At 64.0% G+C, this 55,256-nt stretch carries 60 protein-coding genes (2 of these 60 cut by a window edge); 15 read left to right on the top strand and 45 right to left on the bottom strand.

The annotated features are described in order from the left end of the window. A protein-coding gene (locus JQ591_RS29970) for an FAD-dependent oxidoreductase (protein ID WP_211399582.1) crosses the window boundary here: on the top strand, positions 1-292 show its final stretch. Its footprint begins 1,442 nt before the window's first position; the window shows 292 of its 1,734 coding nt (coding positions 1,443-1,734); its start codon lies beyond the left edge, outside the window; it ends in the stop codon at positions 290-292. Between the two features lie 23 nt (positions 293-315). Then, the gene (locus JQ591_RS29975; protein WP_211399583.1) at positions 316-1,110 is read left to right on the top strand and encodes an IclR family transcriptional regulator; all 795 of its coding nucleotides are present in this window, start codon (positions 316-318) and stop codon (positions 1,108-1,110) included. Positions 1,111-1,265: 155 nt separating this feature from the next. On the opposite strand, the gene JQ591_RS29980 is transcribed toward JQ591_RS29975, so the two are convergent. From JQ591_RS29980 to JQ591_RS30015, 8 genes are all read right to left on the bottom strand, one after another. After that, on the bottom strand, positions 1,266-2,045 hold the full coding sequence (locus JQ591_RS29980) for an SDR family NAD(P)-dependent oxidoreductase (protein WP_211399584.1): 780 nt from the start codon (positions 2,043-2,045) through the stop codon (positions 1,266-1,268). Between the two features lie 56 nt (positions 2,046-2,101). Continuing rightward, positions 2,102-2,692 carry a thiamine pyrophosphate-dependent enzyme gene (locus tag JQ591_RS29985; RefSeq protein WP_211399585.1) on the bottom strand — a complete coding sequence of 197 codons (591 nt, stop codon included), beginning with the start codon at positions 2,690-2,692 and terminating at the stop codon, positions 2,102-2,104. After that, complete coding sequence (locus JQ591_RS29990) at positions 2,692-3,234, bottom strand: thiamine pyrophosphate-binding protein (RefSeq protein WP_211399586.1); 543 nt, start codon at positions 3,232-3,234, stop codon at positions 2,692-2,694. Before JQ591_RS29990 ends, JQ591_RS29985 begins: the two co-directional genes overlap by 1 nt. A gap of 308 nt (positions 3,235-3,542) precedes the next feature. Then, positions 3,543-4,247 (bottom strand): GntR family transcriptional regulator, encoded by a 705-nt coding sequence (locus JQ591_RS29995; RefSeq protein WP_211399587.1) that lies wholly within the window; start codon positions 4,245-4,247, stop codon positions 3,543-3,545. Positions 4,248-4,264: 17 nt separating this feature from the next. Beyond that, positions 4,265-5,008 carry an aspartate/glutamate racemase family protein gene (locus JQ591_RS30000; protein ID WP_211399588.1) on the bottom strand — a complete coding sequence of 248 codons (744 nt, stop codon included), beginning with the start codon at positions 5,006-5,008 and terminating at the stop codon, positions 4,265-4,267. 9 nt (positions 5,009-5,017) lie between these two features. Beyond that, positions 5,018-6,283 carry an NAD(P)/FAD-dependent oxidoreductase gene (locus JQ591_RS30005; RefSeq protein WP_211399589.1) on the bottom strand — a complete coding sequence of 422 codons (1,266 nt, stop codon included), beginning with the start codon at positions 6,281-6,283 and terminating at the stop codon, positions 5,018-5,020. Positions 6,284-6,286: 3 nt separating this feature from the next. Next, positions 6,287-7,948, bottom strand: a complete 1,662-nt coding sequence (locus JQ591_RS30010) for a thiamine pyrophosphate-binding protein (protein ID WP_211399590.1) — start codon at positions 7,946-7,948, stop codon at positions 6,287-6,289. Positions 7,949-8,095: 147 nt separating this feature from the next. Then, the gene (locus tag JQ591_RS30015; protein ID WP_211399657.1) at positions 8,096-9,013 is read right to left on the bottom strand and encodes an NAD(P)-dependent oxidoreductase; all 918 of its coding nucleotides are present in this window, start codon (positions 9,011-9,013) and stop codon (positions 8,096-8,098) included. A gap of 115 nt (positions 9,014-9,128) precedes the next feature. Here JQ591_RS30015 and JQ591_RS30020 point away from each other — a divergent pair, with 115 nt between their 5' ends. After that, the gene (locus JQ591_RS30020; RefSeq protein WP_211399591.1) at positions 9,129-9,965 is read left to right on the top strand and encodes a transporter substrate-binding domain-containing protein; all 837 of its coding nucleotides are present in this window, start codon (positions 9,129-9,131) and stop codon (positions 9,963-9,965) included. Between the two features lie 15 nt (positions 9,966-9,980). Here the strand turns inward: JQ591_RS30020 and JQ591_RS30025 are convergent, their stop codons facing one another. Further along, positions 9,981-10,646, bottom strand: a complete 666-nt coding sequence (locus JQ591_RS30025; RefSeq protein WP_249137895.1) for a TetR/AcrR family transcriptional regulator — start codon at positions 10,644-10,646, stop codon at positions 9,981-9,983. Positions 10,647-10,665: 19 nt separating this feature from the next. Between JQ591_RS30025 and JQ591_RS30030 the strand changes: the two genes are divergently transcribed. Then, entirely contained in the window at positions 10,666-11,550 is an 885-nt protein-coding gene (locus JQ591_RS30030; RefSeq protein ID WP_211399592.1) for an NAD(P)H-binding protein, read from the top strand. A 51-nt stretch (positions 11,551-11,601) separates the two neighbouring features. On the opposite strand, the gene JQ591_RS30035 is transcribed toward JQ591_RS30030, so the two are convergent. Then, a complete protein-coding gene (locus JQ591_RS30035; protein WP_211399593.1) occupies positions 11,602-11,823 on the bottom strand; it encodes a hypothetical protein in 222 nt (73 codons plus the stop codon). Positions 11,824-11,908: 85 nt separating this feature from the next. Here JQ591_RS30035 and JQ591_RS30040 point away from each other — a divergent pair, with 85 nt between their 5' ends. The 3 genes from JQ591_RS30040 to JQ591_RS30050 are packed head-to-tail and all read left to right on the top strand — an operon-like array spanning position 11,909 to position 15,268. Next, a complete protein-coding gene (locus JQ591_RS30040; protein WP_211399659.1) occupies positions 11,909-12,373 on the top strand; it encodes a (2Fe-2S)-binding protein in 465 nt (154 codons plus the stop codon). A 1-nt stretch (position 12,374) separates the two neighbouring features. Then, positions 12,375-14,627, top strand: coding sequence for a xanthine dehydrogenase family protein molybdopterin-binding subunit (locus JQ591_RS30045; RefSeq protein WP_211399594.1), 2,253 nt, complete (start codon positions 12,375-12,377; stop codon positions 14,625-14,627). 8 nt (positions 14,628-14,635) lie between these two features. Then, positions 14,636-15,268 carry a hypothetical protein gene (locus tag JQ591_RS30050; RefSeq protein ID WP_211399595.1) on the top strand — a complete coding sequence of 211 codons (633 nt, stop codon included), beginning with the start codon at positions 14,636-14,638 and terminating at the stop codon, positions 15,266-15,268. 38 nt (positions 15,269-15,306) lie between these two features. On the opposite strand, the gene JQ591_RS30055 is transcribed toward JQ591_RS30050, so the two are convergent. The 4 genes from JQ591_RS30055 to JQ591_RS30070 all read right to left on the bottom strand — a co-directional run bounded on the left by JQ591_RS30055 (position 15,307) and on the right by JQ591_RS30070 (position 20,126). Further along, complete coding sequence (locus tag JQ591_RS30055; protein ID WP_211399596.1) at positions 15,307-15,465, bottom strand: hypothetical protein; 159 nt, start codon at positions 15,463-15,465, stop codon at positions 15,307-15,309. Between the two features lie 129 nt (positions 15,466-15,594). Further along, positions 15,595-17,259: a carboxylesterase/lipase family protein gene (locus JQ591_RS30060; RefSeq protein WP_211399597.1), complete on the bottom strand. Its 1,665-nt coding sequence runs from the start codon at positions 17,257-17,259 to the stop codon at positions 15,595-15,597. 24 nt (positions 17,260-17,283) lie between these two features. Continuing rightward, on the bottom strand, positions 17,284-18,762 hold the full coding sequence (locus tag JQ591_RS30065; protein WP_211399598.1) for a carboxylesterase/lipase family protein: 1,479 nt from the start codon (positions 18,760-18,762) through the stop codon (positions 17,284-17,286). 23 nt (positions 18,763-18,785) lie between these two features. Continuing rightward, complete coding sequence (locus JQ591_RS30070) at positions 18,786-20,126, bottom strand: MFS transporter (protein WP_211399599.1); 1,341 nt, start codon at positions 20,124-20,126, stop codon at positions 18,786-18,788. A gap of 207 nt (positions 20,127-20,333) precedes the next feature. Between JQ591_RS30070 and JQ591_RS30075 the strand changes: the two genes are divergently transcribed. Beyond that, positions 20,334-20,984, top strand: a complete 651-nt coding sequence (locus tag JQ591_RS30075; RefSeq protein WP_211399600.1) for a TetR/AcrR family transcriptional regulator — start codon at positions 20,334-20,336, stop codon at positions 20,982-20,984. 159 nt (positions 20,985-21,143) lie between these two features. On the opposite strand, the gene JQ591_RS30080 is transcribed toward JQ591_RS30075, so the two are convergent. From JQ591_RS30080 to JQ591_RS30105, 6 genes are all read right to left on the bottom strand, one after another. Next, complete coding sequence (locus JQ591_RS30080; RefSeq protein WP_211399601.1) at positions 21,144-21,929, bottom strand: ABC transporter permease; 786 nt, start codon at positions 21,927-21,929, stop codon at positions 21,144-21,146. Next, positions 21,926-22,738, bottom strand: coding sequence for an ABC transporter permease (locus tag JQ591_RS30085; protein WP_211399660.1), 813 nt, complete (start codon positions 22,736-22,738; stop codon positions 21,926-21,928). The genes JQ591_RS30080 and JQ591_RS30085 overlap by 4 nt, the downstream gene beginning before the upstream one ends. A gap of 73 nt (positions 22,739-22,811) precedes the next feature. Continuing rightward, positions 22,812-23,870: an ABC transporter substrate-binding protein gene (locus JQ591_RS30090; RefSeq protein ID WP_211399602.1), complete on the bottom strand. Its 1,059-nt coding sequence runs from the start codon at positions 23,868-23,870 to the stop codon at positions 22,812-22,814. 28 nt (positions 23,871-23,898) lie between these two features. Beyond that, positions 23,899-25,206: an NAD(P)/FAD-dependent oxidoreductase gene (locus tag JQ591_RS30095; RefSeq protein WP_249137897.1), complete on the bottom strand. Its 1,308-nt coding sequence runs from the start codon at positions 25,204-25,206 to the stop codon at positions 23,899-23,901. Positions 25,207-25,221: 15 nt separating this feature from the next. After that, complete coding sequence (locus JQ591_RS30100) at positions 25,222-25,938, bottom strand: HAD family hydrolase (RefSeq protein WP_211399604.1); 717 nt, start codon at positions 25,936-25,938, stop codon at positions 25,222-25,224. 35 nt (positions 25,939-25,973) lie between these two features. Beyond that, positions 25,974-27,056 carry an ABC transporter ATP-binding protein gene (locus tag JQ591_RS30105; protein ID WP_211399605.1) on the bottom strand — a complete coding sequence of 361 codons (1,083 nt, stop codon included), beginning with the start codon at positions 27,054-27,056 and terminating at the stop codon, positions 25,974-25,976. A gap of 210 nt (positions 27,057-27,266) precedes the next feature. On the opposite strand from JQ591_RS30105, the gene JQ591_RS30110 reads away from it, so the two are divergent. After that, complete coding sequence (locus JQ591_RS30110) at positions 27,267-28,205, top strand: LysR family transcriptional regulator (RefSeq protein ID WP_027570516.1); 939 nt, start codon at positions 27,267-27,269, stop codon at positions 28,203-28,205. Between the two features lie 20 nt (positions 28,206-28,225). Here the strand turns inward: JQ591_RS30110 and JQ591_RS30115 are convergent, their stop codons facing one another. From JQ591_RS30115 to JQ591_RS30145, 7 genes are all read right to left on the bottom strand, one after another. After that, complete coding sequence (locus tag JQ591_RS30115) at positions 28,226-29,377, bottom strand: alpha-hydroxy acid oxidase (protein ID WP_211399606.1); 1,152 nt, start codon at positions 29,375-29,377, stop codon at positions 28,226-28,228. A 34-nt stretch (positions 29,378-29,411) separates the two neighbouring features. Beyond that, positions 29,412-30,602, bottom strand: a complete 1,191-nt coding sequence (gene uxuA, locus JQ591_RS30120; protein WP_211399607.1) for a mannonate dehydratase — start codon at positions 30,600-30,602, stop codon at positions 29,412-29,414. 15 nt (positions 30,603-30,617) lie between these two features. Beyond that, a complete protein-coding gene (locus JQ591_RS30125) occupies positions 30,618-31,667 on the bottom strand; it encodes an L-idonate 5-dehydrogenase (protein ID WP_211399608.1) in 1,050 nt (349 codons plus the stop codon). After that, positions 31,664-33,070 carry a TRAP transporter large permease gene (locus JQ591_RS30130; protein WP_211399609.1) on the bottom strand — a complete coding sequence of 469 codons (1,407 nt, stop codon included), beginning with the start codon at positions 33,068-33,070 and terminating at the stop codon, positions 31,664-31,666. The genes JQ591_RS30125 and JQ591_RS30130 overlap by 4 nt, the downstream gene beginning before the upstream one ends. Positions 33,071-33,074: 4 nt before the next feature. Beyond that, the gene (locus JQ591_RS30135; protein ID WP_211399610.1) at positions 33,075-33,653 is read right to left on the bottom strand and encodes a TRAP transporter small permease; all 579 of its coding nucleotides are present in this window, start codon (positions 33,651-33,653) and stop codon (positions 33,075-33,077) included. 115 nt (positions 33,654-33,768) lie between these two features. Further along, on the bottom strand, positions 33,769-34,728 hold the full coding sequence (locus JQ591_RS30140) for a sialic acid TRAP transporter substrate-binding protein SiaP (RefSeq protein ID WP_211399661.1): 960 nt from the start codon (positions 34,726-34,728) through the stop codon (positions 33,769-33,771). Positions 34,729-34,832: 104 nt separating this feature from the next. Further along, on the bottom strand, positions 34,833-35,642 hold the full coding sequence (locus JQ591_RS30145) for a FadR/GntR family transcriptional regulator (RefSeq protein WP_211399611.1): 810 nt from the start codon (positions 35,640-35,642) through the stop codon (positions 34,833-34,835). Positions 35,643-35,784: 142 nt separating this feature from the next. Here JQ591_RS30145 and JQ591_RS30150 point away from each other — a divergent pair, with 142 nt between their 5' ends. Beyond that, positions 35,785-37,269, top strand: coding sequence for a mannitol dehydrogenase family protein (locus tag JQ591_RS30150; RefSeq protein WP_211399612.1), 1,485 nt, complete (start codon positions 35,785-35,787; stop codon positions 37,267-37,269). Between the two features lie 100 nt (positions 37,270-37,369). Beyond that, positions 37,370-37,777 carry a nuclear transport factor 2 family protein gene (locus JQ591_RS30155; protein ID WP_211399613.1) on the top strand — a complete coding sequence of 136 codons (408 nt, stop codon included), beginning with the start codon at positions 37,370-37,372 and terminating at the stop codon, positions 37,775-37,777. 24 nt (positions 37,778-37,801) lie between these two features. Here the strand turns inward: JQ591_RS30155 and JQ591_RS30160 are convergent, their stop codons facing one another. Further along, positions 37,802-38,563, bottom strand: a complete 762-nt coding sequence (locus JQ591_RS30160) for an HAD family hydrolase (RefSeq protein WP_211399614.1) — start codon at positions 38,561-38,563, stop codon at positions 37,802-37,804. A gap of 146 nt (positions 38,564-38,709) precedes the next feature. On the opposite strand from JQ591_RS30160, the gene JQ591_RS30165 reads away from it, so the two are divergent. Together JQ591_RS30165 and JQ591_RS30170 are read left to right on the top strand one after the other, a co-directional pair. Further along, positions 38,710-39,561, top strand: a complete 852-nt coding sequence (locus JQ591_RS30165) for an SDR family oxidoreductase (protein ID WP_211399615.1) — start codon at positions 38,710-38,712, stop codon at positions 39,559-39,561. Positions 39,562-39,684: 123 nt separating this feature from the next. Beyond that, the gene (locus JQ591_RS30170) at positions 39,685-40,950 is read left to right on the top strand and encodes a serine hydrolase domain-containing protein (protein ID WP_211399616.1); all 1,266 of its coding nucleotides are present in this window, start codon (positions 39,685-39,687) and stop codon (positions 40,948-40,950) included. Between the two features lie 57 nt (positions 40,951-41,007). Here the strand turns inward: JQ591_RS30170 and JQ591_RS30175 are convergent, their stop codons facing one another. From JQ591_RS30175 to JQ591_RS35500, 3 genes are read right to left on the bottom strand one after another with little or no spacing between them, the layout of a single operon-like run. After that, positions 41,008-41,895, bottom strand: a complete 888-nt coding sequence (locus tag JQ591_RS30175; protein WP_211399617.1) for a dienelactone hydrolase family protein — start codon at positions 41,893-41,895, stop codon at positions 41,008-41,010. Continuing rightward, a complete protein-coding gene (locus JQ591_RS35495; protein WP_249137899.1) occupies positions 41,892-42,107 on the bottom strand; it encodes a hypothetical protein in 216 nt (71 codons plus the stop codon). Before JQ591_RS35495 ends, JQ591_RS30175 begins: the two co-directional genes overlap by 4 nt. A 35-nt stretch (positions 42,108-42,142) precedes the next feature. Beyond that, the gene (locus JQ591_RS35500) at positions 42,143-42,310 is read right to left on the bottom strand and encodes a hypothetical protein (protein WP_249137900.1); all 168 of its coding nucleotides are present in this window, start codon (positions 42,308-42,310) and stop codon (positions 42,143-42,145) included. A 418-nt stretch (positions 42,311-42,728) separates the two neighbouring features. On the opposite strand from JQ591_RS35500, the gene JQ591_RS30185 reads away from it, so the two are divergent. Further along, positions 42,729-43,307: a MarR family winged helix-turn-helix transcriptional regulator gene (locus JQ591_RS30185; protein ID WP_211399618.1), complete on the top strand. Its 579-nt coding sequence runs from the start codon at positions 42,729-42,731 to the stop codon at positions 43,305-43,307. Between the two features lie 14 nt (positions 43,308-43,321). On the opposite strand, the gene JQ591_RS30190 is transcribed toward JQ591_RS30185, so the two are convergent. Next, positions 43,322-44,272, bottom strand: coding sequence for a hypothetical protein (locus tag JQ591_RS30190; protein WP_211399619.1), 951 nt, complete (start codon positions 44,270-44,272; stop codon positions 43,322-43,324). A gap of 819 nt (positions 44,273-45,091) precedes the next feature. Between JQ591_RS30190 and JQ591_RS30195 the strand changes: the two genes are divergently transcribed. Beyond that, a complete protein-coding gene (locus tag JQ591_RS30195) occupies positions 45,092-45,862 on the top strand; it encodes a response regulator transcription factor (protein ID WP_007613913.1) in 771 nt (256 codons plus the stop codon). Between the two features lie 176 nt (positions 45,863-46,038). Here the strand turns inward: JQ591_RS30195 and JQ591_RS30200 are convergent, their stop codons facing one another. From JQ591_RS30200 to JQ591_RS30260, 13 genes are all read right to left on the bottom strand, one after another. Then, on the bottom strand, positions 46,039-46,497 hold the full coding sequence (locus JQ591_RS30200; protein ID WP_211399620.1) for a hypothetical protein: 459 nt from the start codon (positions 46,495-46,497) through the stop codon (positions 46,039-46,041). After that, complete coding sequence (locus JQ591_RS30205; RefSeq protein ID WP_211399621.1) at positions 46,494-47,006, bottom strand: flagellar biosynthesis protein FlgN; 513 nt, start codon at positions 47,004-47,006, stop codon at positions 46,494-46,496. Before JQ591_RS30205 ends, JQ591_RS30200 begins: the two co-directional genes overlap by 4 nt. A 42-nt stretch (positions 47,007-47,048) precedes the next feature. Beyond that, on the bottom strand, positions 47,049-47,528 hold the full coding sequence (locus tag JQ591_RS30210; protein WP_211399662.1) for a rod-binding protein: 480 nt from the start codon (positions 47,526-47,528) through the stop codon (positions 47,049-47,051). Next, positions 47,525-47,944 carry a hypothetical protein gene (locus tag JQ591_RS30215; RefSeq protein ID WP_211399622.1) on the bottom strand — a complete coding sequence of 140 codons (420 nt, stop codon included), beginning with the start codon at positions 47,942-47,944 and terminating at the stop codon, positions 47,525-47,527. Before JQ591_RS30215 ends, JQ591_RS30210 begins: the two co-directional genes overlap by 4 nt. Positions 47,945-47,950: 6 nt before the next feature. After that, positions 47,951-48,703 carry a flagellar biosynthesis protein FliR gene (fliR, locus tag JQ591_RS30220; protein ID WP_211399623.1) on the bottom strand — a complete coding sequence of 251 codons (753 nt, stop codon included), beginning with the start codon at positions 48,701-48,703 and terminating at the stop codon, positions 47,951-47,953. Next, positions 48,700-50,781, bottom strand: coding sequence for a flagellar biosynthesis protein FlhA (gene flhA, locus JQ591_RS30225; RefSeq protein ID WP_211399624.1), 2,082 nt, complete (start codon positions 50,779-50,781; stop codon positions 48,700-48,702). The genes fliR and flhA overlap by 4 nt, the downstream gene beginning before the upstream one ends. A gap of 86 nt (positions 50,782-50,867) precedes the next feature. Then, positions 50,868-51,134 (bottom strand): flagellar biosynthesis protein FliQ, encoded by a 267-nt coding sequence (gene fliQ / locus JQ591_RS30230; RefSeq protein WP_211399625.1) that lies wholly within the window; start codon positions 51,132-51,134, stop codon positions 50,868-50,870. Then, positions 51,131-51,553: a flagellar hook assembly protein FlgD gene (gene flgD, locus JQ591_RS30235; protein ID WP_211399626.1), complete on the bottom strand. Its 423-nt coding sequence runs from the start codon at positions 51,551-51,553 to the stop codon at positions 51,131-51,133. Before flgD ends, fliQ begins: the two co-directional genes overlap by 4 nt. Positions 51,554-51,567: 14 nt before the next feature. Further along, complete coding sequence (gene flbT, locus JQ591_RS30240) at positions 51,568-51,978, bottom strand: flagellar biosynthesis repressor FlbT (protein WP_211399627.1); 411 nt, start codon at positions 51,976-51,978, stop codon at positions 51,568-51,570. Then, positions 51,978-52,322, bottom strand: a complete 345-nt coding sequence (flaF, locus tag JQ591_RS30245) for a flagellar biosynthesis regulator FlaF (protein WP_211399628.1) — start codon at positions 52,320-52,322, stop codon at positions 51,978-51,980. The genes flbT and flaF overlap by 1 nt, the downstream gene beginning before the upstream one ends. A gap of 68 nt (positions 52,323-52,390) precedes the next feature. Further along, complete coding sequence (locus tag JQ591_RS30250) at positions 52,391-53,437, bottom strand: flagellar hook-associated family protein (RefSeq protein ID WP_211399629.1); 1,047 nt, start codon at positions 53,435-53,437, stop codon at positions 52,391-52,393. 3 nt (positions 53,438-53,440) lie between these two features. Then, positions 53,441-54,919, bottom strand: coding sequence for a flagellar hook-associated protein FlgK (gene flgK, locus JQ591_RS30255; RefSeq protein ID WP_211399630.1), 1,479 nt, complete (start codon positions 54,917-54,919; stop codon positions 53,441-53,443). Positions 54,920-54,953: 34 nt separating this feature from the next. Further along, a protein-coding gene (locus JQ591_RS30260; RefSeq protein ID WP_211399631.1) for a flagellar hook protein FlgE crosses the window boundary here: on the bottom strand, positions 54,954-55,256 show its final stretch. Its footprint extends 924 nt past the window's final position; the window shows 303 of its 1,227 coding nt (coding positions 925-1,227); the start codon falls outside the window, past its right edge — the gene reads right to left on this strand; it ends in the stop codon at positions 54,954-54,956.

Consider the following 55,256-nt stretch of genomic DNA (forward strand, 5'->3'; position numbering starts at 1 on the left):
GCACGGCCCGAACCCCTGCGTCGCGCCGATCGAGAACGGCCCGTTCTACGCCATCAAGATGGTGGTCGGCGATCTCGGCACCTATGCCGGCATCGTCACCGACGAGAATGCGCGGGCGCTCGATGCGGAAGGACGGGTGATTCCCGGGCTCTATGCCGCCGGCAACGACATGGCGAGCATCATGGGCGGCAATTATCCCGGGGCCGGCATCACGCTTGGGCCGGCGCTGACCTTCGGCTACATTGCCGGCCGTCATCTCGCCGACAGCGCGGCCCAGCGCAACGCGGCGTAAGCGAGCCGCACGCCAGGAGGCGCATGAAAAGAGAGAGCCGCGGCATCCAGTCGATCGAGGTCGGCGGAGAATTGCTCCGCGCGCTTGCGAGATGCGGCGAGCCGATGATGCTGCGCGACCTCGCGCGCGAGGCCGGCATGACGCCGGCCAAGGCGCATCCCTATCTCGCCAGCTTCTCCCGCATCGGCTTGATCGAGCAGGACGAGACCACCGGCCGCTACGAGATCGGCGCGCTGGCGCTGGAGCTCGGCCTGATCAGCCTGCGCCGCCTGTCCGGCGTACGCGTCGCAGGACCGAAGATCGCGGCGCTCGCAAGTCAGATCGGGCATGCGGTCTCGCTCGCGGTCTGGGGCACGCACGGCCCGACCGTGGTGCAGCTGGAAGAACCCGGCCAGCCCATGCACATCGTGATGCGCGCCGGCTCGGTGATGGCGCTGCTGGAGACGGCCACGGGCCGGGCCTTTGCGGCCTTCCTGCCGGAAAAGACGATCAACGCCGCGCTCGAAAGCGGCCTCGATCGTCACGGCGTCGGCTACAATCCGAAACGCGCGGTGAAAGGCGCGAAGGTCGCCGACATGCTCACCGAGGTCCGCAAGCACGGCCTCGCCCGCGCGCTCGGCGATCCCCTGCCCGGCGTCAATGCATTCTCTGCGCCGGTGTTCGACCATTCCGGCCATGTCGCGCTGGTGATCACCGCGATGGGGCCGGAAGGCACGTTCGATGCCCGCTGGGACAGCCCGATCGCACACGCGCTACGCGACTGCGCCGGCGGTATTTCGAAACGGCTGGGTCACGGGATGACGGTTGCGGCGGAGTGATCGACACGTCGCCAATACAACTACCGCTGTCATGCCCCGCGAAGGCGGGGCATCCAGTACGCCGCGGCCCTTCGGTTCCATAGCAGGCGTCACGGAGTACTGGATCGCCCGGTCAAGCCGGGCGATGACCCGGAATGTGGAGCGTCGCCGTCTCCTTACTTCTCCTTCACCGGCACCGTGTAGTTCAGGATCAGCCGGCCGCCATCGGGATAGATCGTCTGCCCGGTGATGTACGAGGCATCGTCGCTCGCAAGAAACGCCACGACGGAGGCCACCTCGCCCGGCTCGCCGCCGCGGCCTGCCGGCGTACGCGACAGCACGGTCTTGCGGGCATCTTCGGACGTGTAGATCGCGGACGCCACCATGTCGGTCAGGATCGTACCGGGTCCGACGGCCACCACACGAATGTTGTGCGGGGCGAGCGCGACGGCGGCCACTGATGTGAGCTGCTTCATGCCGCCCTTGGAGATGGCATAGGTCGCGAGCGTTGGGATCGCCAGCAGCGCGTTCACCGAAGACATGTTGATGATGACCCCGCCGCCGCCTTGCGCGATCATCTGCTTCGCCGCCGCCTGCACCCCGAAGAACGCACCCTTCAAGTTGATGGCGATGATTTCGTCGAAATCCTGCTCGGATATCTCCAGAATGTCCTGGTTGCGGGCAACGCCGGCGTTGTTGACCATGATGTCGAGCCGGCCGAACTCCTTTACGGCGGTGGCCACGAGCAGGTCGACATCGGCACGCTTGGCGACATTGCCGACGACGGTGCGCAAGGCATCCGGCCGCGCGAGTTCGGCGGCGGTCGCCGCCAAGCCGTCGGCATCGACATCCGAGATGACGACCTTGACGCCGTCGTCGAGGAATCTCTTCGCACAGGCCTTGCCGATGCCGCGCGCCGCGCCGGTGATGGCGGCGACCTTGCCGGTTAGTTTCATGGTCTCACTCCAGAATAGCTGCTTGGGGCAAACCTATTCCGGGCAAGTGCCTCAGCTCAAGCCGCAGCAAAACCGAGATGAGCACGGAACCGGTTCTTGATAAAGACGGCATCGCGCGAGGGCAGCGAGCGCGGCGGATTTTCGGCCAGAACCTTGATGACAAAAAGCCGCGGACCATCGGCCGGCTCGGCGATCTGCCGCGTGAGACGCTCCACTTCCTCGAGCGTCCGCACCGTCCCGGTCGTAGCAAAACCGCAGGCCGTGGCGATGGCGGTGAGATCAACCCCGCGCCCGGTGTGGCTGGCCTGCATCCCGGTCTCGCCAAAATGCTGGTTGTCGATCACGACGATGTCGAGATTGCGCGGGCGCGCGACGCCGATGGTGGCGATGCCGCCGAGGCCCATCAATTGCTCGCCATCCCCGGTCAAAGCGAGGACGGGCTTTCCCGGCTGGGCTTGCGCGAGGCCGAGCCCGATCAGCGCGGCGCCGCCCATGGCGCCCCAGAGATAGAAATTGCCGTCGTGGTCACCGACCGAATGAAGGTCATAGGTCGGCGAGCCGAGGCCGGAAACGACTAGCGTATTCTTGCGATCCTTCAAGAGCGCGGCAACAGCGGCGCGACGATCGAGTTGAGCTTGCATTGGCATCACCACTTCTTCTTGCCGATCAGACGCTGTCCGATCAAAACCGCAATCTGCTGATCGGATTCGTAGGCAAGCGCTGCGGCCGATTCCACCGTCTCGATAAGATCTTCCGCTGTCTCCGCGCGCATCACCTTCAGGCCGATCGCCTCCAGCGACGGCTGCGTCGCCCGGCTCATCGGCACCTGCCAGGGATTGAACTCGGCCCATTCGCCGCGCATCGTCACCAGCATCAGCAGCGGAAAGCGACCGATCGCCGACAGTGACAGCATGTTGATGCAATTGCCGACCCCGCTCGACTGCATCAGCAGCACGCTGCGCTGACCGCCGAGCCAGGCGCCGGCGGCGATGGCGACGCCCTCCTCTTCCGTCGTCAGCACGTTGGTGGTGACGTCTTGGTCCGCCGAGGACAGACGGATGAGCTGGCTGTGGCCGGCATCGGGGACGTAGGACATCTGCCGCACGTCGGCAGCTTTCAGGATGCGGTAGAGCTCGGACGGCCAGTCATCGCTTGTGCGAGAGTCGGGATTCGGTTGAGGGCTATGCACCGCTTGTCTCCGTGAATTACGAGCGGCACGCTAGCGATGTTCGCGCGCGAAAGCTCTGACCGTCTGGGACGATCAGATATCGAAGGATTGTATAGCTGGCCTCTCACTGTCGTAGGGGCCAAAGTGCGATGCGCATGACTGCGCCCTCTCCCCTTGCGGGAGAGGGCATCACCGTTGGTCGACAAACACTCGCTTGGGTGAGGGGTTTATCTCCACGTATTCAATCGCATCCGCGCGCGCCGAGAGATACCCCTCATCCGGCGCTTCGCGCCACCTTCTCCCGCAAGGGGAGAAGGGAAGAAAGAACCTCAATTCCCCGAAGACCTCGCCGTCGCCGGCATGTAGATCTGCGCGTAGCCTTCCTTGATCGCTGACGTGATCCGATCGAGGCGGCGGTCGATGTGCTTTTCGAGCACTGACACGCAAGCGTCTTCGTCGCGGGCCTTCAGGCCTTCGACGACGGCGCGGTGTTCGGCCTGGGTGTTGGAGCGGTTGATGCTGTCCATGTCGATCCAGCGCACGAAGCGGATGCGGGCGTTGACGTTGCGCAAGACGCGCAGCATCTCCGCATTGTTCGACATCTCCATCAGCCGCTCGTGAAAGGTCTCGTCGAGTTCGACCAGTTCCACCGAGGAGCGCTCGCCCGGATCTGGACCGGTGGCTTCGAGGAATTTCAAGAGCGCGTCGATGTCCTCGTCCCTGGCGCGCCGGATGGCGAGACGGATCGAGGCGACCTCGATCGACTTGCGCAGCTCGTAGAGATCGAAGATCTCGTGGGCGTCGAGCTCGCGGCAGAAGAAGCCTTTGCCCGGCGTGAAGCGCAGGAAGCCTTCGGTATTGAGACGATTGAGCGCTTCGCGCAGCGGCGTGCGGCTGACGCCGAGACGCTTGGCGAGTTCGCCCTCGTTGAGCCGCTCGCCCGGCTTGAACTCATAGCTCACAGCCATCGCCTTGAGCTGTTCGTAGACGCGATCGACGATGCTGTCGGAGGGGGGGTCCAGGTGCTTGTTCATAGGCAACTTCTCGACCTCTAGCCAAACTGACGCGGCCGCAGTCCGGCATGAAACCACATAATCATGGAATAGATATCATAGACGGGCAATCCGACTTCGGCCTGAAGCGCCGCCGCATAAGGTGGCATGTTGGTGCATTCCAGCACGATCGCGCCGACATCCGGGTTCCTGGCGACCAGTTCCTTGCCGGCCTCGACCACGTCACGTTCGGCCTGCGCGATGTCCATGTCGTCCTTCTCGGCCTTGATCAGGACGCGGAAGAATTCCTTGCCGTGCTCGGTGCCGACCAGCGGTGTATCAAGCGGCACGCCGGCGCCTTCGAGATGGGCCGGCGTCAACGACGAACCGGACACCGTGACGAGGCCGACGCGCTTGCCCGGCGGCAAGGTCGCCTGCACCCACGGCACCTGCATCAGTGACGAGGTCGCGACAGGAACGCCGACCGCGGCTGCGATCTCCTTCTGGAACAGCGAGAGGAAGCCGCAATTGGTGGTGATGGCTTCGGCTCCGAGCCGCACCAGATCCTTCGCCGCGTCGATGAAATCCGGCAGCAGACCGGCCGCCCCCTTCAGCACCACCTTCTCCGGCGAGGCACCGCTCACCACGCGATAAAGCACGGGGAAAGGCCAGGTGGTGCCGTTGCCCATGTCGCCGGGAATGCGGGGAAAGCGCGCCTCCAGCATCAAGATGCCGAGCGGCGCCCCATAAATGGCCTTGCCGCCGCGGGCGATTCGGGATGACGATTTGGCTGGAGTGGTCATGGTGCGATCTCAGAGGAAACGATCGGGCGCGAACGGTGCGAGCGGAATTTCCGGCGGCTTGCCGCTCAGAAGCTGGGCGACGAGACGACCGGTACGGGCCGAGCCGACCAGGCCGATATGACCGTGGCCGAAGGCGTAGACGATATCGCGCGAGGCCCGCGCGTAGCCGATGCAGGGGCGGCCGTCCGGCATGCTCGGCCGATGACCGAACCAGGTCTTGATGCGTGAAGCGGGAATGTCCTTCGGCAGCTTCGGGAACATGCTGAAGAGATGGTCGCGCAAAATCTCGGCGCGCTTCCAGTTCGGCGCGGCCTCGAGGCCCGCGATCTCGACCGTGCCGGCGGCGCGCAAACCCTTGTCGGTCCAGTTCACCACCATCTTCGCATCCGAGGCCATCATCGAGCTGCGTGGCCCCGTTTCCGGATTCTCGATCATGACGTGATAGCCGCGCTCGGTCTCCAGCGGCAGCGGATCGCCGACGGATGCGGTGAGCCGCTTCGAATGCGCGCCGGCCGCGACCACCGCGGCATCGCAAGGGATCTCGCCGGTCTCCGTGACGACGGCGATGAGCTTGCTGCCGTTGAGCTTCAGGCCTGTCGCCTTGGCGCGCACGAGCTTCACACCGCTCGCCAGTGCATGATTGGCGAGCGCGGCGACATAGGCTCCGGGGTCACGGCAGCGCCCGGCCTCCTCCACCACCACGCCAAAAGTGTAGCGTGGATGCAAATCGGGCTCGCGCTGACGCATCTCGTCGGCCGAAAGCTCCAGCCATTCGACACCGACGCGCTTGCGCAGGCGCCAGCCGAGATCGTTGTCGAAATTGCCGCGCGACGGGAAGACATGCATCACGCCGTTACGCTCGATCAATTCAGGGACGCCCGCCTCCTCCGCGAGCTTCCTGTGCAACAGCGGCGCGTCCTTCAGGAGGTCGCGCAGCGCAAAGGCCGTCTTCTCGACGCGCGCTTCGGTCCAGCCCGAGAGCAGATACCTGATCAGCCAGGGCAGCGCCTTCGGCAGATAAGACCAGCGGATCGCGAGCGGTCCGAGCGGGTCCATCAGATAGCCGGGCACCTTCTTCCAGACGCCGGGTTCGGCCGGCGGCATCACCGAATGCGAGGAGAGCCAGCCGGCATTGCCGTAGCTCGCCGCCTGTTCGCCACCGGGCTCGCCCGGATCGATCAGCGTGACACGATGTCCCTCGCGCAGCGCCTCGATAGCGCTGATCACGCCGACCGCGCCGGCACCGATGATGGCGACGTGGCGGCTCTGCGTCATCGCTTAAGCCTTCACCGCAGGGGCAAAGTCCTTGCCGACCGACATCGCGCGCGGATCGATGATGCAGTGGAGGATCGACGGCTTGCCCGAGGCGAGCGCACGCTCGAACGCGGGCGCGAACTCTTCGGTGCGCTCGACGCGCTCGCCATGGCCGCCGAACGCTTTTGCGTACATCGCAAAATCCGGGTTCTTGAGCTGGGTGCCGACCACGCGTCCGGGATAGTCGCGCTCCTGGTGCATGCGGATGGTACCGTATTGCGCATTGTCGACGACGATGACGACGAGGGCTGCGTCGTACTGCACGGCGGTCGCGAATTCCTGCCCGTTCATCAGGAAGCAGCCGTCGCCGGCGAAGGCTATGACGGTACGATCCGGATATTGTCGCTTCGCGAGCACTGCCGCCGGCACGCCATAGCCCATCGAGCCCGAGGTCGGCGCGAGTTGGGCCGCAAAGCTGTGGAAGCGGTGATGGCGATGGATCCAGCCCGCATAATTGCCGGCGCCGTTGCAGACGATCGCGTCCTTGGGCAGGCGATCGCGCAGCCAGGTCATGACCTGGCCATACTGGAACGCGCCCGGCAGCTCGCGCGCTTTCTCGGTCCAGGCCAGATAATCGGCATGCGCCTTGGCCGCCTCGCCCTTCCAGGCAACCGCGCCGGCAGGCTTCAACGCTTCGACGGCGGCGGCGAACGCGGCGGGCGTTGCCTGCATCGCGAGCGCCGGCTGATAGACGCGGCCGAGTTCTTCCGAACCCGGATGAACATGGATCAGCTTCTGCTGCGGGGTCGGAATATCGAACAGCGTGTAGGACGAGGACGGCATTTCCGACATGCGGCCGCCGATGAGCAGAATGACATCGGCGCCGTCGATGCGCGCCTTCAGGCCCGGGCTCGGACCGATCCCGAGATCGCCGGCATAGTGCGAGTGATCGGCGTCGATCAGCGACGCGCGGCGGAACGAGGTCGCGACCGGCAGGTCGAATCGTTCGGCAAAGCGCGCGATGCTCCTGGTCGCCTCGTCCGTCCAGCGCGAGCCGCCGAGGATGACGAGCGGCGCCTTGGCGCTCGCAAGCATGGCGCCAACGCGCTCGATATCGGCAGGTGCCGGCCAGCTCACCGCCGGCTCGATGCGCATGGCGTCCGCAACGGCAGCAGTCTCAGTCAGCATATTCTCGGGCAGCGAGATCACCACGGGACCGGGACGGCCCTGCATGGCGACGCGGAAAGCGCGCGCGACCAGCTCCGGAATGCGGTCGGGACGGTCGATCTCGACCGCCCATTTCGCCATGGTGCCGAACACCGCCTTGTAGTCGAGCTCCTGGAACGCCTCGCGCTCGCGCATTCCGGTGTCGACCTGGCCGACGAACAGGATCATCGGCGTGGAATCCTGCATCGCGATGTGGACACCGTGGCTGGCATTGGTGGCGCCGGGGCCGCGGGTGACGAAGCAGATTCCGGGGCGGCCGGTGAGCTTGCCATAGGCCTCCGCCATCATCGCAGCCCCCCCTTCGGCGCGGCAGATCATGACGTCGATCGGGCTGTCATGCAGCGCGTCGAGCGCCGCAAGGTAGCTCTCGCCCGGCACGCAGGTGACTCGCTCGACGCCTTGCGCGACGAGCTGATCGATCAGGATCTGGCCCCCGGTGCGGGTGTTGCGAATGGTCATGACGGCTCCCTCAAGGCTTTGGCGATGCGCTTCGCAGCTTCGCGAAAATTTTGTTCGGGGCTGGCGTAGGACAGGCCGACAGGGCGCGCAAGATCGAAAGGCTTCCCACACCCTGCGCAGGCGTCATGCCCGCCCCTGCTGGTTGCACTACCGCCCATTCGCGATGATGCGGCGGCAATGATCGAGCGCCGCGCCGATAAGATTGTCGCTCGCCTCGGGCGTGCGGAAAGCCGAATGCGCCGACAGCGTCACGTTCGGCAGTTTCGTCAGCGGGTGGCCTGGCGGCAGCGGCTCGACGCTGAAGACGTCGAGGCCGGCATGGGCTATGCGGCCCGTGCGCAGCGCATCACACATCGCGTCCTCGTCGACCACGGCGCCGCGCGCGGTGTTGATCAGGATGCTGCCGGCGCGCATCCCCGCGATGCGCTCGCGCGACAGGAAGCCTTTGGTCTCGTCGTTGAGGAGCAGATGCAGCGAGACGACGTGGCTGTCCGCGAGCAGCTTCTCCAGGGATACGAACTCGACGCCGGGATGCGCCTTCGGTGTCCTGTTCCAGGCAATCACCTTCATGCCGCAGCCGAGCGCCATACGTGCGGCTTCCGCAGCGATGCCGCCAAAGCCGATCAGCCCGAGCGTCTTGCCGGTGAGCTGCACCGCGTCACGGCGCAGCCAGTTGCCCGCGCGCATGCCGCGATCCATCTCGCCAAAACTCTTTGCGGAGGCCCACATCAGCGCGATCGCGCATTCGGCAACCGCCGTATCGCCATAGCCCTTGATGGTGTGAACCGCGATGCCGCGTTCGGCAAGATCTTCCGGATTCATGTAGCTGCGCGCGCCGGTGCCGAGGAAGACGATATGCTTCAGGTTCGTGCACTTCGCGGCGACCGCGGTCGGCACCGCGGTGTGGTCGACGATCATGATCTCGACACCATCGAGCAGCCCGGGCAGGTCCTCGGGCTTGATGGAGGGATTGCGGTTGATGCCGACCGGCAGATCCTGTGAGCGCAGCAGCTTTTCGGTCACCGCGGCGAGGGTGTCGTTGGCATCGACGAAGAGAGCGCGCACGGGGGTGTCTTTCATGTCGGGATTAAAGAAATACCGTATTGCATTTACCTCTGAATACAGAAATAGTCCAGCCGCCGGGTTCAATGTCCATAGGCGACTGCCCAGGAGAACTGCCATGAATCGCAGGGACGCACTCACCACTGTCGCCCTCGCCGGTGCCGCGATCGCCGCAACCGGCTCAGCCAAGGCCGACACCGGACCGGGCTCGACGCTCGAGCGGATCAAGAAGAGCGGCGTGCTGCGGATCGCCGTCATCGCCGGCCAGGATCCCTATTTCCACAAGGACCTCACCACCAATCAATGGTCGGGCGCCTGCATCGACATGGCGACCGACATCGCCGCCAAGCTCGGCGCCAAGGTCGAGACGCTGGAATCGACCTGGGGCAACCAGATCCTCGATCTCCAGGCCGACAAGATCGACCTCGCCTTTGCCGTCAATCCGACCCCGGAGCGCTCCCTGGTCATCGACTTCTCCACGCCCATCCTGGTGCATTCCTTCACCGTCATCACCAAGAAGGGTTTTGCCAAGCCGCAGACCTGGGCCGAGTTGAACAAGCCCGAGGTCAAGATCGCCGTCGACATCGGCTCGACCCATGAGACGATCGCGCGCCGCTATTGCCCCAAGGCGACAATCCTCGGCTTCAAGGAGCGCAACGAGGCGATCCTCGCCGTCGCGACCGGACGCGCGGACTGCAACATCTCGCTGGCCGTGCTTTCGGTCGCGACGTTGAAGAAGAACCCGACGCTCGGCGAACTCTCGGTGCCGCGTCCCTTGCTCACGCTGCCGACCAATCTGGGCATCCGCGCCGAAGGCGACCGGCGCTACAAGGATTTCCTCAGCGCCTGGGCCGACTACAACCGCGCGCTCGGGCAGACCCGCGAATGGATGCTGAAGGGCTTTGAGGCCGTCGGTCTCAGCGCGGACGATATCCCGGGCGAAGTTCAGTTCTGACGGCAGAATCAGACTTTACGTTGGGGGGGCCACGACGGCCGGGCGCAATGGCCACGCTGTCATTGCATGTTCTACAACGCGGCGAAGCTCGCCAACAGTCGCGCCCGCTTGCGGCAAATTCATTATGGCCTGCAACACGCCGAGATAGTGCCACGCCAATCCGTCGATGTCGGCTGCCGCCGCCAATTCTCCATCTGCGACCGCCTCACGCAAAATCTCGACGAGGATCGCGCGCTGCTGCGTAAGTCCCTGCCGCGCGACCGACTGGCCTGCCGGGGGCAGATCGACCATCTCGGCACAAGATCGGGCCAGCATGCACCCAGCGGGTCGCACCGTCTTGCCTCCCCTGGGCAGGAATTCGTGCAGCAGCGCTTCGAGCTGTTGGCGCTTCGTGTTGCCTCGAACGGCGTTCATCCGCCGCACGACGCGCTCGACGTAAGTCGAAAGGACTTCCTGGAACAGCCCGTCCTTGTCTTGAAATCGCTTGTACATGCTGGACCGCGACAAACCCATCGCTGTCGTCAATTGATCGATTGACGAGGCTGAATAGCCGTGACGCCAAAACACGTCCATCGCGGAATTGATCACGGCATCGTCATCGAATTGGGGTTTTCCGCTCATCGTATTCCCGCTTGACATCTTGGAATGATCGTTCCAAGTATCCTGAACTGATCGTTCCAAGATACTGAAGGTTATCCGGATGTTCAACCCCTCCCAGCATAGCGCCGGCCGTCCACGCATTGCGGTCGCCGGGGCCACAGGTCGCGTGGGCTCCGCCTTGATCTCGAAACTGGTCGCCGAACCGGTTGACCTTGTGGCGTTGACCCGCACGCCGGGCGCTGAACGCCTGCCGTCCGGTGTCTCCCTTGCGACCGTGGACTTCGATGTACGGTCAACTCTGGACGACGCGTTGCGCGGCGCTGACCGTCTGTTCCTCGCCCACGGCACGTCTCCCCGGCAGGTCGCCAATGAGATCGCGCTGATCGACGCAGCCGTGGCCGCCGGCGTCAGCCACATTGTGAAATTGTCCGTGTTGGGACCGCCATCTCGGCTGCATCCGTTGGACTGGCATATGCAGATTGAGGCGCATCTTGCGGCCTGCGACGTGGGCTTTACGGTTTTGCGGCCTTCGAGCTTCGTTGACATCCTGGCGCGGGCTGGCGCTCCAATCGTCAATGACACATGGGGCGGGGCAGCGAGCGACGGATTGGTCAATCTGATCGACACACGCGATGTCGCAGATTGCGCTTTTGCCGTCCTTCTCGAGGATGCGCACGCGACGTCTCAACGCGCCTATCACCTGACCGGGCCAGCCGCAGTGAGCATGCCTGGGATAGCAGACGAACTCTCCGGATTGCTCGGTCGCGTCGTCACATATCGCCACCGAAGCCCTGCGGAGCAGCGTGAGAATCTGCTCGGTTCGGGACTCAGCGAATTTGTCGCCGACCTGCTGCTCGGTCTGGATCGCCTTTTCTATGAATCGGTCCTCGCAGAAACCACCTCAACTGTTCGCGAGTTGACGGGCCATGCTCCGCGTCCTGTAACCGATTGGCTAAGCGACAACATCTCGCTGTTTCGAAAATAACCAAGGCTCTGCGGCGGTGCATCATGAGTCTAATCTCATGGTGCTGCATCGCTACATAGCGGCCGCAGCACTGAACGCGGCCACCACATGAACGAGGGCACTTCCGCGGCGTCGGTTCCTGCGCTGATCGCCTTCCGGACGATCAAAGACAATTGAATCGATTTCGATCGCCCTGAAGGCGCGACAAAAACACACACCGTCGTCGTCGTGCGAATTTGCAAATGCCGCGGCGGCACAGTTTGACAACATCGCCACATCAGCGACACGCTGCATGTGCCGGTCCAACAATTCGACGACGCTCGCTGGAGCGTACTCGTTCGACGTCACGTCGCGCGAGGACGCGCGAAAGGACACCGATATGATCGAGCTCACGGTCAATGGGATCAAGCGCCAGGTCGATGTTGTTGCGGAGATGCCTCTGCTCTGGGTGCTCCGCGACGAGCTCGGCATCACCAGTCCCAAATACGGCTGCGGGGTCGCGCAATGCGGCGCCTGCACCGTCCAGATCGACGGAATGGCGGTCCGGTCCTGTCAGGCGCATATCGGCGAGATCGCAGGCAAGTCGGTCGTCACGCTCGAAGGGCTGGAAAAGCGGGACCAGCACCCGGTTCTGCAGGCCTGGATCGAACATCAGGTTCCACAGTGCGGTTACTGCCAGACCGGGCAGATCATGCAGGCCATCTCGCTTCTCGATCTGATCTCCCAGCCGACCGACGAGGACATCAACGAGGTGATGTCCGGCAATCTCTGCCGTTGCGGCACCTATCCGCGCATCCGCGCCGCGATCCATGCGGCCGCTGCAAAGAAGATGGCGGAGAAGTGAGATGGGTCACATGCAGAACCTCTCCCGCCGCGCTTTCGTTTTCGGCTCCGCCGCGATCGCCGGCGGCATCGCTTTCGGCGCCTTTGGTACGGCTGAAGCGGCTGCCACCGCCGGTGACAATCCGCTGACCGCCGGCCTCGGGCCGAACTCCGTGACCTTCAATCCCTGGGTCGAGATCAGCCCGGAGAAAATCACGCTGATCGCGCAGCATGCCGACATAGGCCAGGGCGTCGGCTCGGTGCAGCCGATGATGATCGCCGAGGAGATGGATCTCGATCCCGGCCAGTTCGAAGTTCGCTTCGCCAGCCCCAGCCCCGCCTATTTCAACACCGGCTTCGCCGACGAGTTCGCGCCGTTCGTGGCTGCGGACCAGAGCCCCGCCGCCGAGGAAGCGCGCGCCAAGACGCTCGAATGGCTGAGGCAGTCCGGGCTACAGATGACCGGTGGCTCGAGCACGCTGCCGGACACCTATGAGAAGCTGCGCGTTGCCGGCGCGGTCGCGCGCGAGACGCTGAAGGCCGCCGCCGCCAAACGCTCCGGCGTGGCAGTGGCTGACCTGCGCACCCAATCCGGCCATGTGATCCTGCCCAACGGCACGAAGGTCGCCTATGTCGATCTCTCCGCGGACGCCGCGAAGATTTCGCCGGTGCTCGATGCCAAGCCGCGCGATCCTTCGAAATGGCGCATGCTGGGCAAGCCGATGACGCGCCTCGACATCCGCGACAAGGTCATGGGCGAACTGAAGTTCGGCATCGACCTGAAGATAGACGGCATGCTGTACGCCGCCGTCAAGCTGAACCCCGGCAAGGGCCAGCCCCTGAAGTCATATGACGCCAGCAAGGCACGCGCGATGCCAGGGGTCAAGAAGGTCCTTGAAATCAAGAACGGCATCGCCGTGATCGCCACGAACAGCTGGTACGCCATGAAGGCGGCCGACGCCGTCATTTGTGAATGGGCACCCTCGGCCTATCCCGCGGAGCAGGCCGACCATTGGAAGGTGCTGGAATCCTCGTTCAAGCCGGAATTCCTCGGCAAGGAGTGGCGCAAGATCGGCGATATCGAGGCCGGCTTGAAGACAGGCAAGCTCGTCGAGGCCGAATACCGCGCGCCTTACGTGGCGCATCAGCCGCTCGAACCGCTCAACGGCATCGGCCTCGTCACCGACAAGGGGATGGAGATCTGGGTCAGCCACCAGAGCCCCCGCTTCGTGCAATATGTCGCGGCTACGGCGATCAGCCTCAAGCCGGAGCAGATCACCTTCCACAATCAGTGGGCGGGCGGAAGCTTCGGCCACCGTCTCGAATACGAGAACGTCCGCGTTCTCGCCGAGATCGCCAATCAGATGAAGGGAACGCCAATCAAGCTGGTGTTCTCGCGCGAGGAGGATTTCCTCCAGGACATTCCACGGCAGATCGCGATCGCCCGGCACCGCGGCAGCGTCGACCAGGGCAAGATCGTCTCGGCCGATCTGCAACTGGCCTCGACGACGCCGCTCAAGGGACTGCTCGAGCGGTCGGGCAGGCCTTCGAAGGATCCTGACGGGCAATTGGCCGCCGGGCTGTGGAACGTCTATTACGACATCCCCAATTTCCGGGCCACGAGCTACGAGGCGCAAGGGCTGTCGCCGAGCACCACATGGCGCTCGGTCGGCGCCTCGACATCGGGCTTCTTCACCGAAAGCTTCATCGACGAGCTGATCCATGCCGCGGGCCTCGATCCCATGAAGGCGCGCATCGCGATGTGCATCGTGCCGCACTATCGCAAGGTGCTGGAGACGGTCGCGGAGATGTCGGACTGGAAGGGACCGCTCGGCAACGGCCGCGGGCGCGGCGTCGCCTTCGTCGAGTCGTTCGGCACGCCGACGGCCGAAGTCGTCGAAGTCTCGGTGACGGAAAGAGGCATCCGGATCGACAAGGTCTGGATCGCGGTCGATGTCGGCAAGGTCGTCGATCCCGTCAATTTCGAGAACCAGGTGCAGGGCGGCGTGATCTGGGGGCTCGGCCACGCCATCAATTGCGAGCTGACCTACGCCAAGGGCGCGGTGCAGCAGACCAACTACAATCATCACGAAGCGATGCGGATTTACCAATGCCCCGTCATCGAGGTGCGCGGGCTCGAGAACGATCCGAAGGTGAGAGGCGTCGGCGAGCCGCCCGTTCCGCCCGCTGCGCCCGCACTTGCGAATGCGATCTTCGCCGCGACCGGTAAGCGCATCCGCGAAATGCCGTTCAACAAGTTCATCGATTTCGTGTGAGCCGGGCCATGAAGAGATCACTGATCGCGCTCGCCCTCGCCGCTTCCGCCATTGCGGCCCTCACCGGAATCGTCGCGGCCAAGGACGAAGCCAAAAAGGACGTTCTGCCGCCCGGCAGCATCAGCCGCGCCGAGGGGCTGGAGGCCTGGAAGCGCATTGAAGCCGTGGTGACGCATCCGCGTTGCGCCAACTGCCATGTCGATGCCAAGGCCATTCCAATCTGGACACCGGCGGGCGAAACCAGGCCGCGCATCCATGGCATGAACATCCACGGCGGCGACAGCCGCATCGGCGCCGAGAAGATCGCCTGCTCGACCTGTCACATGACGTCAACCCAGGCGAATGAGCCGGCACCGTCGCCACCGCGCGCCGGCATCGACTGGCAGCTTGCGCCGGTCGCCTTCATCTGGTTCGGCAAGAGCGGCGCCGAGATCTGTGCGCAGCTGAAAGATTCCAAGCGCAACGGCGGTCGCGACGCCGCGGGTCTCGTCGAGCATCTCAGGCACGATGCATCGCTGAACGGCTTCATCCCGCGCGGATGGGCGCCCGGGGCGGGTCGTACGACGCCGCCCGGCACGTTTGAGGATCACGTCAAGGACATGGCCATGTGGGGCGCCGCCGGGCAACCCTGTCCAAACTGACGGCGACGAGCACGCACGCGCGGTGAACTCGCAGGAGCCTAGAATAAAGCGGCGTTGAGGGCCTGTCCGTAGATCATTGCGGCCACGAGTAAGAGCAGCAGGCCCGCTCCCGAGAAGATGACGACGACTTTCAGAGGCTCGACATCGACATTGGTTCCCGTCGCGCGGGATATTGCTCTTGCCAGTGCAGCAATCATCGCCAGCTCCGAAACGGACCGCGCGGAAGCGGGGCCTCACTTCATCTAGCGTCACTCGCCACATTCGCATGTGAAACAGATTACAGGTGTGATCGTGCCGAAGCGCCCTTATCGGAAGTCAACTCCGCCCTAGTCCCGCGACACCCGCGGCGTCGAGGGCGTGACGTTCGCCGGCGTGTGGAATTCGAGGCGCGCGCGGTTCTCCTCGCGCACGCCGCTATCGTCGCCGAATTCGACATAGGTCTGCGCGTCCTGCTTCCATTGCGGCCAAGGTGTCGCCGGCGTGCCCGGATTTCCCGTGCGCGCGAAGGCTATGAGCGTGTCCATCATGCGCTCGGACAGCGCGCGGTCGAACTCGGTCCAGACGCGCGTGGTGCGGAACTTGTTGAAGGCGTCTTGCGTGCCGAACCAATAAGGGACATCAGAGGTGTGATAGGCGCCGATCTTCTGCGGGCTGTCGAAGAACTCGACACCGGGCGCAAAGGGATGCACGCGCGAGAACATGTACATGTAGAACGGCGCCTTGCCGGTCTTCGTCTGCGCGGCGGCCCAGTTGCGCGTGCCGATCTCGACCAGCCCCTCGCGCGCGGCGAGCAGGCCCATGGCCTTCGCCTCGTTGTCGGTCTTGGCGGGATAGAGCGAGAGGAAGCGGTCGGCCTGATCGCCATAGAGTTTTCGCGCGGCCGCGACATAGGCTTCGAGCGTGCCAGCGGTACGCAAGTCGTTCGAGCTCTCGTCGCTGGTGAAACCGGCGACAGTCGCAACATCGTTCTGCTTGCCGGCCGCAAAGATGTTCGGGACGGTGTCGGGCAGCACGTAGCCATCGATATCGGGCGTGACGGAGATCGTGCCGGCGCAGCCGAGCTGGCAGTCCTTCTGAATTGCAAGAATCTTATCGGCCTGGATCTGCCGCATCTCGGCAAGCGAGGGCGCACCGAGCGCCGTCTGCACCTCGAGGCCGATCTTCTCGGCGGCCGGCAGCGTCGGGAATTTGAAGCGGCTGTCGAACATGCTGAGACTCATCGCGAAACCGCGATTGAACAGGCCTTTCGCCAGCGGACTTGCTTCGAGCGCGGACACCGACATGGCACCTGCAGACTGCCCGGTGATGGTGACGTTGTCGGGGTCGCCTCCGAATTGCGCGATGTTGCGCTTGACCCATTGCAAGGCCGCGATCTGGTCCATCAAGCCGTAATTGCCGGAAGCATGGTTCGGCGATTCTGCGGTCAGTTCGGGATGGGCGAGGTTTCCCAAAATGCCGACGCGGTAGTTGAAGCTGACGAAGAGCGTGCCTTTCTTCGCAACGGCTTCGCCGTCATACATCGCCATGCCGCTGGAGCCGAGCGTGAAGCCGCCGCCGTAGATCCAGACCACCACCGGCAGCTTTGCACCCGATTTCGCATCAGGGTTCGCCCAGATGTTCAGATAGAGGCAGTTCTCGCTCGTCGCCTCCTCGCCGAAATAATGATTGAGGTTGTGCCGGCGCAGCACCTGAATGCACTCCGGTGCCAGCCGATCGGCGTGATAGACGCCCTTCCAGGCCTCGACCTTCTGCGGCGCCCGCCAGCGCAAGTCTCCGAGCGGCGGCGCGGCAAAGGGAATGCCGAAATAGGCCTTCACGCCGGACGTCAGCACCTTGCCGGAGATCGCACCGCTATCGATGCTGACAGGATCTTCAGGGATCGGTGTAGCGACGATCTGCGCCGCCGACGGCATGACGGCCAGCAAAGAGAGGATTGAGGCCATCGCACAAACCATGCGCGAGAGCGCGCGCCCGCTATCTGAATTGCTCATCCGATCTCCCCTTTGCTTTTCTTGTCAGGCGACCGCTCCGGGACGGGCGGTCAGCTCCGCCCACGCCCGGAAGCGCGCGCCGTCGTTGAGCGGAATAACATGGAACGGCTGACTGAAGATTGCGAGGGGCTCCTTGGCGGGCTCAAACCTCGGCCAGGCTTCCGCGATATCCGGCACGCCAGCCGTGACGAAGCGCAGCACATTGGCCTGAAACCGCGCCGCGACGTCGATGTCTTCGGGCGTCATCGGGCCGCCCATGCGCTTGAGGATCGGGCGATCGATGAAATTTGGCAGATGCGCCCAAAGACAGGCATTGTCGGCACCATGAGTCGGCCCTTGCGACAGGAACGGCTCCAGCGCCGGACGATGGTCGAAGCGGCTCAGCCACACCGCGCCGCCCGCAGTGGCATGAACCCGCGCAAGATCCGACATCGGGCGATGCCAGAACGCATCCGACAGCAGCGCTTCGTACGGATCCTCGTCGACGCGCGCCGTGGCGCGGTAACAGGACAGCAGGCGCTCCCAGCCGGCCTCTCCGAATGCCGCACGAACCTGCCGCTCGGTGGTGCGGATCATCGCGGCCGGCGGCATGCTCTTCAAGAACATCGCCATCTCGTCGCGGCAGGAACCGAGCCAGAGCGGAATGTCGCACAAGCTGCCGTCGGCAAAGACCTCGCGCGGCTCATGCGGGATCACCGTGCCGTCGAGCACCGGCCCGAACAGGGTGCCTGCCTCGGTCTCGTCCGCGAGCCTGCGACTGACACGCTCCACCGCCGCGAAGAGAGTTGGCAGCGGCACGGACGTGATCGCGCCGGCGTCGCCCGCCAGATCGAGTTCCTCAAGCACGCGGCGCGCGACGTCGTCGGCATGATCGGCGCTCATGATGTTTCGCCCGGGCGCACTGAGCGCAAGGGCGCGGATGAACTTGCCTCTGGCCTGCGGCAGGGTTGCGAGCGCGATCACCATGGAGGCGCCAGCGGACTGGCCGGACAATGTGATTGCGTCCGGATCGCCGCCGAAATTTGCAATGTTGGCACGCACCCAGTCGAGCCCGGCGAGCGCGTCCGACATGGCGAGGTTGTTGGCCTCTCCAAAGCCATGGCGATGCAGTTGCAGGAAGCCGAGCGGGCCAAGCCGGTAGTTGATGGTGACGATGACGGCCGGGCCGTGCGCGGCGAGGAAAGAGCCGTCATAATCGGCGCCACCGCCGGTGACGAAGGCGCCGCCATGAATGAAGAACAACACCGGCAGCGGGTGATCCGCCGCCGGCGCCCAGACGTTCAGGCTGAGACAGGACTCTTCAATCGCAAGATCGAGATGACCGGGCTGCGGCGCATATGCACCGTAATCCGTGCAATGGCGCGGCTCCGTCCACGCAGCCGGCGCCACCGGCTTCGCAAAGCGCCGCGCGATTGCGAACGGCACGCCCTTGAAGGCACGCACGGCCCCCTGCTCGACGCCGACAACCGGCCCATTCGTAGTCGGAACTGCGTTGGTCAGCATGCGATCGCTATCCTGTCTTTCGCTCAAGCTCGCCGCTTGCCGAGATCGGCCATGTCGACATTGTGGGTTTCGCGCGCGGTGGCCGCTGCTGCCGCCGAGATCACGCAGCAGCAGGCGACGAAGATCGCGACTGGGATCCAGCCGTTTGGTCCCTCGCCGACCAGGCTCGCGCTCACCAACGGCGTGAAGCCGGCGGCGAGGAACCCGAGCTGGGTGCCGATCGCCGTGCCGGAATAGCGCACGCGCGCATCGAACATCTCGGCGTAGAAGGACGGCCAGATCGCATTCGGCGCGGCGTAGATGATTCCGGACAGAATCATCGCGGCGGCGAAGATCGCGATCGTATTGCCCGACGTCACCACCATGAAGTAGGGAAACAGCAGCACCGCGCAGCCGAGCACGCCGCCAATGAACACCGGCTTGCGACCGATCTTGTCGGCGAGCAGGGCCCAGAGCGGCTGGGTGATCAGCGCCGTGACATTGCCGAGCACGCCGGCCCACAGCATGGTCGGGCGTGCCACGCCGAACTTGGATGTGACATATCCGAGCGTGAACACGGCGGTCATGGTGCTCACGGTCGCGATCAGCGCGCAGGCAATCACGCGCAGCACGTCGGGCCAGTAGTCGCGCAACAGCGTGACGACGGGAAAGCGCGCAACTTGCGCCTTGCCCTTGATGTCCTCGAAAACAGGCGTTTCCGGCATGGTCCGCCGTACCAGATAGGCAACCAGCAGCACCAGCGCGGAGAGCAGGAACGGAATGCGCCAGCCCCAACTGAGGAGCTGGTCTTCCGGCAAGCTCGACACCGGAATGAACACCAGCGTCGCCAGGATCGCGCCGGCCTGGGTGCCGCTCAGGGTCCAGCTCGTGAAGAAGGCGCGGTTGGAGTTGGCGGAGTGTTCAAGCGTAAGCGAGTTCGCCCCGCTCTGCTCGCCGGCTGCCGACAGGCCCTGCAACAGGCGCAGCAGCGTCAGGATGACAGGCGCGGCGTTGCCGATCGCCTTGGCATCCGGCAACAGGCCGATCGCGAGCGTCGATCCGCCCATCAGCACCAGCGTGAACAGCAGCACGGTCTTGCGTCCGATGCGGTCGCCGAAATGGCCGAGGATGACTGCGCCGACGGGCCGCGCGATGTAGCCAATGCCGAAGGAGAGCAGCGCGAGCAGCGTTCCGGTCGCAGGATCGACATTGGCGAAGAACACTCTTGGGAAGATCAGCGCCGCCGCGGTGCCGTAGATGAAGAAGTCGTAGTATTCGAGCATGCTGCCGACGAAGCTGACGAGCGCCGCGCGCTTGGGCAGCTTGTTCGGTGTGGCTTCCGCGCCGGACGCTTCGTGCAGTGATGCGGTTGACGTCAACGTCATTGAAATCTCCTCCCCATGTGTCCGGTGCGGTTCGCGTCAGGCCGTCCGCCGCGCGCGTTTTTGTGGTTCTGGTTGCCGCAACCTTGGTTTGGGATCATAATGTACGAACTAGTACGTTTATGCAATACGCGTTGGATCAGTGCCCCGGCGGGTGAAATTTGCCTTCACCTTCAAGATGATCCGTGGAAACTGGCGGGAGAAACAGCGATGCTCGAGCGCATGCCGCCCCTATCGAAGCGCACCAACGACCCCGAGCGCACCAAGCGCGACATCCTCGAAGTGGCGATGCAGGAATTTGCCTCGGAAGGCTATTCCGGCGCCCGCGTCGATGCGATCGCAGCGCGGACGCGCACGTCGAAGCGGATGATCTATTACTATTTCGGCGGCAAGGAGCAGCTCTACCTCGCGGTGCTGGAGGAGGCTTATCGCAGCATCCGCGCGCTGGAGGATCAGCTCGATATTGCGAGCTGTGACGCCCGCGAGGGATTGCGGCGCCTGATCGAAGCGACCTTCGACCATGACGAGCGCAATCCGAACTTCATCCGCCTCGTCAGCATCGAGAACATCCATCACGGCAAGCACCTGAAGCAGAATTTGCAGCTGCGCCAGCTCAACGCCAGCGTGATCGCGACGCTCGACGGCATCCTCAAGCGCGGCCGCGAGGAAGGTGTCTTCCGCGACGACGTCGACGCCATCGACCTGCACCTGGCCATCTCCTCCTACTGCTTCTTCCGCGTCGCCAACCGCCACACTTTCGGTGCCCTGTTCGACCGCGACCTCAGCGAGGCCAGGGTGCTGGCGAGGAGCAGGACGCAGATCGTGGAGATGATCTTGGCGTGGCTGGCGGCGAAGGGGTGACGGGGCGAGGATCGCGCCAAACATTCGGTGTCGTCCTGGCGAAGGCCAGGACCCATAACCACCGAGCGCGCTTTGGCGAAGACTCGGAGTGACCAGCTCGCGCGACAAGTTCTCCCAGGGGTAATGGGTCCTGGCTTTCGCCAGGACTACGAGCAAGAATCACCCACTCTTCTTCTGCCGCGCGCTGGCCAGCAGCACCAGCATGAAGGAGGCCACCGTCATCAGCGTCGAGATCGCGGCGATCGTGGGGTCGATCTCGTCGCGGAGCGCGGTGAACATGCGCTTGGTCAGCGGCTGATACTGGCCGCCGGAGATGAACAGCGCGACGATGGTCTCGTCCATCGCCGAGATGAAGGCGAAGATGCCGCCGGCGACCACGCTGGACTTGATCTGCGGCAGGGTCACCGCGAAGAAGCTGCGCAGCCGGTTCATGCCGAGGCTGCGCGCCACCATCTCCTGCGCCGGGTCGAAGCTTTGCAGGCCCGCGAGCACCGAAATGATGACGTAAGGCAGGCCCAGCATCACGTTGGCGAGCACCAGGCCGGGCAGCGTCGCGACCAGGCCGACCTTGGCATAGACGAAGAAGATGCCGACGGCGGTGATGATGATCGGCACCACCAGCGGCAGCAGCAGCGCCATATGGATGACGCGCATGATGCGCAGCTTCGACTGGCTGATGGCGTAGGCGGCGGCAACGCCGAGCGGCGTCGCGATAACCACGGTCAGGAGAGCGACCGTCAGCGTCACCCGCGTCGCCTGCATCCAGGCCGCGTTGGAGAAATACTGCTGATACCAGCGCAGCGAGAACGACGGCGGCGGAAAGGTCAGGAAGCGCGCGCTGGAGAAGGAGATCGGCGCGATGATCAGCACCGGCAGGATCAGATAGACCAGCACCAGCGCGCTGATCACATAGAGGGCGATCCGGGCGGGTGACAATCGCGTCATTTCTGCCCCAATATGCGATCGAGCGAGATGAAGCGGCTGACGACGGCGAAAATCAGCAGCACGCTGGCGAGCAGCACGACGGCGACCGCGCTCGCAGCGCCGAACTGGTTGTAGAGCTCGACATTGCGGCTCACCAGCATCGACACCATCACCGTGCGGCCGCCGCCGAGCAGTTCCGGCGTGATGTAGAAGCCGAGGCAGAGCACGAACACCATGGTGCAGCCCGCGAGCACGCCCGGCAGCGACAGCGGCAGGAAGACGCGGACGAAGGTGAGCGACGGGCTCGCCCCCAGGCTGGCGCCGGCCTGCATCAGGTCGTTCGGGATCTTCTGCATCGTGGCGTAGAGCGGCAGCACCATGAACGGCAACAGGATGTGTACCGTCGCGACCACCGTGCCAAAAGTGTTGTGAACAAGCGCGAGCGGTTCGCTTGTCACGTCGAGGTAACGCAAAAGCTGGTTGATCACGCCGGTGCGCTGGAGCAGCGCCAGCCAGGCATAGGCACGCACCAGCACGCTGGTCCAGAACGGCAGCACGACCAGCGACAGGATGAGAATGCTCCATCCTTTCGGCACCGAGTTGGCGAGGTAGGCCACGGGATAGCCAAGCAGCAGCGCGATCAATGTGACCGCGAGGCTGATCTCGAAGGTCAGCGCAAAACTGCGCCAGTAGATGTCTTCGGTGAAGACGCGGCGATAATTCTCCAGCGTGAAGCCGTCATGGTAGATCGACTGCCAGGCGAGCCAGCCGACCGGCAGCACGATCAGCAGGAGAATTACGAGCAGCGCCGGCGACACCAATGCCAGCATCAGGCCGTGTTCGCGGCGCTGATGCTTTTGCGATGGATCTGGCACGGATGTCGTCAACACGGCCTCGCTTCGCTTACTTCTGCATGAACGACGCCCAACGCTTCTCGGCCGCTTCGCCCGCCGGCGAGGACCACCAGGCGTAGGACATCAGCGCCTGCTTCGCCGCATTAGCCGGCTCGCTCGGCAATTGCGCGGCGCGCTCGGGCTTGATCACGCCGGTATCGAACGCCTTGGGATTGCCCGGGCCGTAATCGATATTGAGCGGCAGATTGGCCTGGTGCACGGGGTCGATGGCCTCGTTGAGGAATTTGACTGCCGTCTCGAGATTCGGCGCGCCCTTGAGGATGCAGAGCGAGGTGCTCTGAAGGATACCCTGATTATAGGTGAACGCGACCTTGGCGCCTTCCTTCGCGACCGCGCTGACGCGGCCGTTCCAGGCCATCTCCATGTCGACCTCGCCGTCGTTGAGGAGCTGCGCCGACTGAGCGCCGGAGGTCCACCACACCGTGATATTCGGCTTGATCTCTTCCAGCTTCTTGAAGGCACGGTCGACGTCGAGCGGATAGAGCTTGTCCGGCGCAACGCCGTCAGCCATCAGCGCCGCCTCCAGCGTGGCGATCGGGTGGTTGCGCAGCGCGCGGCGGCCGGGGAATTTCTTCACGTCCCAGAAATCAACCCAGCTGTTCGGCGCGTCTTTCGGGAAGGTCTTCTGGCTGTAGGCGAGCACGCTGGAATAGAACTCGTACGAGACCGAATAGGGGTTGCGATACGCCTCCGGCATCGCCGCAGCGTTCGGAATCTTGGAGAAGTCGAGCTTCTCGATCAGCCCTTGCTCGCCGCCGCGCAGGCAATAGCCGGTTGGAGTATCCACGACGTCCCAGATCGGCTTGCCGCTGCCGACTTGTGTCTTGATCGCGGGCCAGGCATCGGGAATGGAGTCCTGGTTGATGGTGATGCCGAGCTTCTTGGCGGAGGGATCAAGGATCGCCACCGTCTGCGCCTGCTGATAGGCGCCGCCCTGCGAGACGAAGGTGATTTGTTCGGCAGCGGCGGCGATGCCGGTTGTTGCGAACAAGCCGAGTGATCCGCCCAACAAAGCGTAGCCAAATCCAAAATCTCGTTTCGTCGTCATCATCGCCTCCTCTGTCACCAATTAAATGTCACTGTCCGATCGCATCGAGAAACTGGTACCAGCCGGCGACCATGCGCACGGCGGGCTCGCGCAGCGGATAGAACGGAATGGCTTTCATGCGTCGCGCGTCGAGCAGCCCGACCTCGGGCGCCTCGCCGCGCACGAAGGCGGCGAGATAGCGGCCCATCAGGCTCGACATCGCCACGCCCGCGCCGTTGTAGCCCAACGAGAACAGCGTGCGGTCGTCGAGCCGGCCGATATGCGGCACCGAGTCCAGCGTCATCCCGACCAGGCCCGACCATTTGTAGGCGAGCGGGACGTCGGCGAGATCCGGGAAGATGCCGACCATCGCCTTGCGCAAGGCGTCGAAGGCGGTTTCCGAATCCTGCTTGCCGAACGCGCCGCGGCCACCAAAAATCACGCGGTTGTCGACCATCCGGAACCAGCGCATCATGCGCTTGGTCTCGGTGTAGGTACGCCCGGTCGGCATCAGGCTTCCCGCGAGGTTGCGCGGCAGCTTGTCGGTCGCGATGATGGCGCTGCGGAACGGAATCAGCGTGCGCTGCATGTTCGCGGTCGCGCCGGTGAGGTCGGAATAGCTGTTGGTGGCGATGATCGCCTGCTTCGCGCGCACCGCGCCCTGCGGCGTTTCGGCGACGATGCCGCTGTCGTCGCGCCGAAGCCTTACGACCGGCGACTCCTGGAAAATGGGGATGCCGCGGCGCGCCACGCCATCGGCAAGGCCGCGCAGATAATTCAGCGGATGGATGCCGCCGGAGCCGGGATTGAGCACGCCGCCGACGAAGATGTCGGAGCCGGTCTCGTCGCGCACTTGCCCCCTGTCGAGGATGCGGACCTCCGCATCACCCATCTCGCGCTTCATCCAGTTGGCCTCGTCGATCGCGGCCTTCAGGGTCGTCTCGTTGTGGGCGGCCTTGACCTGGCCGGTGCGCGTCAACGCGGCACTGGTGATGCCAAATTCGGAGACCAGCTCCTCGACGATATCGGTGGATTCATGCGCGATCCCGTACATGCGCTGCGCCATGGCGCGGCCGTGCACGGCGTCGATCTCGCGGAACGACAGCCGAAACTTTGCGGTGATCACGCCGCCATTGCGGCCACTCGCGCCCCAGCCGGGGCGGTTGGCCTCGAGCACGATCGGCGACAGACCGCTCTTGGCGATGTGGTGAGCTACGGACAGACCTGTGTAGCCCGCACCGATGATCACCACATCCGCCTGGTGCTCGCCCGACAGGACCGGAAACTCGCGCGCCGGCTCGGCCGTGGCTACCCACAGCGAGTTGGCCGATGGCAGCGCGCTCCAGTCCCGTGTCATGCCACCGCTCATGCCTTACGCCGCCGGCCCGATGGCCGCGTCGGCAAGCGCCTTCAAGGTCGGAAAATGGAAGTCCGGCTTGGTCAGCGTCTGCACGGCCGGTGTGCCTCCGAAGCCGGCCATGCCCTGGCGGCGCTCGATCCAGCACACCTTGTAGCCGAGTTTCCGCGCGATCCCGATGTCGTGATACTGGCTCTGCGCGACGTGCAGGATATCGGACTGCTTGTAGCCGAAAGCGGACTGGCGGCCCTTGTTGTACGCGAAGAACTCCGGATCGGGTTTCGCAACGCCAGTCTCGTCGGCGCACACGGTATCGTCGAAGGGATTGCCAAGCGCGTGCGCGTAACAAGACAGTGCGACACGGTCGGCATTGGTCATCGCGACCAGGCGGAATTTCGTGCGCAGGCGCTTGAGTGCCTCGACCGAGTCCGGAAACGGTCCCCAGCGCAGCACCGCGAGTTGGAAGACGTCGCAGGAGGCGTCATCCGCCTGCAGCCCGAGCTCCTTGGCGAGATAGCGATAGACATGGAACATCACTTCGCTCGAACGCTCGTGGTGCTTGTCGCGGCCGCGCTTGTAGGATTCGAAGATCTTGTCGTCGCTGAGCTCGGCCGGCGACTTGCCCGAGATCTTGCGCACCGCGGAGAGCACGCCGGTCTCGAAATCGATCAAGGTGCCGACGACGTCGAAGGTGAGAACCTTGAAATTGCTGAACGAGGCTGCTGACGACATTTTGGCTTCTTCTCTCGGTTGGACAAGGCTTAGGTTCAGTCCCTCACCCTGGGCACGACGATGGTGTCCTCGGGGTGAAGGGTCACGATGAGGCTGCCGCCGAGCGGCGGGATACGGCTGTAGGCCTGGTGATAGCTCGCCTGGCGCAGGCTGAGCACGATGCCATCGGCAAGCGCCAGGAAGATGCGCAGGCTCTCGCCCTGATAGACGATGTCGGTGACCGTGCCGGTGAGCTGATTGCAGGCGGCGTCCGGCGCGCCGTCGTCGATCAGCAATTTTTCGCTGTGCACGGCGAGCATCAGCGCGTCTCCGTCAGGAATGGCCCGGGCGCTGCGCAGAAGGACATTGCCGAGCGCAACGCTGGAGGCGTCGACGCGACGCACGGGAAGCATCGTGGCCTCGCCAATGAAACTCGCGACGAAGGAATCCGCGGGATGATCGTGCAGGCGCTCGGGCGCGTCGATCTGGATCAGCCGGCCGTCCCTCATCACGGCGACGCGGTCGCTCATGGTCAGCGCTTCGCGCTGATCGTGGGTGACGTAGATGATGGTGGCGCCGATGCGCTGGTGCAGCGTGCGCAGCTCGATCTGCATGGATTCGCGCAGCTGCTTGTCGAGCGCGGACAGCGGCTCGTCCATCAGGATCAGCCGCGGCTCGAAGATCATGGCGCGTGCGAGCGCCACGCGCTGGCGCTGGCCGCCGGAGAGTTGCGCGATGCCGCGCTCTTCGTAGCCGGCAAGGCCGACCATCGCGAGCGCCGCGCGCACCTTGTCCGGCCAGGCTGCCTTCGGCAGCCGTCGCGCGCGCAAGGGAAAGGCGACATTCTCGCCGACGCTCATATGCGGGAACAGCGCGTAGTTCTGGAACACGACGCCGATGTCGCGCTTGTGCGGCGGCATCCAGGTGACGTCGCGGCCGCCGAACAGGATCGTTCCGCTCGATGGCAGGATGAAGCCGCCAAGGATGCCGAGCAACGTGGTCTTGCCGGAACCGGAGGGGCCGAGCAGCGAGACGAACTCGCCAGCGGCGACATTGAGGGACACGTCGTCAAGCGCGCGAACCGCGCCGTAAGCCTTGCTCGCGGATCTGATCTCGACGCTTTCCGCTCGCTTGTCCAACGATCGACCTCGCCATGCCGTTAGCTGGCGTGCCTCACTGCGCGCCATAAGCCTGCTTTATAGACAGAGATTTGGAGCACTCACGATCGAAGCGTGCGCCGCACCAAATCTTCTCTCTCGACGCCTGTCTTTAGGCTGTGATGCCAATGACACCAGACTTGGCAAAACTCGGCAATTGCCAAATTCTCACCCGGCTCATAACATGGCGTTATGCCCGAGCTGCGCCGGATGCTGCCTTCAAGTAACGCCCTGTTCGTCTTCGACGCGGCGGCGCGCAATGGCAGCTTCACCGCAGCGGCCGCCGAACTGAACGTTACCCAGCCTGCGGTGAGCCGGATGCTAGGCCAGTTCGAGGACCATCTCGGCGTCCGCCTGTTCGACCGCAAGGCGGGACGCGCTGTGCTCACCGAGGAAGGCGAACTCTTATATCGCCGCGTGCTCGAAGGCTTTCGCAGCATCGAGAGCGGGCTGGTCGAGATCGAGCGGCGCCGCAAGGGCACCGAGACGGTGACGCTGTCGGTCTCCTCCGCCTTCACCACGCATTGGCTGATGCCGCGCATCGACAAGCTGCAGCGGCAATTCCCGCAGGTCGATTTGCGCTTCCAGCTGATCTCCGGCGCGCTGCGCGGACCGGTGGAAAATGTCGATCTCGGCATGCGCTTCCGTGATCGCGAAGAGCCGTCATCCGGCGGCACGCTGGTGATGAAGGAAGTCATGCTGCCGATGTGCAGCCCTGCCTATCTTGGCGAAACCGATCCCGCCGAGGGCAACACCATCATTCGGCTCGCCGAGACCCCGGGCGACTGGGCCGCGGATTACGCGTCGCTTCTCACGGGGCGCCGTGGTGCGGCCAAGGCGCTGAGCTTCACGGACTATGCCGTCGTGATGCAGGCCGCGCTGCTCGGCCAGGGCATCGCGCTCGGTTGGCTGACGGTCGCCTCGCACTGGCTGTTGACCGGCGCGCTGGTGCCGGCCTCCGACACGCTCACCACCACGCGCCGCATCTGCGAATTCCTGCCACCGCGCAACCGGCCGATGCGGCCCATCGCCGCCGAGATCCGCGACTGGATCACCGCACAGATGAAAAGCGAGATCGCCGCGATCGACCGGCTCTATCCGAAGCTCGGCGCGATGGCCGCGTGCTATTGAGGACGGGTGATCGCGGCGCGCTACCCGGACCGGAAGCGCAAATTGGCGCGCGACAGCTGGCTGATCGACGTGCACCCCATCAGCTTCATGCCGCGCTCGAGTTCGGCGCGCAGTTGGCCGAGGGCGCGTTCGACACCGGGCTGGCCGGCGGCGGCAAGCGGATAGAGATAGTATCGTCCAAGCCCCACCGCCTTGGCTCCGAGCGACAATGCTTTCAGGATATGGGTTCCGCGCTGGATGCCACCATCCATCATCACGTCGATACGGTCACCCACGGCGTCGACGATTTCTGCGAGTTGATCGAAGCCTGAGCGGGAGCCGTCGAGCTGGCGTCCGCCATGATTGGACAGAACAATCCCCGCGCAGCCGATATCAACCGCGCGGCGTGCGTCTTCCACCGACATGATCCCTTTCAGGCAGAACGGCCCGTTCCAGGTTCGCACCATCTCCGCGACATCGTCCCAGTTCATCGCTGGATCCAGCATCTCCGTGAAATAACGGCCGATCGACATGGCGCCGCCGCCCATGTCGATGTGCTCCTCCAGTTGCGGAAGTCTGAATTTCTCATGGGTGACATACTGGATGCCCCACATCGGCTTGATCGCGAACTGAAGCATGCCGGCAAGCGTCAGGCGAAAGGGAATGCTGAAACCGGTGCGCAGATCGCGCTCGCGATTTCCTCCGGTGATGCTGTCGACCGTCAGCATCATCACCTCGACGCCCGCCTCCTTGGCGCGCTGCATCATGGCACGGTTGAGACCGCGATCCTTGTGGAAGTAGAATTGGTAGACCTGCGGCGTGTCGTAGGTCTTGCGCAATTCCTCGAGGCTCACCGTGCCCAGCGAGGAGACACCGAACATGGTGCCATATTTCGCAGCCGCCGCAGCGACGGCGCGTTCGCCGTCATGATGGAACAGCCGCTGCAGGGCGGTCGGCGAGCAGTAGAACGGCAGCGCGAGCTTCTGGCCCATGACCGTCACCGAGAGGTCGACCTGCTGCACCCCGCGCAGCACGTTGGGCAGCAAGTCGCAATGCTCGAAGCTGGCGCTGTTGCGGCGATGGGTCGTCTCATCATCGGCCGCGCCGTCGATGTAGTTGAAGATCGGGCCGGGCAGCCGGTGACGCGCCAGTCGCCGGAAGTCGTGGAAGTTATGACATTGTGCCAGGCGCATCTTTCACCTCCGCTCACACACGGCCGCAGATCTCCTATCGATGCTCGATCGCGCGGATCGCGCCGCGGAGTTCGGCTAGGCCCCGGAGGCGACCGATCGCGGTGTAGCCGGGATTGGTGCGCTTGGTAGCCGCGAGGTCGTCGAGCATGCGATGACCGTGATCGGGCCGGAACACGATTCTCGCGTCGGGCGAACGCCGCGCGTTCTCCTTCAGCAGCGCCTTCAGCACCGCGACCATGTCGACGTCGCCGTCGAGATGATCGGACTCGTAGAACGACAGGCCGTCCGCCTCCCGCTTGGTCGCGCGAAGATGCGCAAAGGCGATGCGCGGGCCGAAGCGTTCGGCCATGGCGGGGAGATTGTTCTCGGCACGCACGCCGAGCGACCCCGTGCACAGGCAGATGCCGTTCGCCTTTGACGGCACGGCATCGAACAGCGCCTGATAGTCGTCGGCGCTGGAGGCAATGCGCGGCAGGCCGAACAGCGGGCGCGGTGGGTCGTCCGGATGCAGCGTCAGCGAAACGCCGAGCTGCTCGGCGACGGGCGTGACGCGGCCCAAAAATTCGGCGAGATGCTGCCGCAGGATTTTCGGCGTGATGTCGCGATACGTTTCGAGTCGATCGCGGAATTGCGGGATCGTCATCGGCTCGGTGGTCGAGCCCGGCAGCGCGCTGGCGATCACCATGACGAGATAGTCGATATCGGCCTGGCTCATCTGGTCGAACAGCTTTTTCGCGCGAGCCTGCTGCTCCGGCGAATACTCCTGGACGGCGGCGGGGCGCTTCAGGATGTGCAGCTCGAAGGCGGCAAAACGGTCCTGGTCGAAGCGCATGGCACGGGCGCCGTTCGGCAGCTCCCATTCCAGATCGGTGCGGCACCAATCCACGACGGGCATGAAGTTGTAGCAGATGATCTTGATACCGGCGGCGGCAACCGCCTCCAGGCTGGCGATCCACGTCTCGATCGAGCGCGTCGCCTTAGCCCCGAGACGCTTGACGTCGTCGGGGATCGGAATCGATTCTACCACCGACCAGGTCAGTTGCGAGCGGCCAGGCTGGCCGCGCTCGATGAAGTTCTTGCGCTCCTCGACCGCCTTGCGCGTCCAGGCTTCGCCGATCGGCACCTGATGCAGCGCCGAGACGATATCCGTCGCGCCGGCCTGCCTGACGTCATCCAGCGACACGGGATCATCGGGCCCGTACCAGCGCCATCCCTCTAGCATCATGAAAATTCTCCGGGATCAGTTAGCGGTCAGCACGACCTTGACGCTCTGCGAGCGGTCGAGCGCCAACCGCAGCGCATCGGGCGCGGTCGACAGCGGCCGCTCGGCGGTGACCAGCGACAGCACGTCGACGCTGCCGTCCGCAATCAGCTCCACCGCGGTCATGAACTCGAGCCCGAAGCGGAACGAGCCGCGCAGGTCGATCTCCTTCGCCATCACCCCATTGGCCGGCACCGGAATCTGGCCACCCGGCAGGTTGCCGATCTGCACCACAACGCCGCCGCGCCTGACGATACCGATCGCACTGGCAAGGCCTGCAGCCGTGCCCGAGACTTCGAAAGCGACATCGTAGGGGCGCGACGCGGCCTGCGCCTTCAGGCCTTCCTCGCCGGCCGCGACATTCTCGACGTGCGAGGCGCCGAGCCGGCTCGCAAAGGCCAGCGGCGCCGGCGCGATGTCGGCGACCGTGATGTCGGTCATGCCGGCGCGGCGCGCGGCGAGCATGGTCAGAAGCCCGATCGGACCGGCGCCGAAGATGATACCGCGCTTGCCTTCGATGTTGCCGGCACGCGCGACCGCGTGCAGGCAGACCGCGAGCGGTTCGGCCAGCGCCGCGGCCTGATAGGACACATGATCGGGGATCTTCACGCACTGCGCCGGGATCGCGTCGAAATAGTTGGCGAAGCCACCCTGCATGTGCGGGGTCTTCGAGGCCGAACCCATGAAGTAGATATTTTCGCAGAGATTTTGCCGGCCTTCGCGGCAAGCGACGCAATGGCCGCACCAGCGCGACGGGTTGACGGCGACACGGTCGCCGAGCTTCAGGTTCGCTGCGGAGCCCGCGATCTCCACGACCTCGCCGGAAATCTCATGGCCGAGCACCAGCGGCGATTTCACCACGAAATCGCCGGTTCGGGCATGACGGAAATAATGCATGTCCGAGCCGCAGATGCCGCCGGCACCGAAGCGGAGGCGCACCATGCCTTCGGCGAGCTTGTCGAGCGGATGCTCGACCATGCGCAGATCTTCGGGGCCGAACAGGGTTGCGGCGAGAGCTGTGGATGTCATTTGGAAAGTCCCATGTATTTCGGCAGCCAGAGGGTCAGTTCGGGGATGTATGTGATCGCGATCAATGCGAGCATCAGCGGCACCAGCCAGGGCAGGATCGCGACCGTCGTGCGCTCGACCGAGAGTTTTGCGACACGCGCGAGCACGAACAAGACCATGCCGAGCGGTGGATGCAACAGGCCGATCATCAGGTTCAGCGTCATGATCAGACCGAAATGAATCGGGTCGATGCCGAGCTTGAGCACGATCGGCAACAGGATCGGCACCAAAATGGTGATGGCCGCCGTGGTGTCGATGAAACAGCCGACGAACAGGATCAGGACGTTGGCGAGCGCCAGGAACACCCATTTGTTGTGGGTGATGCTGAGCATCCAGTCCGACAGCATCTGGGCTGCCTGCGACACCGTGAGCAGCCAGGCGAAGATCGAGGCTGCCGTGACGATGAACAGCACCGACGCCGTGGTCTCGATGGTGTCGAACGTCGCTTTCGCGACCGTCTTCAGCGTCATGGTGCGGTAGCGCACGAGGCCCAGGAACAGCGACCAGATCACGGCGGCGACCGCGGCTTCCGTCGGGGTGAACCAGCCGAGCGTCATGCCGCCGATCAGGATCACTGGCGCCATCAGCGCCATCACCGCGGAGAAGTCGAAGTACCAGTCGATCGCGAGCAGCACGACCAGGCCAAGCCCAACTGCCCAATTGGTGGAGAGACCGGCGACTGTCAGAAGCCAGACGGCCATCGGGAAGCTCAGTACGACGACGATCTCGAGCCCCGCCGATCCCAATTGCGGCCAGGAGAACGGCGTATCGCTGCCCCATTTGTTCTTGTGGGCGAAGTAGGTGACGGTGGCCATCATGAGCAGCGTCAGGACGACGCCTGGAATGACGCCCCCCAGAAACAGCGCGCCGATCGAGACATTGGCCATCATGCCGTAGATCACGAAAGGCAGCGACGGCGGGATGATGGGGCCGAGCGTGGCCGAAGCCGCGGTGACGCCGACGGAGAACTCCGTGGAGTAACCGTGGTCCTTCATCGCCTTGATCTCGATGGTGCCGAGACCGGCGGCGTCCGCGATCGCGGTGCCGGACATGCCGGAGAAGATCACCGAGCCGATGATGTTGACGTGGCCGAGGCCGCCGCGCATCCAGCCGACCAGCGCGACGGCGAACTTGTAGATGCGCCCGGTGACGCCGGCGATGTTCATGAGATTGCCGGCCAGGATGAAGAAGGGCACGGCGAGCAGCGGAAAGCTCTCGACGCCGGCGATCATGCGCTGCGCCAGCGTGACGTCGGGCGTCACGCCGCTGACCAGGATGTAGAGCAGCGACGACGCGGCCATGGCGATCGCCACGGGAACGCCGAGCAGCATCAGGATGAGGAAGCCTCCAAGCAACAGCAGCATGAAATTACCCTTCAAAACCGTCGTAGGCGCCGGGACGTTCGAGGATCGAATAGCCCTGTCGCAAATGTTGCACAGCCACCTGCAGAGAGCGCACGAACATCAGCACGAAGCCGAGCAGCACCGCGTAGTAGACGTAGTCCTTGGGAAGATTGATCGTGGTCATGGACTCGTCGCCGATGATCTGGATATAGACCCAGACCAGCTTGATGGCGTAGCCGAAGAAGGCGATCCGGATCAGGTCGATCACCGTCGACAACGCGCGCGCCACGAGGTGCGGCAGATAGCGGTAGATGAGATCGACCTGGATGTGCCGCGACAGCCGCACGCACATCGAGGAGCCGATGAAGACCACGCCGATCAGGCAGTAGGTCGCGATCTCCTCGGTCCAGGCATAACTGTCGTTGAGCACGTAGCGGGTGAAGAACTGGAGGAAGACGGCGAGCGCCATCACCCAGAAGATCGCCAGCGCGACCCAGTCCTCGAAAGCGTAGATGCCGAGATCGACCTTAGGTGCCGCCTCCTCCTCGAAGGTGTGGGCGATCTCGTCCGCGGTGATCTGCCGGTGCGTTTCGGCGGTGGACATGGGGCTGCTCCTCAAACTGATCACGTCGTTCCGGGATGGTGCGTCAGCACCAGACCCGGAACCTCGAGATCCCGGGCTCGGTCCTACGGACCGCCCCGGGATGACGACTACGTCGTCACTTCACGTCCTGGATCCGTTCCCAGTCGGCCTTGCGGTAGCCGAAGGTCTCGAAAGCGACGTTTTTCAGCACGGTGTCGCGGAACTCGTTCTTGTCGACCTCGGTTACGGTCAGGCCCTTCTCCTTGAAGAAGGCGACCAGCTTGGCTTCGTTCTGCTTGATCTCCTCGGTCGCCTTGGCGGCGGCTTCCTGCGCCACGTCGGTGAAGATCTTCTTGTCCTCGTCGCTGAGCTTCTTCCAGAGCGCGCCCGCGACCACCGTGTTGAGGTGGTCGACGATGTGGCCGGTCAGCACGATGTGCTTCTGCACCTCGTAGAACTTCTTGGCCTCGATCGTGGTCAGCGGGTTCTCCTGGGCCTCGACGGTGCCGTTCTGGAGCGCGAGATAGACTTCGGCGAACGCGATCGGCGCAGTGTTGGCGCCGCAGGCGCGCGGCATCGCCAGATAGGCCGGAACGTCGGGCACGCGCATCTTCAGGCCCTTGAGGTCGGCACAGGTCTTGATCGGCTTGTTCGACGAGGTCTGGCGCACGCCGTAATAGGTCACCGCGATGATGTGGTGCCCGCTCTTGTCCTCGTAGCCCTTGGCGAGTTCCTTGAAGATGTCGCTCTTGGTGTAGGCGAGCAGGTGATCGGCGTTGCGGAAGGTGTAGGGATAGTAGGTCACGCCGATCGGCGGAAAGCTCTTGGCCGCGAAGCTCGAGCCGGAGATGATGATGTCGACCGAGCCGAGCGAGAGGCCCTGGTTGATGTCGGCTTCCTTGCCGAGCTGCGACGCCGGATAAACGTCGATCTGATAGCGCCCATTGGTACGCTTGCCGATTTCCTGCGCGGCCCAGACCGACGCGGTGTGGAAGGGCTCCGAGGTCTCATAGACATGGGCCCATTTCAGCTTGGTCTGTGCCATGCCGGAACCGGTCGCCGCACACATTGCCGCGGCCGAGACCGCCAGCACCATTGTCATTTTTTTCAACACTGACTTTTCCTCCATTTTTCAAGTCTGCTTCTTTTAAGTCTGCTTCTTGTCCGCCCGCCCCCAACGCGGGTGCGGGCCGCCCAATCTCATCGCCGTCGCGCGCTGCTCCTCGCGGCCCGCTTCTTCTTCGGCGCATGTTCCGGTTTTGACGGCTTTGCCATCGATCGCGCCGTGCGCCCGGAAGACGGTCCTGCCGCGTTCTCGGCGCCGAAGTTCTGCGCAAAGCGCTCCTGGGATCGCGCGAGATGATCGCGCATCGCATCGCGCGCGACCCCGGGATCATGCGCCGCGATCGCGTCGCGCACCGCGCGATGCTCGTCGAGCGCGGTGCGCCACGTGCCCGGGCTCTCGAAATAATGCGCAAGCTGCGCGAAATAGGGATTGAGGCGCTGGTCGAACAACTCGCCGACCACGCGCACCAGAACGGCATTGCCGAGGCTTCCGGCAATCGCGACGTGGAAGGCGCGGTCGTGGACCATCGAGGCTTCGCCGGGGTGTTCTACATTCTCCATCGCGACAAGGGACGCATCGATGCGGGCAACGTCGTCCTTCGTCGCCACGCGCGCGGCTTCTTCGGCAATGGCGCTTTCCAGGAATTCGCGGGCGCGCAGCAGCTCGAACGGGCCCTCGATGACGGAAGCAGGCGCGGGCGCCGCAACTGCGGCGGGCTCGATCACATAAATGCCGGAACCGACGCGGATGCGGAGGCGGCCCTCGACTTCGAGCGCGATCAGGGCTTCACGCACCGTCGGCCTGGAAATCTTGAGCTGCTCGGCGAGCTCGCGCTCGGTCGGCAAGCGGCTGCCGACCGCGTACTCGCCGCTGTCGATCAGGCTTCGCAATTGATCGGCGACCTGGCGATAAAGCCGTCTCGCCTCCACAGCTTCCAGCGGCACGCTGGTCCTCCCGAAAGGGTCATGCCGGCAGCTATCGCACCCGCGGCCCGCCAATTTTGGAAAATTGGTCTTACCAATTGACCGCAGCATTGACCGAGGACAGGCGCCATGTCAAGCAGCGGCAAAGCAAAGGGAGACGTCCATGCGCCCTGGTTCAACGCGCCTTGGCCGAGCCAATCTCGACCGGATGCCATCTGGCATCCGTCGCCCGGCCTATGACCGTTCGCGCGTCACGCCCGGCATCGTACATCTGGGCCTCGGGGCTTTTCATCGCGCGCATCAGGCCGTCGTCATCGACGATTGCCTTGCCGCCGGCGCCACATCATGGGGCATCGTCGGCGCTAGCCTGCGCAGCCCTGACACACGCGACGCCCTCGCCCCGCAGGATCATCTCTATACGGTTGCGGTCCGTGCGGCCGAAGGCACCGAACACCGCATCATCGGTGCGCTGCTCGACAGCGTGGTCGCGCGCGAGAGCCCGGCACGATTGGTCGAGCGAATGGCCGATCCCGCCATTCGCATCGTCTCCCTCACCGTCACCGAGAAGGGCTATTGCCACACGCCGCAGACCGGCGATCTCGACGAGCGGCATCCTGATGTCGTGCACGATCTCAACAATTTCGACGCGCCGCGTTCGGCGCCCGGTTTCATCGTTGCAGCGCTGGCGCGCAGGCGGGCGCTGGGCGCCCCGCCCTTCACCGTGCTAAGCTGCGACAACCTCGCCGCCAACGGCCACACCGTGCAGCGGATCGTGACGCAATTCGCCGCGCTGCGGTCGAAGGATCTCGGCAAGTGGATCGCGGATACGGTGGCCTTCCCCTCGACCATGGTCGACCGCATCGTGCCGGAGACGACGGATGGCGACCGTGATGCGGTTTCATCCGCGCTCGGTTTGCGCGACGCATGGCCCGTCATGACCGAGCCGTTCACGCAATGGGTGGTCGAGGATCGCTTTACGGCGGGCCGGCCTGACCTTGCCGCCGCCGGCGTCGAACTGGTGAACGACGTCAAGCCGTTCGAGCTGATGAAGCTGCGGCTGCTCAACGCCAGCCATTCGGCGCTGGCCTATCTCGGCTATCTCGCCGGCTACGAGACCATCGCCGACACCATGCTGGACCCGCATTTCGCGCGTCTCGCCGAGCAGGTGATGGAAGAGGCCGCGGTGACGCTGACGATGCCTGCTGGCGCGGATCTGGCCGCGTATCGCGCCTCGCTGCTCACGCGCTTCGCCAATCCGGCACTGCATCACCGCACCTGGCAGATCGCGATGGACGGCTCGCAAAAGCTGCCGCAGCGGCTGCTTGGCGCGATGCAGGATCGCCTGCTCAAGAACCTGCCGATCGCGACGCATGCGCTCGCGGTGGCCGGCTGGATGCGCTACGTCACCGGCCTCGACGAGAAGGGCCGCACCATCGACGTGCGCGATCCGCTCGCCGCCGAGTTCGCCGGCTTGGCGCGCGAGGCAGGTCCCGTCGCCGAGCGATTGGCGCCCGCACTGCTTGGGGTCGAAAAAGTGTTCGGGCCGCTGGGCGCCGAGCCGCGCCTGCGCGAAGCCGTGACCGCGGCGCTCGGCCGGCTCTACAAGGATGGCGCGCGGCGTGCGGTGGAGACGCTGGTCTCGGCGTGACCACAAAACGGGCAGCAATGCTGCACTGCGGTCCAGATCGAACAGAAAGTCGACGGAAGTCGCGCTTGATTTTTGCCTGTCGTTGCCCCACCCGAGAGGCATGGCAAAGGACGACAAGGTGATCGCCGCGAACGCGGCGTTCTACGCCGCGTTTTCGACCGGCGATTTCGACGAAATGGAGCGGATGTGGGCGGACGACGACGCCATTTCCTGCATTCATCCCGGCTGGCCGGCCATCATCGGCCGGGCCACGGTGATCGGAAGCTGGCGCGACATCCTGCAGAGTCCGGAGCGGCCGCAGATCGTCTGCGCCGAACCGCAGGCCATCGTCGACGGCGACAGCGCGCGCGTGCTCTGCATCGAGATCGTCGACGGCACGGCATTGGCCGCTGCCAACCATTTTCGGCGCGTCGGCGACGGCTGGCGCCTGGTGCATCACCAGTCGAGCCCAATTGCGCAGATTGTCGAGCAGTCTGAGGATGATAGAACGAGCCACCGGGTCCACTGAACGCGGCCGGCTCGCAGGCACTTTCTACTGTGCATGGGGTTGTTTTTCAGTTTTTTTGTTCTGCGGCCTCATCCAAGCCCCCGACAGATCATCCAGCACGACCCGTGCCTGGCTAAAATCATCGTCCCGGAAGAACATGCTTCTGGTGATGAGTACGGGAATGTTCGCCCGTGAGGCTGCGATCAGGCCGTTGGCGGAATCCTCGATCGCGACGCAGTCGGACGCGTTGAGATTCAGCCGCGCCAGGATCTCGACATAGACATCCGGCGCAGGCTTCTTGTGCCGCACGTCGTCCCCGGCGACGATCGCATCAAAATCCGCGGCCCAGCGCTTTCCCAGCGCCCGCGACAGCAGCGCATCGATGTTGCCGTGCGACGTGGTCGTCGCGATCGCGAGCCGCTGGCCGCGCGCCTTGGCAGCGATGAGGAGATCCGTCACGCCGGGCCGTAAGGGGCAGCAGCCGGTCTCGACCAGTTCGGCGTAATGCGCAGTCTTGATGCGATGCAGTTCCGCGATGTCCTCGTCCGACAGTGGCGGGGCGACCGGCAGCCTCGTGTGGAAGGCGCGGATGCGCTCCTTGCCGCCGGTGACCCGCAGCAGGTCCTTGTAGACCGCTTGGTCCCACTGCCAGTCGAGACCGTGGCGGACGAAGGCATGGTTGAAGGCCTGCCGATGCAGCTCCTCGGTCTCGGCCAAGGTGCCGTCGACATCGAAGATCAGCGCGGCGGCATGCCGGATCAGTTCAGCGGCCTCACATGGCACTATGGCGGGCGCTTCTGCCTGCATGATCGATACGTCCCTCCCGACGAGCGACCATCGCCTGCACTGGCATGCGAGACAAATTGCAATATCTTTTGCCGGACCCAAAAATCTCTTATGAGCGGGGGGCGCGCTGCGGCGTGAACGGGAACTCCGACCAGCAAGGAAGACGTATGCGGCTCTTTATCCTTGGTCTCGGCTACAGTGCCCGGTGCTTCGTCCGCCTATTCGGTGGCCACTTCTCGCATATCGCCGGCACGGTGCGCGATCCCGCGCAGCGGGGCGATCTCGCCGGCATCGAGGTTTATCGGTTTTCCGGGAGCAATCCGGATCGCGGGACAGTGCAACGTATCGGCGACGCCGACGTCCTGCTCATATCGATCCCGCCCGGCAGCGCCGGCGATCCCGCAATCGCGGCCTTCCCGGACATGCTGGCAGCGGACCGCCACCGCAGGATCATCTATCTCTCCACCATCGGCGTCTATGGTGACCACGCCGGCGGATGGGTCGACGAGAGCACGCCGCCGCAGGCCAGCCTCGACCGCACGCGCATGCGGGTCGCGGCGGAACAGGCCTGGACGGACACGACCAGTGGCGACGCCGCGATCCTGCGGCTTGCGGGTATCTATGGCCCCGGCCGTAACGCGCTGGTGACGCTGCGCGCTGGAATGGCACGGCGCATCATCAAGCCGGGACAGGTCTTCAACCGCGTCCACGTCGACGACATCGCGAGCGCGATCATGGCCGCGGTTCATCACCCAAGCGGCGGCACGTGGAACGTCTGTGACGACGAACCGGCGCCGCCGCAGGACGTGATCACTTACGCGGCGAAGCTGATGAATGTGGCGCCGCCGCCCGAAGAGGTGTTCGAGACCGCCGAGATGTCGGTGATGGCCCGCAGCTTCTATGCCAGCAGCGCCCGTGTCTCCAACGCGAAATTAAAGCGCGAGCTCGGCGTCACGCTTGCTTATCCGTCCTACCGCCACGCCCTGGACGCGTTGTGGCAGGCGGGAGAAGGACGATAGGATTCCGGCATTCCTCCCCGCGTCCCAGACATGCCCCGCCCGCGCTTGACTTCGCGCCGGTGCGGTCGTGATCTAACCACCTAGCGGGCCACTGCATAACGAGCTCGCGCTTGGGAGGATTCAATGAAGACGATCGCCATGATCGCGGCGGCCGCTGCCGTCATCACGTTCGGTGCAGCGCGTGCCGCGCCGCTGCCCGAAGCCAGCCCCGACGACGCCGGCTTCTCGAAACAAGGCCTTGAACGGCTCGACAATTTCTTCGCGCGTGAGATCGCCGCCAAGCGCGTCCCCGGCGCGGTCGTCGCAATCGCCCGGGACGGCAAGCTCGTGTATTACAAGGCCTATGGCATGCTGGATCCGGACAAGGGCACGCCGATGCCGGTCGATGCGATTTTCGCACTGGCCTCGATGACCAAGCCGATGGCGGCGGTCGCGGGCCTGACATTGATGGAGCAGGGCAAGCTGCCGCTCCAGGCCAAGCTGTCCGACTATTATCCCGGCTTTGCCAACATGAAGGTCGGTGTTCAGCAGGGCGACGATTCATTGAAACTCGAACCGCAGGCCTCACCGATCTTCATTCACGACCTGTACCGACACACGTCCGGCCTGATGTATGGCGGCCGCCCGGACAGCGCGAGCCCGGTGGCACGGCAATATCCTGAGGGCACCGCGCCGGCGATGGAAGGCGACACCCAGGCGTTCATCGATCGCATCACAAAGCTGCCGCTGGCGCATCAGCCGTCCACGGAGTTCGAATACGGTTTCTCGATCGACGTGCTCGGCGCCGTCGTCGAGAAGGTCAGCGAGCAGAAGCTCGGCGACTATCTCGCCGCCAATGTCTGGCAACCGCTCGCCATGAAGGACGCGACCTTCCATCCGACCGACGCACAGCGCCCTCGCCTCGCCCGGCCGTTCGCCAACGATCCGCTGACCGGCAAGCCGCAAGCCATCAAGCTTTTGGACACGCCGACAAAATTCGACTGCGGCGGCGCCTGCTCGTTCGCGACCGTCGGCGACTACATCCGCTTTGGACAGATGCTGCTCAACGGCGGTGCGCTCGATGGCCAGCGCATCCTCGGTCCCAAGACCGTGCATCACATGACGACCAATCATCTTGGCCCCGAGATCAAGAACAACGTGGCGAATATCGAGCCGCATCGTGCGGGTTTCGGCTTTGGCCTCTCGGTCGCTGTCCGCACCAGCGAAGGATTGTCGTCGGTCCCCGGCAATCCCGGCGAGTTCACCTGGAACGGCGCGTACGGGACGCAGTTCTTCTGCGATCCCAAGGAGCGTCTCGTCGTGGTGGTGGGAACGGCCGCGCCGGGCGAGCTGCGCAAATATTATCGCGAGCAGGTCCAGGACATCGTCTATGGCGCGATGGTGAAGTGAGATCGGTACACTGAAATGGAAAGGGCGACCGCTCGGGCCGCCCTTTAAAGCCGGGCCTCAGCTCAGGACGCCGTATTTCTTGAACCAGGCCTGCGCCTGCTTCCAGGCATCTTCCGCGGCGTCCTTGCGGTAGCTGCCGCGGTAGTCGGCATGGAAGCCGTGCGGCGCTTCCGGATAGATCTTGAATTCGGCCGTCTTCTTGTCCTGCTCGAGCGCAGCCTTCATCTGCTCGACCTGAGTGATGGGAATGCCGGTATCGGCGCCGCCATAGAGGCCGAGCACCGGCGCCTTCATCTCGGGCGCGAGCTGCATCGGGCTCTTCGGCCACAGCGGATTGGCGGGATCGACCACGGTGCCGTAGAACGCAACACCAGCCTTGAGGCTGCCGCTGTGAGCGGCATATTCCCAGACGGTGCGTCCGCCGCGGCAGAAGCCGATAATGCCGAGCTTGGTGGTGTCGCCGCCTTGCGACCCGGCCCACGCCGCTGTCGCATCGAGATCGGACAGCAGCTCCGCGTCCGGCTTGGCATTGACGACCGGCAACAGGTCCTTGATCTCGGTGATTTTGGTCAGATCGGTACCCTTGCGGAAGTAATAGTCTGGCGCGACTGCGAAGGCGCCGAGCTTGGCGAGGCGCCGCGTCACGTCCTTGACGTATTCGTGCAGGCCGAAGATCTCCATCGCCACGATGATCACCGGCGCCTTGGTGTTGCCGGCCGGGCGGGCGAAATAGACAGGCATCTCTTCGGAGCCGACCTTGATCTTGGTGTCGCCGGTCTGGAGGCCATTGGTGTCAGTCGTGATCGCCTCGGCGCGCACGGGCCCGGCCGCAAGCGTGTAGCCGGCGGCGACGGCCGCGGTGGCGCTCATGAATCCGCGACGCGAGACCGGGGCGACCTTGGTCAGCCCGACGACGTCGGATGTCATGGTGGTTTCGATACTCATCGGTTCATCCTTCCTGATGCCTGCCCCTGATCCTTCAGGCGACGCATTCGCCAATAGTTGCAGGCGAAACGCAAATCACCAGCCTGCGAGCGCGCCGCTTTGACGGACAGGACGCCGAAACCAACCAGGAGCGACAGCGCGCCGGGGGCATGGACGATCCACAGGAAGGTCGGGTAGGTCAGCAGCAGCGTTGCGAACTGCGGCCAGATCATCACCAGCGCGCGATGCTCGGGCGGGGCGATCTCGATCAGATAGGCGGTGGTCGGCCCAACCTCGCCGCCAAGGTATGGCCGATCTGGATGGCGAAGAAGCTGTAGGTGATGAAGTCGTAGAATTCGAGCATGTTGCCAACGGTGGCCGCCAATGCTGCGCGCTTGACGCTGAACGGCTTCACCTGCTCGATCACAGGCGACACTCTGGCATTCCCGGGCTCGATCGTATTTCGGATTTAACCGCCTGACCGCATTGCAACGCAACATCCATTAACCGAAAACGGCGGTTCCCTCGCCCCCGCTCCCGCTGCCACGAGTTGAAGCCGATCCGCCGGCGCGCGCAATTCGAAGCGCATCGCGGCAACAAATGGGATTTGCGTGGCCGCAACGACACATCATGTTGCTCGCACATCCCACGCGATCGGAATTTGCACGCAAACTGCGGTCATTTGACTGAAATTTTCAGAAGAGTTGAGCCGGGCGATTTACTCGAACTTTCTTCGTGACGCTCTAGTTCCACGGCCGGAAGGTTCCGCCCCTCTCGGGATCCTCATTATCAGCCACCCGGATTGCGCTACCAAAAGCTCAATTGAATTAAGATCTATCCGACCTGGAATTGAAATGAACCTGGCTCGCGAGTCGATTGAACTGTTGGAACAAGTTGCCCGGATCCTGTGGTTCGAAGGCACCAAGCACGGCTTGCGCGACCGCGAGTGGATGGCGCTGCGTTTCCTTTCCCGTGCCAACCGGTTTTCCCGGACGCCGTCGGCGCTCGCGAGTTACGTCGGCACCACGCGCGGCACCGCCTCGTTCATCATCGGCGAGCTGGAGCGGCTCGGCTATCTCGAGCGAAAGCGCTCGGCCCAGGACAAGCGGTCGGTGATGCTGAGCGTGACACAGCAGGGCAAGAAGTTCCTGGTGCGCGACCCCGTCAACGTCCTCGTCGAGGCCATCACCGTCCTCGAGGACGAGGCGAAGGTCAGCTTCCGCGACGCGCTCCGCCACGTGCTGGATCAGTCGGACGCAGCCGAACAGCGGCACCATACCGACGTCTGCAAACGATGCATCTTCCTCCGCGAAGATCGCACCACCACGGAGAGCAAGACGACGGCCGAGTTCAGCTGTCGCCTGTTTCGCGCGCCGATCGCGGAGGCGGAGGTCGACCTGCTATGCACCAGCTTCGAGCATCACCGCAAATAGAAGGCGGAGCTCGATCAGGGCGTCGCCTTGCGTGACGAATAGATGACGCCCCCGCTGGACTCGACCACCAGACGTCCGTTCTCGTTTTTGATCTCCTCGATGCGGCCAAGGCCCGGCACCTGCTGTCCCAGCACCGCCTCGATGACGCCGTTCGGGCCCTGCAGGATCGCAATCCCCTCATAGGCTTGGCGGACCGACCAGCCCTTGATGGGCTTGCGCGGCACTGACGTACGCTCGGAGGGAGGCACCGATCCCGTGGTCTCGGGCGCCGCGACCGAAGCCATCATCGGCATTGGCTGTGAGGCGACGGGCGTCGGAGCCTGGGCCTGCGCCTGGGCAAGCTTGTCGAGCTTCACCGTCGAGGACGAGCTCACCCGTTCGATGCGGTCCAGATTCTCGCCAAAACGGCCAAAACGGTCGTTGGTCGCCTTGCTCGATTGATCGACCGCGGTGCGCAGGCCGTCGAGATTGTCGGACACGCCCGACACCTGCTTGCGCAGTTGCGCCACAGTCTCCCGCAGATTCCTGATCTCCGTATTGGCCGCGACGTTGCTCTGGGCGGGCTGCGTGGTGAGATAGGCGATCACGCCGGTGCAGGCGCAGACGACCAGGATCGCAGCGACCGCCAATGTCGCGAGCGGAGCGACCCATGTCGGACGCGGCGGCGGCGGCTTGGCCACGATCACGGCCGGCTTGATCACAGTCGGCGTAGGCTTGGGTATCGCCATCTTGTCGAGGCGCGCCTTGGCGCGAATACGCTTCAGACCCTCGAGCGCCTCTTTCGCCAGAGCTTCATCACTCGCTGCCGCCGCCACACGCTTGGTGTTCGCAGCAGGCTTGGTATTCGCAGCGGGCTTGGCGGCTGACGCCGCATTGTCCCTGGCATCGCGCGCCTCCGCAGCCGGCTTCGCTGCCGCGGAAACATCTGCGGTCGCGTTGGGGCGAGCTTGTCCATCGGACAACATGTGAAAATGCTCCGTTCGGGTCGATCTGTCGAACGGTGACGTTATTTGTCGAAGCTTGTCTGAAACGTGCGCATCGAAAACTTTTCATCGCGCGCGATGCGACGTCACATGAGTCAAACGCGTCATGCACGTGGCGATAGTGCGACTCGAAAGACACACACTCGCCAAGATTTCGCCAAGCTGGAGTCGCCTCGCCATACATGAGTCGAATTGTCGCATGTGGAAACAGGACGACGAGAGTCAATCCCGGGTTGAAAACCCCTCAATGTGCATGAACCGCAGCACCACCCAAAATAGCTGCAATCATACGGGGATGCGGAACTTTAGAACCGCCAAGGTGCAAAACTAGTTTGAATACCAAATCAACTGATGCGATTGGATATACAAAGAAACAACTCGAAACAAACCAACAGCATCAAGCGCGTGTAGCAATCGCTTTGTTGGGCGCGCTTGATCGGAAATCGGCAATTGTTACGGTCCTACTCAAGTGATTCTCGCCAGTTAGCGAGGAGATCGACACAGTACAGTAGCGTTCGGACGCAACTAGCAACTTGGCGCAACTGTTCTAGGTGGCTTTCTCAATCCGCTCCGCGAGGTGATCCGTAAGACACCCGCCGAGCCTCACGCAGTAAGCGTTCAGTATCGAGTCGAAGTAGCAGGCCTGCGAGACGCAGGCACTGAATGCGTAGGGCTGCCCGCGAATATCGAAACCATAACAACGGTTCGCGGGAAGGAATGTCGTCAAACAGCACAGTTGCCGAGCCGGGCATCACAATAACGAACCGGCCGCGACAAGTGCGAAACAGGGGCGAAAGACTGATGTATATTATCGTTGATGATCGCGAGAGCGTCACGAACAGCTATGTCGGAGGGCTCGTTCGCGAAGGTGTATCGTCGATCGGCTTCTCCTCCGGAGAATTCTGGGACTGGCTGCAATCTGCGAGTGAACCGGATCTGGCCGCGGTGGACGCTTTCCTCCTCGGGGATTGCGACACCCGCGGAAGCCTGCCGCGGGCGATGCGCAAGCGCTCCTCGGCTCCCATCATCGCCATGAGCGGCCAGAAGATGCTCAAGAACACGCTGGAGCTGTTCGAATCGGGCGTCGATGACGTCGTCCATGTGCCGATTCATCTCCGCGAAATCCTCGCCCGAACGGCCGCGATTGCGCGCCGCCGGGTCGGGGAACTGCCGAGGCCCTGCGAGACCAGGATCCAGGTCTTCTTCAACGGACGTGACCCCGAGATCGCCGGCCACGCCCTCACCCTGCCCCGCCGCGAACTGCGCATTCTCGAATATATGGTCAGCAACCACGGCAAGTGGGTCACCAAGACGCAGATCTTCAACGCGGTCTACGGCATCTTCGAGGCGACCTTCGACGAGAGCGTGATCGAGAGCCACGTCAGCAAGCTGCGCAAGAAACTCCGCGACCGCCTCGGCTTCGATGCGATCGTGGCCCGGCGCTACGTCGGATACCGCCTCGACATCCCGGCCGGCGAAACCATCGACGTGCCGATGCAGGAGCTCGACGAGGTCGGCATCCTGCTGAACAGGGCGCATGCCGCCCCGGCGGCGTATCCGGCCGGAAACTGATCGGCAGGACGCTAGCCACGAAACCGACAACGGCCTCTGCGAATCACCTTCGCAGAGGCCGTTGTACTTTCAGCGACGCAAACGACGAACACAGGCGCGGCGGTACCGGCGCTGCGGCACGCGTTCAAACAAAATTCGAGAGCCTCGCTTCTGATTCAATCAGAACCGATCATGCCCTAGGGCTTCTGCTGGAATTCTTCCTTCGACACGTAATTGAAGTCCTCGACAAGGACGTCCTGGACCACTTCGGCCTGCATTCGCTCGTTGACACGCTGCTTGATGGCCGCCGTGAGGATGGAGAGGTCGTAACGGGCGAGTTTTCTGAAATCGAGGCGGTCGTCGGCATAGATCCTGCGGAAGGCTTCATCGACGACGAACGGCTCGGGCGGAACGCTGAGCTGGTGCATGGTCCGCGCCTCCACGGTGTAGACGAAGCGCGCGACGATGTAGCCCTGCACGTTGCCGCTCTCGACCATGGGCACGCTCAGCGGCCGCGTCTTCTGGTACTGCAGCCCGTCGAGATATTCGTCCTTTGCCGGCAGCAGGCTGCCATTTTCCTTCCAATAGGCCACGGCATAGCTCGTTCCCGCGGTGAGGATGCATACCCAGAGCCCGGCCAGCACGAGTCTGATCATTTTCCGTCCTGTGCTGCGCGACCGGTATAAGTGCCGTCCGACTCGGCGTCCTTGATGGCCTTGACGATGATGGCCGCGACCTCGCGCACCGCATCGTAGTGCATTTCGAGGATGGAACGGTTTCGCTCGAGCTTCTCGCGCAGCCGCTGGATTTCCTCGGTGATCTCGACCTCGCCGCCGAGATGCATTCGTGCCCGCATCAGGCGGACGAATTCCAGCATGCTCCGGCTCTTCCGGGCGCTGAACTCGTCGAAGTCGATCTTCTTGCCCGTCGCGAGCGCGACCGTCTCCTCCTCGACGATGCTTTCGAGCCGGCGGATCGCGGCCAGCAGGCCGCGCACCTCGTCCGATCTCGCCGCATCCGCGCCGCCGCTCGCCACCTCGCCGCCGACATTCGGCAGCAGCACGGGCAACAGGGCATCCCCCGACGCGGCCGCCGTCGTCATCGCCTCGGTGTCCACGACCGGCTGCTCCATCACCAGGGCCGCCGCGCCTTCTTGTGCCTGCATAGGAAATTCACCCTTCAACTTCTGTCACCCATTTCCGGATCGTCATCCGGCCTTGCCCGTAACGGCCGGCCCCGCCGGATGCGCGGCGGCGAGCTGCTTGGCAATGCCAATACCCTTGCCCTTTGCCAGCTGAGCACCAAGTTGCTCCGCCAGCATCGACTTCCAGACGCCGCCGGCCGTGCCCTTGCCAAAGACCTCCTCCGACTCCTTCGGCAACATCGTCTCGACGAAGGTCTGGAGGATGAAGGCTTCGAACTTCCGGTACACCTCGCCGGATGCCGGCGCCTTGATCACCTGCACCGGCGCCCCGTTCACCGCCCCCGACTGCGCTTCCGAAACCTTCGTGGCGGATTGATCGGCAGCAGCCGCCTTGGCCTTGCCGACCTCCGCGTCCATCGTGGCGGCGAAATCCGTGTCCGATGATTTCAGCGCGTCGAGCTTCGCGGTGGCCGCTCGCTGCGTCACGGGATCGGCGGCGTCGAGGACGTCGAGAACGAGGTCGGGTGTCGCTGTCACGATCATGTCTTGTTCCGGTTGGCTGGCCGTGGCGTCCACTCGCGCACGGTGAGGCTTGTTCCCGTCATCTCCTCGAGCGATCGCTTCTCGGCGTCGCGAAGCTTGTCCGCAAGCGCCGCCTTCGCGACCTGCTCGAACTGCTTCACACGGCGGCTCTCCGCGCGAACCTGGTCGAGCTGCTGCGAGGCCTGCGCCTGAACCGCGCGCGCGCCGACGCTGGTTCTGGTCAGGCGCCGCGCGATCGATTCGCTCGATGATCCCGCCGGCGGCTTGCCCTCGGTGAGAGTTCCGACCAGCCATTCCTGCTCGTCCTGCAAGCTGCGCTCCTGCTGCCGCAGATGCGCGAGCTGCCACTCGGACAGCCGGAGCTGGAGCTTCACGAGCGAGACCATCCGGCCGAGCTTGTCCGCGCGCGACGTCATGATCGATCACTCCGCCAGCCACGACGAGACGCCGAGCATGAATTGCGTCAAGAGCTCGTCGCTGGTGAGGTAGAGCAGCAGGAAGCCGCCGAACAGCACGAACGGCACCGAGATGAAGTAGACCGGAATTGCCGGCGTCAGCTTGTTGATCAGGCCGACCGCGAAGTTGACGACGACCGAATAGACGATGAAAGGGCTGGCGATCCGCAGCGTCAGCACGAATGCCTCCGACAGCCGGCCGACGAGCTGGTCGAGCGGCATGCTGCCGCCGAGCCTCTCGCCTGGATGCCAGACGTCGTAGGAGTTCATCAGCCCGCGCAGGACCTGCCAGTGCTGGTCGGTCATGAAGAACAGCGTGGTGACGGACACCATGATCAGCGGCACCAGGGCCGGCGCCGGATCAGTGTCGCCGACCGGCGTCCCCGGGATGTTGCTCAGGCCGATCGCACTGGCCATCATCGTGGCCATGGTCTGGAGTGCAAGGAAGAACACGCGGCCGCCGAGCCCGATGACGCTGCCGACCACGAGTTCGGAGCAGATCAGGAGCGCGAGCGTCAGCGGCGCTGCGTTGTCCGTGAGAGGCTTCAGGACAGCGACCAGAATCGGCGTCAGCGCAAACGTCGTGACGAGCGCGACGAACAAGCGGACCTGGGCCGGAACGTTGACGCTGGAATAGCCGGGCACCAGCATCAGGCAGGCACCGATGCGGCAGAACACGATGAACGTCACCAGCACGCTGTCGGTGAGGCCGCCGATCACGATATGGCTCCGAGTGCCCTGATCTCGGTGCTGCGCGCGACTTCGACATGCGACAGGATCGGCAGCGTTGGAAACACCCGTTCCAGGATCATCCGGACGTAGGGACGCGCTTCGGGGGTCACCGCCAGCACGACGCTGGTGCCGTTCTCGGTAAACTTGCGGATCGCGGCGCTGGCTTCGGTCGCAAACTGCTCGATCAGGCGCGGATCGGCGTCGAATTCGACGACGTCGCCCTTGGCGTCGCGCTTCAGGCTCTGGTGGAACGCCAGGTCCCAACGGTTGCCGAGACGGACTACGTTGAGCACGCCGTTGTCGGAGAGATCGCCGCAAATCTGCTGGGCAAGACGCGTACGGACATGCTCTGCCACCTGCTCGGAGCGCCGCACATGGGGCGCGATCTCGGCGATGGCCTCCAGGATCAGATGGAGGTTGCGGATCGATACGCGCTCGGCCAGCAGGATCTTCAGGATCGCCAGCAGTCCCGAGTACGATATCTGCGACGGGCAGAGATCCTCAACCAGGCGCTTGTATTCGGGATCGAGCCGGTCGAGCAGGCCGCGCATGTCCTTGTAGGACAGGAGCTGGGCGAGGTTGGCCCTGATCACTTCGCTCAGATGCGTGAGCAGCACCGACAGATTGTCGACCGGCTTGCAGCCCTGACGCTTGACCTCGTCGGTGAACGCGTCCGTCACCCACAGCGCCTTCATGCCGAAGGCCGGCTCGATCACCTCTTCGCCGGGCACGTCGGGCTTGCCGTCCTTGTCGACGAGCACCAGCACTTCGCCAAGCCTGAGCTCGCCCTGGGCGACGCGGGTGTCGTGGATCCGGATCTGGTATCCCTTGGGATCGATCGAGAGATTGTCGCTGAGCTTGATCTCGGGAATCACGAAGCCGTACTGCTTGGCGAACTTCTTGCGGATCTTGGCCACGCGGTGCGCCAGCTCGGTGCGCGAGCCCAGCAGATGGACCGAAAGGTGGCCGCCGAGCGCCAGCTCGATCTCCGCGGTCTTGAGCGATTCCTTGACGGATTCCTTGGCCTCGATCTGGGCGCGTTCGTCGGCCTTGCGCGCATCTTCCTTCTGCTTCAGGGCGGCCTGCCGCCTCGGCAGCGAGTATCCGACGAAGGCCATGACGCCGCCGAGCAGCACGAAGGGTGCCATCGGCAGCCCAGGCATCAAGGCGAGCACGAACATCATCAACGACGCCGCCGACACCGCGCGCGGGTAGCCGCCGAGCTGCCGCAGCACCGCCTGCTCTGCCGAACCCCTGGTGCCGCCCTTGGAGACCAGGAGGCCCGCCGACAGCGACACGATCAGCGCCGGCATCTGCGTTACCAGACCGTCGCCGACGGAGAGTTTTGTGTAGACGTCGGCAGCGCGCGACAGCGTCAGACCGTGATGGGTAACGCCGATGATGATGCCGCCGAAGATGTTGATCGCGGTGATGATCAGGCCGGCGATGGCATCGCCGCGGACGAATTTCGACGCACCGTCCATGGCGCCGAAGAAGGAGCTCTCCTCTTCGAGTTCGCGGCGCCGACGCTGAGCTTCCTTGTCGTCGATCAGGCCCGCGGACAGATCAGCGTCGATCGCCATCTGCTTGCCCGGAATTGCGTCCAGCGTGAAACGTGCGCCGACTTCGGCGATACGCGTCGCACCCTTGGTGATCACGACGAAGTTCACCGTGACCAGAATCGCGAAGATGATCAGGCCGATGACGAAATCGCCGCCCATGACGAACTTCGAGAAGCCGGCAACGACGTGGCCCGCGGCGGTCTCCCCCTCCCCGCCGCGCGACAGGATCAGACGTGTCGTCGCGACGTTGAGAGCCAGCCGCAGGATCGTCGCGATCAGCAGCACGGTCGGGAAGGCGGAGAAATCGAGCGGCCGCTGGATCCACAGCGCGACCATCAGGATCAGCGCCGACAGCGCGATCGAGAAGGCGAGGCCGAGATCGATCAGGATCGGCGGGATGGGCAGGAACAGGATCGTGAGCATGGCCACGATGCCGCCTGCGAAAAAGGCGTCGGCGCCCAATCGTCGCGGGGTCGGCAGGCTAGCAGCTAACGTATCGGCCATGGGTCACCGGCAGAGGATCCGGCCCGTAATCTGCCGTGCAAAGCTTACGCGGGGGTGGTGGCAGGAGGTGGCCAGGGCCGCCCGGATCAGAAGCCGCGCTCGATGTGCGAATAGACCATCTCGGTGAAGGTGGAGAGATGGGCCCCGATGAAGGAGCCGGAGACGGCAACGACCAGGAGAATGACGATGATCTTCGGAACGAAGGTCAGCGTCATCTCCTGGATCTGGGTCAGAGCCTGGATCAGCGCGATGATGGTGCCGACCAGCATCGCGGCACCGACCGCAGGCCCGGAGGCGACGATGATGGTCCAGATCGCCGCCTGCACGATGTCGAGAGCATCCCGTTCGTTCATGACTGGCTGATCGTGAGACCGGGACCGATCGCGACTTTCGTGCCGTTCTCGAGCGTCGCGACGGAGCCGTCGCTGTTGATGGAAATCGAAGCGACCTTGCCGCTGAAGCTCGCGCCGGTCGAGTCCGTGAAGCTGACGGTCTTTCCGATCAGCCCGTCGGCCTGCGACAGCGACTGCGAAGACAGCAGAGCGTCGAGCTTCGTGTTGGTCTGCATCGCCTGCTCGACCGACGAGAGCTGCGCAAACTGGCTCATATATTGCGAGGTATCCATCGGATTGGTCGGATCCTGATTCTTCATCTCCGCGATGAGGAGCTGAAGAAACGTGTTGTAGTCGACGCCGGTGCTCGACGTCGACGTCGTCGAGCTGGTCGAACTGGACGACTTGCTGGTGCTATCGGTAGCGCTGGTGACGTTCATGTGCCTCTCCGCTGTCAGGCAGCCTCGAATGGGGAAACGATCGTGGCGCCGGCCAGGATGGCCTGCTCCACCGGAAACAGCGCCCGGATCCGCTTGAGCGCCTCGAAGTAACGGGTCGCCCCCACCAGCTCGTCGACCGCGCCAAGTCCGGTCAGCATCTCGTGGCTCTCGCACACCGCGATCAGGGCCGCGTGATGCTGCCCGTAGAGAGCCGAAGCATCCCGGACGTCGGTCGGATTCATCAGCATGAGCTGGACGATGAAATAGAGCTGCCGCAGCGCCGTGGTGGCGTCGGAGGCCTGCATGATCTGCCCTTCGAGCAGGAACATCACGTCGTTGACGAGCTCGACGGAAACCTTGCGGTCCACGCGCAGCACCGCGCCGTTGATGTAGACCCGTTCGCCCGCTCGCAAGGATATCTTCATCAAAGAGCGTCTCGGATCAGGCGGTTGATTTCGATGAGCTGCACCACGTCGTTCGATCTTTCTTCGCGAAGGCGGTCGGCTTCCTTGACGACCCATAGTCCGATCGAGATGATGTCGGCGCGCAGCTTCTCCGGAAGGCCGTTTTCCGGATGCGCGAGATCCTCGATGAAGATCGTCCACAGCCGCCGCACATAGAGCAGGCTCTCAACCAGATCCTCGAGGCTGAAGCGGCCCTTCTGGATCCGCTCGAGCCGATCGATGCCGAGACTGAGCGCCTGCCGCTCGCGGCCCCGCGCCTCATATCCGCTCTCGTCGACGACCGCTTCATAGGCTTCAAAAGTCATCGGGACCACACTGCACAGAAGACCAAATAACGGGACATGGATTGCGAGTCTTCCAAACGAGCCTTGGCTCAGAGATAGTTGATGAGGCTGATCTTCTGGAGCTGCGACGTCAGCGCGAGTGCGGTCTGAATCTGGGTCTGCAAGGTGTTGACCCTGACCGACGCTTCCGTCGGATCGACCTGCTCTATACCGACGATCTGATTGTTCAGAATGTCCTGCTGCGTCTTGAGCTTGTCGGTTGCGGAGGTGATCCGCTGCTGGACCGTGCCGATGTTGCCGCCGAGGGTGGCAAGGTCAGTGATGGCGTTTCCGACCAGGCCGATGGCCTTGTCCACGACGACCTGGAATGTCGCCTGGTCCAGGCTCGTGTTCCCGAGATCCGCCATCATGGTGTAGGCCTCGGCGAGCTTGCGGAAGCCCGTCTGGTTGGCGCTGACGGAGGTGTCGGCGATCTCGGTCGTGGAAATACGGCTTTGCATGACCTGGTCGGTGGCCGTTGACCAATTGGTGTTCCAGGCCGGGCTTGCGAACTCGGCATCGAAGGTGGTGTCGAGGAAGGTCTGCATCTGGGCCGGGGTGATGGTGCTCACGCTGGCCGAGGATTGCGAGAAGCCGAAGGTCGCAAGGAAGTCGGAGTCGACCTGGTTCTTGCTGGCCGAGCCCGCGGTGTAGGCCGTGATCGGCGTGTTCTGCGTGTTGACGCCCGAGAAAAGAAACGAGCCGTTATAGGAGACGTTCAGTGCGCCAATCAGATCCTGGAGGTTGGAGGACGCAGGCGGCAGGATGATCCGCCCGCCGCCGTCGGTACTGCGGGCCGCGATCAAGTCCTTGAGGAAGTCCGTTGCGGTCGAACCAAGCTGGGTGATCCGGCTCTGCGTTATGTCCAGGCGTCCCGAGACCAGCCCGTTGGTATCGACGAGCTGATCGGCGAAGCTCAGGTCCGCCCGCAGGCTGACGTCGCTTCCCGTCGTGGCACCAAGCTCGAGGCCGACATCGGCGAAGCGGCCGGTGGTGGCTTCCTTCGAGGCCTTCGCCAGCGCGGCCTGATTGTTCGTGATCGAGGACCTCAACGACGAAGACAGCATCAGCGTCGAGATGTAGTTCGCGCTCATCATGACTTAATTCCCCACGGCAGCCAGCAGGCTCTGCAACATTTCGTCGACGGTCGAGATGATCTTCGACGAAGCCGAATAGGTGCGCTCGACCTGAAGCATCAACGACATTTCGTCGTCCATGTTGACGCCGCTGACGTTCGACAGCGCCGCGGTGCTGCGGTCGAGCAGCGTTTTCTGGTAGGTGACGTTGGAGTCCGCGGTCTTGCGCTGGTTTTCGATCCAGCTCGTCGACGACGACGCGAAGTCGATCAAGCTGCCGTTCGGCTTGCCTTGCGTGGTTGCATCGAACGGCTGCGACGCATCCATGCCGCCGATGAGCTGCTGCAGCCGGGCCGAGTAGCCGCCGTTGCCGGCGGTATTGTATTGGTATGCGATGTTGCCGCTGATCGCGCCGTCGCGCAGCAGATTGGGATTGCCGCCCTGGGCCGGATCGACCGATGCGGCAACCGAGATCGTGCCGGCGAGGCCCACCGAAACGGTAGCGCTCGCCGGCATCGCCGGCGAGCCGGGATAGGTGAAGAGACCGGGAACGTCGGGCAGCGTCGGAACAGCTGACTGGTCACTTTCCTTGAAGGTATTGATCAGGCCGCGCGCGATTTCGTCGAGCTGACTCTGATAGGTGACCGTGTCCTGGTCACGCAGCTGAGCGAGGCCCGCAAGCTTGCCCGATTTCAGCGGCATCACTGAATTGGCCCCGGTCACCGGCACGCCGTCGACATAGACCGCATTGCCCGTGGTGCCGGCCGTATAAGCGTTGGTGGGCGCGAAACTCACCGTACGCGCCACCTTGTCGAACAGGACGGCGCCGCTGTCGGTATAGAGCGCCGCGTCTCCATTGGGACGGGTCGACATCGTGACGCCGAGCTCCTGCGACAGCTGCGAGACGATGCTGTCGCGCTGGTCGAGGTAGTCGGTGATGTCGTCGTCGGAGATCGTTCCCTTCACGATCGCGGTGTTCACGGTCTGGAACTGGGAGAGCAACCGATTGATGTTCTGAACCGACGTATTCATGTCGGCATCCGCGCCCTCACGGACCGACTGCACGGTCTGGGTCGCCTGATTGAGCGCGGTCGCCATGTCCTTGGCGGACGTCACCGCCGCCTGCGCCAGCGTGGTGTTGTCCGGGGCGTTGGCATATTGCTGCAGCGCCTTCTTCAGCGCATTGAGCTGCGCCGTCGGCGACTGGTCGAGCTCCGGATCATCCACCGTGGCAGATGCGATCTTCTGGAGACCGTCGAGCATCGCGCTCTGCTTGGCCGACGACGAGGTTGCGCTCAGCACGTTGGTGTAGAGGCCCGAGCTGGCGGCACGCTGGATCGCCGCGACGTAGACGCCGGTCCCGGGCAGGTTGTCCAGCACGGCAATCTTGCGCGAATAGCCGGTGGAGCTGGCACCGGCGATGTTGCGCGAGATGACCGACGACTGGATGCCCGACGCCATCAGCGAGGAGCGGGCGGATTCGAGAGCGGCGGTAAGGTTCATGATCTGCTCTTGCCGGGAACGAGCGCCGAGAGACTCAGCGCTTCAGGTTGACGACGACGTCCAGCAAGTCGGCGCCGGTCTGGAACGATTTCGAGTTCGCGGTGAAGCCGCGCTGCGCCTCGATCATCGCGGTCAACTCGTCGGCGAGATCGACGTTGGAATCTTCCAGAGCACCCGACTGGATGGTGCCGAGCCCGCCCTGGCCGGCGAGGCCGACCTGCACGTTTCCGGAATCCAGGTTCGGCGAGTAGACGTTGCCGACTTCGGGCGTCAGATGGTCCGGGCTCGGAACGTTCGCGAGCGCGATCTGGAAGCTCGGCAGTTCGGTGCCGTTCTT

The sequence above is a fragment of the Bradyrhizobium canariense genome, from assembly GCF_018130465.1.
GTDB lineage: Bacteria > Pseudomonadota > Alphaproteobacteria > Rhizobiales > Xanthobacteraceae > Bradyrhizobium > Bradyrhizobium canariense_C.

Bases quoted from the DNA above. Each gene is read 5' to 3' on its own strand.
- JQ591_RS30080 (WP_211399601.1), bottom strand. From the start codon at position 21,929: ATGACGCGATTGTCACCCGCCCGGATCGCCCTCTATGTGATCAGCGCG.
- flgK (WP_211399630.1), bottom strand. From the start codon at position 54,919: ATGAACCTTACCGCCGCTCTCGAATCCGCCCGCTCCTCGCTGATGGCG.
- JQ591_RS30050 (WP_211399595.1), top strand. From the start codon at position 14,636: ATGAAGAGATCACTGATCGCGCTCGCCCTCGCCGCTTCCGCCATTGCG.
- JQ591_RS30030 (WP_211399592.1), top strand. From the start codon at position 10,666: ATGTTCAACCCCTCCCAGCATAGCGCCGGCCGTCCACGCATTGCGGTC.
- JQ591_RS30140 (WP_211399661.1), bottom strand. From the start codon at position 34,728: ATGGTGCTGGCGGTCTCGGCCGCGGCAATGTGTGCGGCGACCGGTTCC.
- JQ591_RS30135 (WP_211399610.1), bottom strand. From the start codon at position 33,653: ATGTCCACCGCCGAAACGCACCGGCAGATCACCGCGGACGAGATCGCC.
- JQ591_RS30035 (WP_211399593.1), bottom strand. From the start codon at position 11,823: ATGCAGCGTGTCGCTGATGTGGCGATGTTGTCAAACTGTGCCGCCGCG.
- JQ591_RS30170 (WP_211399616.1), top strand. From the start codon at position 39,685: ATGAAGACGATCGCCATGATCGCGGCGGCCGCTGCCGTCATCACGTTC.
- flaF (WP_211399628.1), bottom strand. From the start codon at position 52,322: ATGACTTTTGAAGCCTATGAAGCGGTCGTCGACGAGAGCGGATATGAG.
- flbT (WP_211399627.1), bottom strand. From the start codon at position 51,978: ATGAAGATATCCTTGCGAGCGGGCGAACGGGTCTACATCAACGGCGCG.
- JQ591_RS30010 (WP_211399590.1), bottom strand. From the start codon at position 7,948: ATGACCATTCGCAACACCCGCACCGGGGGCCAGATCCTGATCGATCAG.
- JQ591_RS30185 (WP_211399618.1), top strand. From the start codon at position 42,729: ATGAACCTGGCTCGCGAGTCGATTGAACTGTTGGAACAAGTTGCCCGG.
- fliQ (WP_211399625.1), bottom strand. From the start codon at position 51,134: ATGAACGAACGGGATGCTCTCGACATCGTGCAGGCGGCGATCTGGACC.
- JQ591_RS30040 (WP_211399659.1), top strand. From the start codon at position 11,909: ATGATCGAGCTCACGGTCAATGGGATCAAGCGCCAGGTCGATGTTGTT.
- JQ591_RS30125 (WP_211399608.1), bottom strand. From the start codon at position 31,667: ATGACATCCACAGCTCTCGCCGCAACCCTGTTCGGCCCCGAAGATCTG.
- JQ591_RS35495 (WP_249137899.1), bottom strand. From the start codon at position 42,107: ATGATCTGGCCGCAGTTCGCAACGCTGCTGCTGACCTACCCGACCTTC.
- JQ591_RS30175 (WP_211399617.1), bottom strand. From the start codon at position 41,895: ATGAGTATCGAAACCACCATGACATCCGACGTCGTCGGGCTGACCAAG.
- JQ591_RS30005 (WP_211399589.1), bottom strand. From the start codon at position 6,283: ATGACGCAGAGCCGCCACGTCGCCATCATCGGTGCCGGCGCGGTCGGC.
- JQ591_RS30205 (WP_211399621.1), bottom strand. From the start codon at position 47,006: ATGCAGGCACAAGAAGGCGCGGCGGCCCTGGTGATGGAGCAGCCGGTC.
- JQ591_RS29995 (WP_211399587.1), bottom strand. From the start codon at position 4,247: ATGAACAAGCACCTGGACCCCCCCTCCGACAGCATCGTCGATCGCGTC.
- uxuA (WP_211399607.1), bottom strand. From the start codon at position 30,602: ATGATGCTAGAGGGATGGCGCTGGTACGGGCCCGATGATCCCGTGTCG.
- JQ591_RS30075 (WP_211399600.1), top strand. From the start codon at position 20,334: ATGCTCGAGCGCATGCCGCCCCTATCGAAGCGCACCAACGACCCCGAG.
- JQ591_RS30190 (WP_211399619.1), bottom strand. From the start codon at position 44,272: ATGTTGTCCGATGGACAAGCTCGCCCCAACGCGACCGCAGATGTTTCC.
- JQ591_RS30115 (WP_211399606.1), bottom strand. From the start codon at position 29,377: ATGCGCCTGGCACAATGTCATAACTTCCACGACTTCCGGCGACTGGCG.
- JQ591_RS30150 (WP_211399612.1), top strand. From the start codon at position 35,785: ATGCGCCCTGGTTCAACGCGCCTTGGCCGAGCCAATCTCGACCGGATG.
- JQ591_RS30195 (WP_007613913.1), top strand. From the start codon at position 45,092: ATGTATATTATCGTTGATGATCGCGAGAGCGTCACGAACAGCTATGTC.
- JQ591_RS30200 (WP_211399620.1), bottom strand. From the start codon at position 46,497: ATGATCAGACTCGTGCTGGCCGGGCTCTGGGTATGCATCCTCACCGCG.
- JQ591_RS30000 (WP_211399588.1), bottom strand. From the start codon at position 5,008: ATGACCACTCCAGCCAAATCGTCATCCCGAATCGCCCGCGGCGGCAAG.
- JQ591_RS30065 (WP_211399598.1), bottom strand. From the start codon at position 18,762: ATGCTGACCAACGCAGTTCCGACTACGAATGGGCCGGTTGTCGGCGTC.
- JQ591_RS30160 (WP_211399614.1), bottom strand. From the start codon at position 38,563: ATGCAGGCAGAAGCGCCCGCCATAGTGCCATGTGAGGCCGCTGAACTG.
- JQ591_RS30045 (WP_211399594.1), top strand. From the start codon at position 12,375: ATGGGTCACATGCAGAACCTCTCCCGCCGCGCTTTCGTTTTCGGCTCC.
- JQ591_RS30110 (WP_027570516.1), top strand. From the start codon at position 27,267: ATGCCCGAGCTGCGCCGGATGCTGCCTTCAAGTAACGCCCTGTTCGTC.
- JQ591_RS30130 (WP_211399609.1), bottom strand. From the start codon at position 33,070: ATGCTGCTGTTGCTTGGAGGCTTCCTCATCCTGATGCTGCTCGGCGTT.
- JQ591_RS30055 (WP_211399596.1), bottom strand. From the start codon at position 15,465: ATGATTGCTGCACTGGCAAGAGCAATATCCCGCGCGACGGGAACCAAT.
- JQ591_RS30210 (WP_211399662.1), bottom strand. From the start codon at position 47,528: ATGATCGTGACAGCGACACCCGACCTCGTTCTCGACGTCCTCGACGCC.
- JQ591_RS30095 (WP_249137897.1), bottom strand. From the start codon at position 25,206: ATGACACGGGACTGGAGCGCGCTGCCATCGGCCAACTCGCTGTGGGTA.
- JQ591_RS30085 (WP_211399660.1), bottom strand. From the start codon at position 22,738: ATGCTGGCATTGGTGTCGCCGGCGCTGCTCGTAATTCTCCTGCTGATC.
- JQ591_RS30090 (WP_211399602.1), bottom strand. From the start codon at position 23,870: ATGACGACGAAACGAGATTTTGGATTTGGCTACGCTTTGTTGGGCGGA.
- JQ591_RS30165 (WP_211399615.1), top strand. From the start codon at position 38,710: ATGCGGCTCTTTATCCTTGGTCTCGGCTACAGTGCCCGGTGCTTCGTC.
- JQ591_RS30250 (WP_211399629.1), bottom strand. From the start codon at position 53,437: ATGATGAGCGCGAACTACATCTCGACGCTGATGCTGTCTTCGTCGTTG.
- flhA (WP_211399624.1), bottom strand. From the start codon at position 50,781: ATGGCCGATACGTTAGCTGCTAGCCTGCCGACCCCGCGACGATTGGGC.
- JQ591_RS30070 (WP_211399599.1), bottom strand. From the start codon at position 20,126: ATGACGTTGACGTCAACCGCATCACTGCACGAAGCGTCCGGCGCGGAA.
- JQ591_RS30020 (WP_211399591.1), top strand. From the start codon at position 9,129: ATGAATCGCAGGGACGCACTCACCACTGTCGCCCTCGCCGGTGCCGCG.
- JQ591_RS30155 (WP_211399613.1), top strand. From the start codon at position 37,370: ATGGCAAAGGACGACAAGGTGATCGCCGCGAACGCGGCGTTCTACGCC.
- flgD (WP_211399626.1), bottom strand. From the start codon at position 51,553: ATGAACGTCACCAGCGCTACCGATAGCACCAGCAAGTCGTCCAGTTCG.
- JQ591_RS29980 (WP_211399584.1), bottom strand. From the start codon at position 2,045: ATGAAACTAACCGGCAAGGTCGCCGCCATCACCGGCGCGGCGCGCGGC.
- JQ591_RS30215 (WP_211399622.1), bottom strand. From the start codon at position 47,944: ATGACGTCGCGCGCGGACAAGCTCGGCCGGATGGTCTCGCTCGTGAAG.
- JQ591_RS29985 (WP_211399585.1), bottom strand. From the start codon at position 2,692: ATGCCAATGCAAGCTCAACTCGATCGTCGCGCCGCTGTTGCCGCGCTC.
- JQ591_RS29975 (WP_211399583.1), top strand. From the start codon at position 316: ATGAAAAGAGAGAGCCGCGGCATCCAGTCGATCGAGGTCGGCGGAGAA.
- JQ591_RS30060 (WP_211399597.1), bottom strand. From the start codon at position 17,259: ATGAGCAATTCAGATAGCGGGCGCGCGCTCTCGCGCATGGTTTGTGCG.
- JQ591_RS30100 (WP_211399604.1), bottom strand. From the start codon at position 25,938: ATGTCGTCAGCAGCCTCGTTCAGCAATTTCAAGGTTCTCACCTTCGAC.